The sequence below is a fragment of the Nonomuraea sp. C10 genome, assembly GCF_008017515.1.
GTDB classification, from domain to species: domain Bacteria; phylum Actinomycetota; class Actinomycetes; order Streptosporangiales; family Streptosporangiaceae; genus Nonomuraea; species Nonomuraea ferruginea.
Genome location: NZ_VPFF01000001.1, coordinates 3,455,420 through 3,512,334, shown reverse-complemented (window position 1 = coordinate 3,512,334; position 56,915 = coordinate 3,455,420). Strand labels below are relative to the sequence as shown.

Genomic DNA, 56,915 nt, shown 5'->3' with positions numbered 1-56,915 from the left:
CAACCCTTCGACGACCTTGCGGAGCCGGGTCGATCCCGACCAGGCCTGGATGTCCATGACACTGGCTGGACCGAACGCGGCGAGGTAGCGCAGGACCATCGCCTCCGGTTGTGGCGCGTCGGTCAGCGGGCGGCCGAGCCATTCGTCAGCCAGGGTGACCGGTGTCCCACGCCGATGCCCCCACCGGCCCCAGGTGGAGTGGGGTGGTGGATGCACCAACGCCTCCAGCAGCTCGATGGCCTCGGCCAGCCGGCCAGGGGCGCGGCCGGGGAATCGGTCGGTGAGCAACTGGCCGAGATCCCGGCGGGTGAGCGTCTTTCCGGTCAGTAGCTGTCGGCTGACGCGGGCGAGCTCGTCGAGATCCATCCCCTCGATCTGCGTGGCGTAGTACGCGTCGGTCAAGGCTTTCCGCACAGCGGGCGCGACCGTCGGCCACAGCCAACGGAAGTCCTCGCCGCTGGCCAGGTGTTGGGTACAGCGCAGCATAGTGGCGTGCACCACGTCGCGGCTCTCGAGCAGGGCCGTCAGGTCATCGTGCCGGAAGTTCTCCAACCGCGCCCACAGCCCCACATAAGGTCCGTTGGGCATTTGTGCCTGCATCGCCACGAGGTGCTCGATCGCCTCCAGCGGAGTACGAGGAACGCGCCGGGCCAGCAGTTGCCGCTCCAGGAGTGTCCGGTTCAGTACCCTCCGGGACAGCTCGGGTACGCCCGATCTCACGACTGGTCGGCCGACCAGTCCATCGGTACCTCTTGAGTGATGGCGATCAGGTTGCCGTCGGCCGCCTTCAGGACGGCCAGCCGGGCTCCGGGCATGTCCACGATGCCGGTTGCCGGGTCGATGTTGTCCCCCGCGGCGGCCTCGGCGGTACCGACCTCGGCGAGCGATCCGTCGGAGATCTCGGTCATCGCCGTCGCCCCGGCGGCGACCAGTGCGCGATGCTCCTGTTCGATATCCTCGACCGCCCAAAAGACCAGCGGATGATCCACCCAGGGCGCCGCGGTGAGCCCGATCTCCACGCCATCACCGGAGAACGCCGCGAAATCGTCGCTCTGGAACGCGGGTGGTCCGCCCAGCAACGCGGTCCAGGCCGCGATGCTGGCGGGCAGATCCCGCACGGGCAGGACTACATTGCCGAAACCGATAAACCGTGCCATAGGTGGCATTCTTCCATGAGCTGGGCGTCATTCAGACGGTCATCGGTCAGGGGTTCAGACACCGTCATCGTCCACGATAGTGGTGCTGGCGGCACTGACCTCGGGCAGCGCCGCCGTGCCGAGCGGTCGCAGGCCCTTGTCCGGGGCCGAGGAAGCGATCGCGTAGCGGCCCAGGCAGTTGAGGTGGGCGTGGCCCAGCGGGGACAGCCGCGCCACGTCCTCGTCCTTGACCGGCACACCCTGGGCGCGCAGCTGGTCCACGATCGCCGACAGATACCGTGAGTTCCACAAAACGACGGCATTGACAACAAGTCCCAGAGCCGCGAGTTGATCCTCCTGGCCTTCCCGATATGCCTGCCGGATCCGGCCGGCGTTGCCGTGGCAGATCTTGCGGGCCAGGCGGTGCCGGGACTCCTGGACCGACAACTGCTTGCCCAGGCTGCGGCGGTAGCTGGAATCCATCGGGTCCAGCATGCTGAGCAGGTGCATCGTCTTGTCGATGCGGCCGTACTCGGCGAAGGCCTGCCCCAGCGGAGTCGGGTTGCCCTGGCGGGCGAACATGCGCAGCAGGTCATAGGCGCGCACCTGGTTGGTCACCAGCGATCCGGCGACGCGGAGCATGTCCGGCCACTGGGTGGTCACCTTCTTGGGGTTCAGCTTGTTCCGGGCGATCGCCTCCAGCACTCCGTAGTCGCCGGTGCTGCGGTCGGGCAGCTCGGTGCGCCAGAACCGCTGGTCCCCCAGGTCGGCGAAGCGGGGCGCGAACCGGTAGCCGAGCATGGAGAAGATCCCGAACACCATGTCACTGTCGCTGGCATGGTCCGTCGTGACCACCTCGGGTTTTGGCCCGGCATCCAGGTTGATCAAGCAGTCCAGGATGTACAGGGAATCGCGGGGAGTGCCCGGCACCACCATCTGCCCGATCCCCGCAACTTGATCATTGACTGCGTTGAGCCACGTCAGACCCCTTTTGTAACCGTAGTACTTAGGTGAGGGCCCGGCATTGATCGTCTTAACCGGGACAACGAACCGCAGCCCGTCCACCGACGCCAGCAAGCCACCGCCCCACTCCGCAACGATTGGCACCCGGCCCTGGTGCTCAATCAGGATCGCGTTGGCCGCGGCGTGCGTCTCAGCGCGCACATAGTTCTGGTCCACGTGCGAAAGCCGGCCACGGGTCAGCGCCTCATCCCCGGCCTTGATCACCGGCGTTATTCCGACGTTGCACGCCTCGCTGATCAGTAGTGCTACCAGCGATCTCGGCAGGTCGTTCATGCGGGTGGAGACATCGGCCAGGTGCACGTAGGCGGCCAGGAAACCGGTCCATGCGTGCACCTCCAGCAGCAGCTCGGGCAGGTCGATGCGGGGCAGCATGGCCTGGCAGGCGGCCCGTAGCCAGGCCAGCGACTCGCTCTCGCCGAGCGCGCCGAGTTTCTCCACCGACAGCCGGGCCCGCCCGCCGCCAGCCGGGGTCACCACCGAGACCAGCGCGTCCTCGCCCGCCTCCTCCAGCCGGGCGGCCGTCTGCTTCCAGGCCGCGTCCAGTGCCACGACCTTGTCGTTCAGATGCTTCTGGACCGGGTCGGTGAGCGACAGGGAGGCCAGCACGTCCTCGGCGATCGCCTCCCACTGCGCCCCGGCCAGCAGATGCGCGCGCGGGTCGGCCCAGCGCAGCGACGGCGAGGCGAACACATCCCTGATCGTCAGAGCCCGCAGCAGGTGCTCCAGCACGCACACCACGTACGCGTCCCGATCCACCGCACCCTGCGGCAGGTCCGGGTTGGCATACACCGCCCGCTTCCACGACGCGGTCACCAAAGCGGCGTCGATCTCCTTGGGCAGCAGCGGCTTCTTGCTGACCTGCCGTCGCGACAGCTCCGGCAGCCGGCGCACCGCGGCCAGCACCCGGCGCCCGCCCGGTGCAGCCGACAGCGCCTTCGACTCGCCCAGCAGCCGTAGGAACGGGCGTACGGTGTGGTACTTCTCGACCAGCGCGGCGCGCATCGCCGCCTCGGCCGCGCCGTCGTCCTCGGGGACCAGGTCCTCCACCACGTCCAGCGCCGCGCGGACCTGTTCCTTGCTGGTGCCGGCGATCTCGGCCACTGCGGTCCACATCGCTGCCACGTCGAGGTCGGCGCCTTCGTGGTCGATCAGGTCGAGCTGGTCGACCAGGACGCGTCCGGCCTTGGCCACCAGCTTGGAGGCCCGCTCCAGCCGGGGCAGCATCCGCAGCCGTTCGTCGGCGGACTTGCGGCGGGCCGGGCTGATCAGTCTGGTGGCCATCAGCAGTGCGAACAGATCGAGGGCGTCGTCGATCGCCTCGGCCTCCAGGCTCCGGGTGACCGCCAGCAGCGTCGCGGTCCGGCGCGGCTCGACCAGCCGGTCCAGGGCCGGCGCTTTGCTGCCCGCCCCGTACTTGGCCAGAGTCTTCATCCGCCGCACCGGCACCTTCGACACCGCCACCCGGCCCAGTCCGAAGCCGGCCAGGTTGTCCACCCGCTGCAGCGCCTTCACCATCTCCGTCCCTGACGTGCGCTTGGGTGCCTGCCGCAGCTTCTCCAACTCCGAGATGCGCGAGCCCTCCGGCACCACCAGCAGACCCGACAACGCGGCGGGCAGGTTCGGATCGGCACGGTGCACCTGTTTGGTCACCACGGTGTACATGCGGACGTCGGCCCGTTCCCGCACGCTGCCCACCAGGCGTTCCAGCACGGTCACCCCGGGCAGCAGCACCCGATGCCGCCGCAGCCACGCCACCGACTGCTCGAACAGCGCCACCGGCCCCTCGGCGTGTGTCCACGCCCGGCCATGCAGGAAGGTCCGGAACTGGCGCGTCAGCTGCCGCTCGCTCCAGCTGCTGGTGTCATCAAAGGTGTGGTAACCGTAGGCGTCCCGGATCATCCACGCGTGCTCGTACGTCGTCTTGAGCCGCTCGGCATACTTCTTGACCTGCGACGTGTCACCGATCCCCAGCTGCTCGGCCAGGTAGTCCACCACCGGCCAGGGCACCGCCAGCGGATCCTCCAGGAACAACCCCTTGTACCGAACGGTCCCGATCTGAACGGCAACGCCCAGCCGGTGAGAATCGGCCCTCGACTGCGCGATCACATGCCGGTCGAAGCTGTCCAGGAAGAAGAACTTCTCCAGGTCTGACAGCGATGGCACCTCGATGAACGAGACGTAGGCGGCCCTCTGCTCGGCAGACAGAAATTCCGCAGGCATAGCCCGCACGGTAGGGCCATATCGGGCGCGATCAACTCATAGTGATTAACGCGTTACAGGTGAGGATGTTTCAGCCTTCAATGCTTCTTGATCGTTCTCAGCGCCAACGGCTGTCCGCCGGTTCCTCGCCCCCGGAACCGGGACGGTTCCCGTGTTCACTTGTGATCGCTTGTCGGAGGAGGCGCCCGGCTATGCCCCGGCGGCATCGCCACGGCTACGCCGCAGGCCTTCACCGTGACCTTGCACGGCAGCGAACAAGACCACCGCGCAAGTCGCTCGCCCGAGAACGAGGCGAGCGTGCACCACTCCCAGCCCAGATCCGCCAGGTTCGAGCTGGTGGGATTCGTTACGAGGCTTCACACACCGGTTTCTCGCGTACACCTCTCCGTCACGCTCGCCGGGCACACGGCCATCTGGCAGTACTGGCCCCGCCCCGGCTTTGTCAGGGCTGCTTCTCACCCTCCCCGGCACCTCCCGGGTCAGGCTGCCCTCAGCTTCAACCCCACTGCTGCGACAGCGGGTTGGTGCAGGTCTTTCACCTCCACTCGATCAACAAGCGCCTCACGGCGCACCTGCTCCACCACCCACCGCTTGGGCTGGGGGACGAACCCGGCATCGGCGGGATTCCGCTCGACGATCTTCACGTTGATGCCGTGGGTGGCGCCGTGGGCGACCACCGCGTTCTTGAATCCCTGGTCGACCAGGGCGGTGCGGACGCTGCCGGGCGGGGTGGCGGCGGCGACCCGGTCCAGCAGCGCGGTGCCGATGGCGTTGTCGTGGATCGAAGCTGCCGCGACCACCACCGCGATGACCAGGCCGAGCACGTCCACGGCCAGCCCGCGCTTGCGACCCGGTACCTTCTTGGCCGCGTCCCGGCCGGTGGTGGCTTTCGGGACGCCGGCCGCGGCGCGCACGCTTTGGGTGTCGAGCACGACCAGGCTGGGGTCGGCTAATCGCCGGTTGTTCTCCCGTACCTGGAAGCGCAGCAGGTCGTGGATGGTCTTGTCGGTGCCGTCTTTCCGCCAGGCGGTGTAGTAGTACATGACCGCGCTGCGCGGTGGCAGGTCATGGGGCAGCAAGTTCCACTGGCAGCCGGTCCGGCTCTGGTACAGGATCGCGTTGACGATCTCCCGCATCTGGTATTTGCCCTGGTGGCCACTGACCGAGGGGTGCGCGGCCTTCCACGCCGTGATCACCGGCTCGATCAGGGCCCACCGCTCATCGGATAAGTCCGTCGCGTACGGCTTGCGTTCACTCACCCGGCTATCTCAGCACGTCCACGCTCACCAGCCGGACGTAACGCTACAGATTCACTCGATCACACTATGACATCACGGGCATAGGCTCACGGATCGTCCTCTGAAAGGGTGTGGCGAACGTCCATGAAATTTAAGTGGCTGGTCCCAGGTCCCACTGTGGCGATGCATCTGAAGATGTATTGGCCATGGAGGGAGTCTCGGATAGTTACTTGCGGGAATGTTGCCTTCTCGCAAGTAACCTGCGCTCGTCTCGTACGCAACAGAACTGATTTTCTGAATATTGTTTTCCAGAAAATCAATAATGCTAGGATCTTGGCGTGACGGAAACCGACGTGGTGGTGACGCCGTGCAAGCACTGCGGGGCGCCGATCGAGCAGAGGCGGGGGAGAGGGAGGCCGAAGGAATACTGTCCCGACGGTGACTGCCAGGCCGCCGCCAAACGGGAGCGGGAGTTGCGGCGGGCCACGCCCGGGCTGGAAGGGGCGCTGGCCAGGGCCGAGCAGTTGTACGAGCGTATGGAGAGCGGTCTGTCGGCGGCCATCGAGCCGCTGGCCAGGGCGCTGGCCGACGAGCTGAGCCCGGCGGGGGTCGAGGCGCGGATCAGTGCCGTTCAGGCCGAGGCGCACACCCGGGTGGCCATCGCGCGTACCGAGCGGGAGCAGGCTTTCGAGCAGGTGCGGCTGGCCCGTGAGGCGGCCGAGCACGCGCGGCGGCAGGCCCAGGAGATGCGGGCGCGCACGGAGGAGGCCGAGGCCGAGCGCGACACCGCGCTCGCCGACGCCGAGCGGGCGCGCGAGCAGGCGCTGGCCGCGTTGCGGGAAGCGGCGAGCACCGAACGCCAGGCGCTCCAGGCGGCCGAGGAGGCGGGCCGGCGCGCGGAGGCGGCCGATCAGCGGGCCGAGGAGGCGCTCCGCCGGGTCGAGATGACCGAGCGGGCCCGCGACCAGGCCGTTCAGGAGCTGGCCGAGCGGGTGGAGGCGGCCGAGGTCAGGGCTGAGGAGGCGCGGGCGCAGACCGTACGGGCCGGTCAGGACGTCGAGCGGGCGGTGGCGGAGCGTGATCGCGCCCGTGAGGAGACGGCGGCGGCCGTGCGCGCCCGTGAGCAGGCCGAACGGGACGTCGCGGGGGCGCTGGCCCGGGCGGAGGCGGCGGGGCAGGAGCGTGACCGGGCCGTCGCGCGTGCCGAGAGCGCCGAGCGCTCGGCGGCGGCGGCCGAGCGGGAGCGGGCCATCGCCCTGAACGAGGCCGCCGTTGCCAGGCAGGCGGCCGAGCAGGCGCGCGCGACGGCGGACGTCGAGGTGGCGCGGGCGCGCAAGGCCGCGGAGACGGAGACGGCCAAGGTCGAGAAGAGTGTGCGGCGGGAGCGGGAGCGGGTCGAGAAGGAGGCCGCCGCCGCGGTGCGGCAGCGTGACCAGGCGCTGCTGGAGCTGCGGGTGGAGCGGTCGAGGCTGGAGGACGTGCGCGCCGAGCTGGAGGCGGCCCGCGCCGAGGCCGCGCAGCTGCGGGAACGAGCGGTCGCGGCGGAGCTGCGGCTCGGCTGAGAGCGTCTTCGCCGTCCAGCGCCGGGTCACTGCCATGAGCCCGATCGGCTCGGCGTGATCGCCGAATCGCGCCAGGACTCCCATCGCCTGGGCGTGGCCGTCCAGATCTGGACGATCCGGTACAAAGGGCTTCCGCCAGCGGTGCCGTGGCCGGTGGTGGACTATCTGGCCGAGCAGCTGAGGTCGCGGGTCAAGAGGTACGGCGAGCGGCTGGATACGGCGTATGGGCACGCGTGGACGGGACGCCTACGGCTACCGGCAGCGGCAGCGGCAGGACGTGCATCGGCGGCTCAACAAGCTGGGTGAGGTCCAGGTGCACGCCGCCGGACGGGAAACCCCCCTTGGGGTGCCGCTCCACCACCAGCGGCCGCACCGGACCCCGCCCTTCAGCAGCGCGCGCCTTCTTGCACTTCCAGGAGCGGCAGGCCCGCCGCGTACCGACGGAAGAAACCGGCGGTCGGGGTGTCCGCGGTCGCGACGGCGTCCGGGGTGCCCTCCGCGATCACCGCGCCCCCATCCGGACCGGCTCCCGGCCCCAGGTCGATCACCCAGTCCGCGGACGCGGCGACGGGGATGTCGTGTTCGGCCACGACGACGGTGTTACCCGAGTCGAGCAGCACGTCGAGCGCGTCCACCACCCGCTGGATGTCGGACGGGTGCAGGCCCGAGACGGGTTCGTCGAGGACGACGAGGCCTGCCTTGCGGCCTGCGGCGCCGCGCTGGATAGCGGAGGCCAGCCTCAGCCGCTGCGCCTCACCGCCGGACAGCTCTGTGGCGCTCTGGCCGAGCTGGAGATAGCCGAGTCCGACCTGGTTCAAGGCTCCCAGGGTCTCCGCGAGTTGCCGGGGTCGGGAGAACCGCTCCACAGCCTCGGCGACGGTCAGCTCCAGCACCTGATCGATGGCCAGCCCTTGATACCTGATCTCCAGAGCCTCCGGCTTGTAGCGTCGGCCCTCGCACGCGTCGCAGACCACCCACACATCCGGCAGGAAGTGCATGTCGACCAGCTTGCGGCCATAACCGGTGCAGGTTTCGCAACGGCCGCCGCCCGCGGTGTTGAAGCTGAACCAGGAGGCATTGACGCCGCGTCCGCGCGCCACGTCGGTCTCGGCGAACAGCTTGCGGACCAGGTCGAACGCCTTGCTGTAGGTGGCCGGGTTGGAGCGCGGCGTCCGCCCGAGTGGTTCCTGATCGACGACGGCGACCCAGTCGAACCCTTCCAGGCCGATCACCTGCTGCACCGTGTCGGTCATCGTCCCGTTCAGGGCGGCCTCCACACTCCCCGCGAGCGCGCCGAGCAGGCTGCTCTTGCCGCTGCCGCTCACCCCGGTCAGGCAGGTGAGCCGACCGGCGGGGAAACGCACCAGGTCGGCGGTCAGGTTGTGGGCGCGCAGGCCGTGCAGCTCCACCCAGCGGGTTCCGTCCCCGATCGGACGGCGGGCCCGACGCAGCCGCGGCCCCTCACCGGCCAGATAGCGTCCGGTCAGCGACGCCGGGTGGGCGGCCACGTCGGCGGGAGGTCCCGACACCAGGATCTCACCGCCGAGGCGGCCGGCACCGGGCCCCATATCGATCACCCAGTCGGTCCGGGCGATCAGTTCGGGGTCGTGCTCGACCAGGAGCACCGTGTTGCCGGCCTTGCGCAGCTCCAGGGCGATGTCGAGCAGGTGCGCCTTGTCCGCCGGATGCAGCCCGGTCCCGGGCTCGTCCAGGACGAAGACGAGGCCGCTCAGCTCGGTACTGAGCTGAGCGGCGAGCCGGGTTCGCTGCAACTCACCCCCGGACAGCGTCGCCGCACTCCGCGACAGCTGGAGATGGGCCAGGCCGAGCCGGTCGAGGACCCCGAGCCTGCGGCCCAGGTCCTGCAGCAGCGGCTCACCCACCTCGCGCTGCCGGGCGTCCAGGTCGTCCGCCACGCGCTTCGCCCAGCTGCGCACCTCCCGGACCTCTACCTCGATCAGGTCGGGATAGGTGAACCCGCCGAGCCGCACGGACCGGGCCACCTGGTCGTACCCGCTGCCGCCGCAGGTGCCGCACGGCTGCTTGCGCATGTACGGCAGGTAGCGCTCCTTGGCGCTGGAGGTCTGGGCGTTCACGAACACCCGCTCCACCTCGGCGAGCGCGCCCCGCAGCGGCTGGCTGGAGGTGTAGGTCACCTGGGCCGTCTCGTTCTTGTTCGTCATGTCGACGGTGGCCTCGATCTTCTCCTCTCCCGTGCCGTACAGCACACAGCGACGGAACCCCTCAGGCAGCGACTGCCACGGCCGGCCGAGGTCCACTCCCCGCTTCTCGGCAAGGGCGGGCACGAACGCGTGTTCCCCCGACCGCCACTTCGCGTACCAAGGGGAGGCCCCCTCGAAGAGCGGAAGCTCCGGATGGGTGATGACCAGGTCCTCCTGCGCCTGCCAGCGCCCGCCCACCCCGTGGCAGTCCGAACAGCTCCCTTCCGGCGTATTGCGGTCGAAATGAGCGGTCGTCAGAGGCCCGTTCCCGTGTTCCGCCGGGTCGGCGCCGATCGCGGGAAGGCGCGAGTACAGCAGTCCCAGATGCCCGTCGATGCCGGTGATCGTGGCGACCGTGGACCGGGGGTTGCGGTTCAGACGGCGCTGGTCGACCGCGAGCGTCGCGCCGAGTCCCAGGATGCGGTCGACCTTCGGCCGATTGCGCTGGGTGATGTACTGCCGCACGAACGGCGAAAGTCCCTCCAGATACCGCAGCTGTGCCTCGTTGTGCAGGGTGTCGATGGCCAGCGAGGTCTTGCCGCTGCCGCTCACTCCGGTGAAGGCGATGAGCCGCCCCTTGGGTATGCTCACCGACACGTCCCGCAGATTGTTGGTACGAGCCCCCACCACCTTGATGGCCTCGCCGTCCACACTCACGACGTCCCGTACGAACGCAGTCAACCTTCGTCCATCCTCTCGCGACACAGCAGAGCACGGGCGGGCACGCACCCCACCCATGCCGAACAAACCGATCACGCCACTGCATGGCGGCGCTCGTCACCATGGCACTGAGCGGCCGCTTCACCAGGTCTCTCAGCACCTGGCCGGTCTCGATGCCGCCCGTGCCGCGTATCAGGACCGGGACGCCGCGGTGAGCTTGTCGGCGTCGGGGGCGTAGACGGTCATCCAGTGCGGACGCAGCCGGTAGTAGACCACGTCGTTGTCCCAGTCGAAGGAATCGTCGCCGTAGAAGCTCTTGAGGTAGGCGAGCAGGTCCGGCCAGCCCGCGTCCCGTTCGCCGTGCCGGGGGTTGAGGATCTCCACCGTGCCGTGGGTGAACACGCCCAGATCCTCCCCGCGCATGTGCGCGGCGCTGACGGCGGGACGGGCGGCGAGGTGGCGTGCCTTGGCGGCGCCGGGCGCCGTGCCGAAGTGCCACTTTCCGTGCAGGAAGTGTCCGTCCACGCCGCTGATCCGCGGCTCGCCCTTCGCCGTCACGGTCGAGAGCGCGAGGGTGCACATGCCGGTGAGGACCTGGGTGAGCTGCTCCGCCGTCAGGGTGCGCTCGGTGGTGACGATCGAGCGCAGGTGCGGGGTGGAGCGGGAGAGCGAGGCGTCCAGGAGGGCCTGAAGCTCCTTGAGATCTTCTGGTGTTTCGCGCATTGCGGTCCTTGTCTGTCCGTGGTGCCCGGCCCCCGTCGGTGCCGACCGGTTAACCCATGATTGGTCTTAAACCCGACGTCCTATGTCATGTTTTCCATCCGTCTTGAGGACGCCATCCCGGGGGCGATCACGGTGGCCGGGCCGTCCACGACCTGCGCGGCCTCAGCCGGTGAAGGTGATCAGCGGCCGGTCCGGGGACCGGCCCGGCCGCGCTGCGCTCGCGGATCCCGGCACGGGCCGGATCAGGCTCCGGATGGCGGGCGATGAGCGGGTCGCGCACGTCGGCGGGCCGGTCGGCGAGCATCGCTCATCCATCGCGCGTACGGACTGGGTCAGGGGTGCGCGTTCCGGTCGAGGCCGAGTGTGGCGATGAGGTCTTCGTGGAGCTCGAACCAGACACGATGGCAGGAGTCGACGTCGGTGCGGTCGACCCAGGCTCCGTCCCCGGCCCGGGCGCGGGTGAGCGCGGCGGTGAAGCGGGTGTCGTATCCGCGCAGGCGCGTCAGGACGTTCCCGAGCCGGTCGGCGAGCGGTGTGAGCGCGTGGCCGACGGCGGCGAGCTCGCGCAGCACCGCGGCGTCCCAGGCGGGGTCGGAGTGGTCGTTGGTGGCGAGCCGGTCGCCGGCGGCGGGCCGGAGCTGCCAGTCGGTGCAGGCTTTGCGGAGGCGGCCGTTCAGCGGGAGGAACGCGCGGTAGACGGCCTGGACCTCCTCGGCGCCGCCGACGCGGGCGAGCTCGGCCGCGAGCTGGCGCTCGTTCTCGGCGCGGCCCCGCTCGGTCAGCGACCAGCCTCCGTCGCCGGCGAAGGAGGTGTGCGCGACCCAGCCGCGTGCCTCGGCGTCGAGCAGCGCCTCCTTCGTCTCGGCCGGGTCCAGCCCGTACCGCCGGGCGAGCACCGGCGTGTCGGCGAACCCGGTGATGCGCACGGCGTGCAGGACCAGGAGGTCCGGCGAGGAGTCGGGTGTCATGAGTCGGAGTCCTGTCGGGTCGTCAGGCGGATGTATCGCTGCTGGCACGCCTGCGGGGAGTTGAACCCCATCGCGTGCGCCATCTGCGCCCAGGTCAGCCCCGCGGCGCGGGCCGTGAACAACAGGCCCGATTCGAGTCCTTCGACCTCGGCGCGGGCGGCGGGCAGGAGGGCGAGCGCGCTCAGGATGCCCTCCGGCCCCAGGTCGGCGGAGCGCCAGAGGGCGAACTGCACGAGGTCGACCGCCGACGGAGGGACGGGTGCGGGCCGCCACGGGCGGGCGCCGATCGCGTCCGCCCCCAGGCTCAGGAGATGTTCCCGCGCGTCCTGCTCACGGCGCGCCTGGGCGTGGTCGTCGTGCGCGCCGCTACCGGGGTCGTGGTTGCGTGACATGCGCCTCATGCTCCACACTCAACGAAATGTTGTCAACTTTTCGTTGAAAGGGCACGGATGATCGTACCCCTCAAGGAGGCCGTCGCCGAGACCTGCGGGGGCAAGGCCGGCGCGCTCGGCGCGTTGCTCCGCGCGGGCCGGCCGGTTCCCGACGGCTTCGTCGTCCCGTTCGCCGTCTACCGCGCCGCCGTCCGCGACCTGGGCCTCGGCCGCCTGGACGGCGACGCGGCCCGGCGGGCGATCGAGGCGCGTCCCGTCCACGCGAGCGTGATCGACGCGCTGGGACGCGGGCTCGGCGAGCTGGGCGATCCGCCCGTGGCGGTACGGTCGTCGGCGGCGGGCGAGGACACCGGGCAGGCGTCGGCGGCCGGGCAGCACGAGAGCTTTCTCGCCGTGCGCGGGGCCGGCGACGTCGGCGATGCCGTACGTGCCTGCTGGGCCTCGCTGTTCTCGGCCCGCGCCATCGGCTACCGGTCCGCCGCCGAGCCGCCCGAGGATCTCGCCATGGCCGTCATCGTGCAACGTCATCTGGACGCCGAGGTGGCCGGGGTCATGTTCACCCCCGCGGACCCGGACGGCGCGACCGAGATCGAGGCGGCCTTCGGCCTCGGCCCGAGCGTCGTCGGGGGCACGGTCACCCCCGACTCCTACCGCGTCGCCGCGGACGGGCCGGTCACCCGCACCGTCGCGGACAAACGCACGCGCCTCGACCGGCGCGGCGCGCGGCTCGTCACCCGCGACGTGCCCGCCCGTACGCGGGATCGACCGGCGATCGACGACGCGACCGCCACCCGGCTGGCCGAGCTCGGGAAGGACATCGCCGCCATACTCGGCGGGCCGCAGGACGTCGAGTGGGCGATCGCCGGCGGCCGCGTCTGGGTTCTGCAGGCGCGGCCGGTCACCGCGACGCCCCCGCCACCGGCGTCTTCCGGCGCCCCGGCCGGCGCGCTCACCGGGACCCCGGGCAGCCACGGGACCGTGACCGGCACCGCGAGGATCGTCCGCGGCCCCGGCGACTTCGCGCGGGTGCGGCCGGGCGACATCCTCGTCTGCCCCTTCACCGACCCCGCCTGGACGCCGCTGCTGCGCATCGCCGCCGGTGTCGTCACCGAGACCGGCGGCGTGCTCTCGCACGCGGCGATCGTCGCCCGCGAGCACGCCATCCCCGCCGTCCTCGGCGTCCGGGACGCGACGGGCAGCCTGCGCGACGGCGCCGTCATCACCGTCGACGGCACCGGCGGCACCGTCACGGCGACGGACGCGTGACCGGACCTTCCACCACAGAGAAAGGGGAAGCGGGCCGCGCGCCCGCGCCTGAACATGCCGACACGACACCTTTATCTGGCACGCCACGGCGCGGCCGACGCGTTCGGGGAACTCACCGGCGTCGGCCGCCGGCAGGTGGAACTGCTGGGCGAACGGCTCTCCGCCCTCCCGGTCGGCGCCGTGTGGCACTCCCCGCTGTCACGCGCCGCGGCGAGCGCGCACGAACTCTCCCGGCACCTGCCGGACGTGCCCGTGGCCGAGGCCGCCGAACTCGTCGACCACGTGCCCTACGTGCCCGCCCCGGCCGAGACACCGCCGTCCTGGGCCGGCTTCTTCGACGGCTACGACGAGAGCGAGGCGGCCTCGGGCCACCGGCTGGCCGAGGCGCTGGTCGCCCGGTTCGCGAAGGCGCCCGAGAAGGCTCAGCCCGACACCCACGAGGTCCTGGTGACGCACGCCTACCAGATCGCCTGGCTGGTGCGGCACGCGCTGGACGCGCCGCCGTCGCGGTGGCTCGGGCTCAACAGCGCCAACACCGCGCTGACGGTCATCGAGTATCGGAGCGGGCTGCCGCCCACGGTCGTGATGTTCAACGACATGAGCCATCTTCCGCCCGACCTGCGCTGGACCGGCTTTCCCGGCGGCGTGCGGCCGTGAGAGGTCCGCGCCGCTAGCGGGGGGTCAGCAGGCAGAACTCGTTGCCGTCGGGGTCGGCCATCAGCACCCGGCCGCCTTCGGGCCGGCCGGCGTCGAGCCGGGTCGCTCCGAGGGAGACGAGACGGTCGACCTCGGCGAGCTGATCCCCGTCCGCGGGCGGAGCGAGGTCGAAGTGGAGCCTGTTCTTCCCGTTCTTCGGCGCGACCGGCGGACCACCCCAGGTGATCTTGGGGCCGCCGTGCGGCGAGCGGATCGCGGTCTCCTGGTCCTGGTCCCAGACCAGCGGCCAGTCCAGCGCCGCGCTCCAGAAGTATCCGACCTCCTGCGAGCCGTCGCACGCGAGCGCACCGATGAACCCGCAGTCGGCCAGGAACTTGTTGCCCGGCTCGATGACGCAGAACTCGTTGCCCTCGGGGTCGGCGAGCACCACGTGACCGTCGTCCGGGCTCTGCCCGATGTCGATGTGGCGGCCGCCGAGCTCGAGCGCCCTGGCCACCGTCCGCTCCTGCTCCTCGGAGGACTGGCTCGTCAGGTCGAAGTGGATCTGGTTCTCGGTGGTCTTCTTCTCCTGGGACGGACGACACCGGATCTGGAACCCGGTGTCGTCGTTCGGCAGGAGCGTGACGCCGTCGTGCGTCTCCCAGCCCAGGATCTGGGCCCAGAAGCGGGCGAGACCTCGCGGGTCGTGCGCATCGAAGCAGAGCGCGATGAGCTGGGAAGGCATCCGGTGTCTCCAATCCGCCGACGCGTGACGGCGGCAACGCTAACCCGCCCGGCGACCGCGACGCCAACGAATATCCGGCGCGGTGGAGCCGTGCCAGAAGCCGGCGTAGCGGCCGCCGCGGCGCAGCAGTTCGTCGTGGCCGCCTTCCTCCACGATCCGGCCGCCGTCCAGGAAGACGACGCGGTCGGCCCGCTGGACGGTACGCAGCCGATGCGCCACCATCACCACCGTCCGGCCCGCCATCAGGCGTTCGACGCCCTCGTGCACGGCCGCCTCGTTGACCGGGTCCAGCGCCGAGGTCACCTCGTCCAGCAGCACGATCGGCGCGTCCTTCAGCAGGGCGCGCGCGATCGAGACCCGCTGACGCTCGCCGCCCGACAGCAGCGCGCCGCCCTCGCCGACCTTCGCCGCCCAGCCGCCGGGCAGCCGCTCGATCACCTCGTCCAGCCGCGCCGCCGTCGCCGCCGCCCGCAGCTCGGCCTCGCCGGCGTCGGGACGGCCGAGCCGTACGTTCTCCTCGATCGTGCCGTCGAAAAGGTAGACGTCCTGGAAGACGATGGCGATCCGCGACGTCAGCACCTCGGTGCCGACGTCGCGCACGTCGGCGCCTCCCACCCGCACCGCGCCCGCGTCCACGTCGTGGAACCGCGCGATCAGCTGCAGCAGGGTGCTCTTGCCCGCGCCCGACGGCCCGACGACGGCGAGCCGCTGTCCTTCCGGTACGGAGAGGGACAGGTCGTCGATCACCGTGCGGCCGTCCTGGCGGAAGGTGACGGAGTCGAACTCCAGGCCATGGTGCGCCGGCCTGACCGGGTCGGGGGCCTCCGGCAGCGGCTCGGTGCTCAGCACCGCGTCGAGCCTGCCCAGTTCGGCGCGCGCCGCGCGGAGCTTGCCGCCGAGGTCCGACAGCGACAGCAGCGGATCGGCGCAGCGGGCGGCGAGCACCAGGATCGCCAGGAGCTCGGCGGCGCCGATGTCCCCGCCGAGCGCGAGGTAGGCGCCCAGGGCCAGCAGCGCGGTGAACACCGCCTGGACCGTGAGCGTCAGCCCCAGCACGCCCGGCAGCGCCGACAGCACGGTGCGGCGGGAGGCGCGCTGGAGTTCACGCAGCGAGTCGTCCAGCAGCCGGAAGCGTTCGCCGGTCCGGCCGCCGGCCCGCAGCACCGGCTGGGCCTGGAGATACTCGATGACGCGCCCGGTGGCCTGGTGGCCGCGTTCGTGCCGCTCGGCGTCGGACGCGGCCATCGAGCGTCCCGTCCGGACCTGGATCGCCGCCACGACCGGGGCGGCGGCCAGCGCGGCCAGCCCCAGCCGCCAGTCGAAGCCGAGCATCACCACGATGATCGTCAGCGGGGTCACACAGGCCGAGACGTACGGCGCCAGCAGGTGCGCGAGCACCCCCATCGCCTCCAGGACGCCGCGGCTGGCCAGCACCGACACCTCGCCGACCCGGGCGCCGCCGTACCAGCCGATGGGCAGCCGGGCCAGGTGGTCGCCGAGCCGGTGGAACATGCCGCGCAGCAGCACGGTCGCGCCGCGCATGCCGGACAGGTCGCTGAGGTAGCGCAGCACGGCGTAGACGGCGACCGCGGCCCCGAACGCGACCAGCCAGGGCCGGGCCCCGCCCGGATCGCCGCCGAACAGGGCGCGCAGCACCGGGACGAGCAGCCCGTAGGACAGGCCCTCCACCATCGCGGTCACCGTCATCAGGGCCACGGTGCGGCGCACCGGCCCGGCGTACTCGGGTCCCAGCACGCGCATCAGCATGCGGATCATCGAGGCTCTCCTCCTCGCGTCAGGGCGGTCGCCGACCGGTAGGTCCGCGAGAACGCGGCGAACTCCCCGTCCCGTGCCAGCAGCTCGGCGGGGCTTCCCCGCTCGACGATCACCCCGTCGTCCAGCATCACGATCGTGTCGGCGTCGGCGATGGTCTCCAGGCGGTGGGCGATGACCAGGATCGTCCGGTCGTCCTTCAGGGTCGCCAGGGCCCGGCGCACCGCCTGTTCGGTCCTCGGGTCGGCGAAGGCGGTCGCCTCGTCGAGCACCAGGACGGGCGCGTCGGCGAGCAGCGCGCGGGCGATCGAGATCCGCTGGGCCTCGCCGCCCGACAGCCCGGCCTCCTCACCGATGACCGTGTCGTATCCGCGAGGCAGTTCGAGGATCCGTTCGTGGATGTCCGCCAGCCGGGCGGCGCGGACCACGTCGTCGAAGCCGGCGTGCGGCACCGCCAGCGCGATGTTGTCCGCCACCGAGGCGCGCAGCAGCCGGACGTCCTGGAAGACGAAGGACACCATCCGGTAGAGGTCCCGGCTGCCGATCTCGCGCAGATCGACGCCGCCGAGGGTGACCGACCCGCCGGTCGGGTCGTAGAACCGGGGCAGCAGCTGGACCAGCGTGGACTTCCCGCTTCCCGACGGCCCGACGACCGCGGTGACCGTGCCGGGCTCCAGCACCAGGTCGATCCCGCGCAGCACCTCGCGGCCGGCTTCGTAGCCGAAGCGGACGTCACGCAGCTCCACGCGGTGCCCCCGGGGTGCGGCCGGGTGGACGGGCTCGGGCAGCGGCGGCACCGCGAGCACTTCCTTGATGCGGCCGACCGCGCGCCGGGCGGCCTGCATGTCGTCGAAGCCGTGGCCCAGAGCCGCCACCGGGGCGGTCAGGCCCAGCCCGAGCAGCAGGAAGGGCAGCAGGTCTGCCGGCGGCAGGTCACCGGAGGTGATCAGGGCCGCGCCGCCGGCCAGCACGGCCAGCAGCACGAACGGCGGCGACAGCGCCAGCTGCATGCCCGCGGCGATCACCGACATGCCGCGCACCCAGCGGAAGAAGACGGCGACGAACTCGTCCACGGCCGTCACGAACCTCCGGTGGGCGCGCTCGCCCGTGCCGAACGCCTTGACCACCGCGATGCCCCGCACGAACTCGACCACCGTGTTCGCGACCCGCCCCATGGCCGCGTCGAACGCCTTCTGCTCGCGCAGCCGGGCCGGGGTCATCATCAAGGGCACCAGCGCCACCGCCAGCACCACCGGGACGAGCGTGATCAGGGTGAGCCGCCAGTCGACGGCGAACAGGTAGAGCAGCGACACCAGCGGCACCACGAAGGCGGCGACGAGCTCGCCGGGGGCGTGGGCGACGAACGGGTGCACGGCGCTCACGTCGTCGCCGACGACCTTCGCCAGCTCGCCCGTACGGCGCCGGGAGAACCAGCCGATCGGCACGCGCCCCAGCCGCTCGGCCAGCCGCCGGCGGAACGCCAGCTGCACCCGGTCGTCGAGCAGATGTCCGATGCCGGACGACGCCGCGGTGAACACCAGCCGGACGAGCAGGCCGGCCGCGCCCGCGATCACCACGATCCGGACGTGGCCGTGATCGAGCGGGCCGGGCGAGAGCAGGGCGCGGCCCAGTTCGGCGACCGCCAGCAGCGGCGCCAGGCCCGCGACCGAGCCGATCACCTGCAGGACGACCACGGCGGCGAAACTTCCCAGGTAAGGGCGTAACAGCCCCACCGGTGGTGGCGCGGACCGCTGCCTCGTTGCGAGTTCGGGAGCCATGCAGAGCATCCTCCCGGCCGCCACTCCCGCGGATCAGCCGCCATCCGTCGCACATCCCGCACGGATCACGCGCCGAACGGCGCACGGTACGGGGGGAGGACGTGACAAAGAGGGATCACCCACCTCTTGCCACTCTCAACGTATAGCGGACAGGGGGGCTTGCGGCAAGACCCGGGTCGTACCGCAGAATCGTCGGCCGACACGCGAGCTCGACAAAGGGGGATTCCATGATTGACGTGATCATCGCCGGTGGCGGGCCGACCGGCATGATGCTGGCCGCCGAACTGAGGCTGCACGGCGTGCGCGTGGTCGTGCTGGAGAAGGAGACCGAACCGACGCCGAACGTCCGTTCCCTCGGCCTGCACGTGCGCAGCATCGAGGTGATGGACCAGCGCGGCCTGCTGGAACGCTTCCTCGCGGAGGGCCGGAAGCACCCGCTCGGCGGGTTCTTCGCCGGCATCGCCAAGCCGTCGCCCGGCCTGCTGGACACCACCCACCCCTACGTCCTCGGCATCCCGCAGCCCGTCACCGACCGCCTGCTGGCCGAGCGCGCCGCCGAACTCGGCGCCGACGTCCGGCGCGGCCGCGAGCTGACCGGGCTGAGCCAGGACGAGCACGGGGTGACCGCCGAGCTGGCCGACGGCTCGCGGCTGCGCGCGCGCTACCTCGTCGGCTGCGACGGCGGCCGCAGCACGGTGCGCAAACTGCTCGGCGTCGGCTTCCCCGGCGAACCTTCCAGGGCCGACACGCTGCTGGGCGAGATGGAGGTGGGGGTGCCGCAGGAGACGGTGGCCGCCGTGGTGGCCGAGGTCCGCAGGACCCAGCTGAGGTTCGGCGTCGGGCCCTTCGGCGAAGGCGGCCTGTATCGGGTCGTCGTGCCCGCCGAGGGGGTGGCCGAGGACCGCTCGGTCCCGCCTGGCCTTGAGGAGTTCAGGCGGCAGCTGCGGAAGGTCGCCGGCACCGACTTCGGCGTGCACTCACCCCGCTGGCTGTCCCGCTTCGGCGACGCCACCCGGCTGGCCGAACGGTACCGGACCGGCCGGGTGCTGCTGGCCGGCGACGCCGCGCACGTCCACCCGCCGATGGGCGGGCAGGGGCTCAACCTGGGCATCCAGGACGCGTTCAACCTCGGCTGGAAGCTGGCCGCCGAGGTCACCGGCTGGGCGCCGGAAGGGCTGCTGGACAGCTACCACGCCGAACGGCACCCCGTGGCGGCCGACGTGCTCGACAACACCCGCGCGCAGGCGGAGCTGATGTCCACCGAACCCGGCCCGCAGGCGGTGCGCCGGCTGCTGTCGGAGCTGATGGACTTCGAGGACGTGAACCGCCACCTGATCGAGAAGATCGTCGCGATCGGGATCCGCTACGACCTCGGCGAGGGTCACGAACTGCTCGGCCGGCGGATGCGGGACGTGCCGCTGAAGAACGGCCGCCTCTACGAGCTGATGCGCGGCGGCCGCGGGCTGCTGCTCGACCGGACCGGCCGGCTCTCGGTGGAGGGGTGGGCCGATCGGGTCGACCACGTCGTCGACGGCAGCGAGGAGCTGGACGTGCCCGCGGCGCTGCTGCGGCCGGACGGCCACGTGGCGTGGGCCGGCGACGACCAGCGGGAGCTGACCAGCGGGCTGTCCCGGTGGTTCGGCGCCGCGGCCGGCTGAGCGCTACCCGCTCGTCCTCCATTCGTCCAGGTGGGCGTCGATGAACGCCCGCATCGAGGTGGGCTCGCGCCCGGTTATCCGCTTCACGGCCGGCGAGAGCTCGGCGAAGCCGCCGTGCCGGACGCGGTGGTAGAGGTCGTCGAGGATGCCCGCCGTCCAGGGGTCGAGGCCGTGCAGGGTCTCCCGCGGGGGCGGGTCCTCGGCGCGGATCCGGTGGCCCAGGCGCGCGGAGAGCTCCCGCGCGACGGACGCGACCGGAACCGCCTCCGGGCCGGTGATCGTGTGCGCCCGGCCACGGTGATCCTCCGGCGCGCCGAGCGCGGCCACGGCCACGTCGGCGATGTCACGCGCGTCCACCCACGCGATCGGGCCGCCGCCCGAGGGCAGGCTCAGGACGCGGTCGTCACGGATGGCGTCCCGGTAGAAGCGGGGGTCGGTCAGGACCTGATGGAACCAGGACGGGCGCAGCAGCGTCCAGGAGGCGGCCCGGGTGACGACCGCATCCTCGGCCCGGCGAGCCCAGTGGTCCGGCGCGAGCGATTCGGCTCCCTGCTCGGACACCAGGACGACATGGGCGTCCGGGTTCACCTCGACCAGGCCGGCCATGAGGTCGGGAGCGGCGGGCAGGTCGGGGCGCACCAGGTAGATCGCGTCCACGTCCGCCGCCTCGCGCCAGGTCGCCGGGTCGTGCCAGTCGAAGCGGACCTGATCGGCGGCGGGCCGCGACGACCCGGCCCGGACGAGGGTCCCGGAGCGGCGCAGCCGGGCCGTCACCTCGCTCCCGGTCTTGCCCCGGGCCCCGGTCACCAGCACCGTGCGGGTCATGCACGCTCCCCGAGCCGGACGACGGCCTTGCCGATCGTGGACGTTCCGCCGTGCAGCAGGCCCAGCAGGGCTTCGGGCACCCGCTCGATGCCGTCGAGCACCGTCTGCCGGTGCACGATCTCGCCTGAGCGCACCCAGGAACCCACCTCGGCCCGGAAGGCGGGCATCTGGTCCCGGTGGTCGGCGACCAGGAAGCCGCGTGCGGTCGCCCGCTTGGTGACCAGCTCGTACAGGTTGCGCACGCCGTGCGGCTCCCGGCCGTCGTACTGGCTGGCCATCCCGCACAGGGCCAGGCGGGCGCCGACCCGCAGGCGGCCGATCGCGGCCTCCAACTGGACGCCGCCGACGTTGTCGAAGACCACGTCGACGCCGTCCGGCGCGGCCTGCGCGAGGAGCTCGTCGGCCGCGCCGTCGTGATAGTCGAAGGCGGCGTCGAAACCGAGGTCGTCCACCAGATGGCGCACCTTGGCCGGCGATCCCGCGCTGCCGATCACCCGCCCGGCTCCCCGCAGCCTGGCGATCTGACCGGCGACGCTCCCGACCGCCCCCGCCGCTCCGGTGACGAACACCGTGTCGCCGGGACGTACCTCCGCCATCCGGGTGATGCCCAGCCACGCGCTCAGGCCCGTCGTGCCGAGCACGCCGAGATAGCTCTCGGCGGGCAGATCGCCGGTGTCGATCGGGGAGACCCCGGCCGCGTCGACCACGGCGGCCTCGCGCAGCCCCAGGAAGTGCTCGACCACCTGGCCAGGCTTCACACCGCCGGCGCGGGACTCGACGACCACGCCGACCGCTCCTCCCTCCAGCGGCGCGTTCAGCGGGAACGGCGGGATGTAGGACGGACTGTCGTCCATCCGGCCACGCATGTACGGGTCGACCGACAGGTGGGTGTTGGCGACCAGGACCTCACCGGGCCGCAGGTCGGGAATCGGGGCTTCGACCAGCGTGAAGTCGTCGGCCGACGCCTGTGCTCGCGGCCGTCGGGCCAGGTGCCACTCCCGGGCCCGTCCCTTGCTGGTAACCGTCATCGGTCTGCCTCTCGTAGATGCTTGAGCCAATCAAGCATTCAACCTGGCACACATGCTTGAGTGAGTCAAGTTCTTGGTAGGGTGGTGCCATGGCGCTACCCACAGGGCCCGTCACCGCGTCGACCGACGCCGAACGCGCGATGTTCGACTTCGTCGACGCCTACGACCGCGCCTTCGAGACCGCCGCCCTGCGACACGGGCTGAGCGTGGCGCAGGCCTGCGTGCTGGGGCGGCTGACCCGGGAGCGCGGCATGGGCGAGCTGGCCGACGAGCTCGGATGCGACGCCTCCAACATCACCCAGATCATCCGCAGGCTGGAGGCGCGCGACCTCGTCCGCCGTCAGCCCCATCCCGACGACCGCCGCTCCCGGCAGATCGTCCGCACCCCCGAGGGCGCCGGCCTCTACGCCGCCTTCGAGGAGTCGTTCGCGTTCGCCCGCTCCGCCGTCTCCAACCTGAGCGCCCGCGAGCAGGACCAGCTGGCCACCCTGCTCCGCAAGGCGCTCCACGGGAACGACCGGCCCGCGGGCTGAGCCGGTCGGCGCCTCTCACGCGCCGGACTCGGCCTCCTCGGATGACGCCGGGACGCCCAGCGCCGACAGGAACGCGGCGGCGGCGGGGGAGGGCCGGTGCCGGCTCCAGATGAGATGCTCCACGCGGGCCGGAGCGTCGCTGAGCCGGACCACGGGCAGGTCGGGGAGCTGGGACACGAAGGCCGCCGGCAGCATCCCGACGCCCAGGCCCTGCCGGATCAGGCGAGCCATGAAATCGGGGGTCGACACTTCGAAGGCGACCTCGCGCCGCACCCCGGCCGCCGCGAAGGCCTCGTCGGACTGGATCCGCCCGGCGCTGCCCGCGGGGAAGTCGACGAACCGCTCGTCCGCCAGCCGGTCCAGCTTCACGTGCTCCTTGTCGGCCAGCGGGTGGCCGGGCGCGACCACGGCGACGAGGTCGCCGCGTGCCAGCTCACGGCCGCGGACGCCCTTGGGCCGGACGCCCAGGGGAAGCCCCAGGAAGGCGATGTCGAGCGTGCCCTGCCGCACCCGTTCGACGAACTCCTCGCTCGCGCCGGAGCGCAGGCTGATGCGTACCTCCCGGTGGCGCAGGTGGAAGCGTCGTAGCGCGACCGGCAGATCGACCGCCGTGACGGTGGGGATGGCGCCGATGGCGAGCCGGCCGCGGATCTCGCCGGCGGCGGCCGCCACCTCGGCCCTGGCCCGCTCGGCGGCGTCGAGAGCCTGGCGGGCGGCGGGGAGGAACGCCTCGCCCGCCGGGGTCAGCCGGACGCTGCGGCTGGTGCGGTCGAACAGCTTGGCGCCCAGCTCGCGCTCCAGCCGCGCGATCTGGTGGCTCAGCGCCGACTGGACGACCAGGCACTGCTCGGCGGCGCGGGTGAAGTTGGCCGTCTCCGCGACGGCGACGACGTAGCGCATCTGCTGAAGCTCCATGGATCAATCGTGATTCACGATCGTTGAGATGACAAACATGCGTTGGACTCATTGATCGCTCATCCCTCAGGCTGGGACGCATGACGCCAAGACCCCATCCTGAGGGCGGCCTGTCGCACGGGCTGCTCCTGCTCATGTCGGTGGCGACCGGGCTGGCGGTCGCGGGCAACTACTTCGCGCAGCCGCTGCTCGACCTGATCGGCAGGGAGCTCGGCCTCGGACCCTCGATGGCGGCGCTCACGGTGACGGCCGCGCAGGCCGGGTACGCGCTCGGGCTGATCCTGCTGGTGCCGCTCGGCGACCTGGTGGAGCGGCGGCGGCTCGCCGTGTCGCTCTACGCGGCGACCGCGGTGTTCCTGCTGGTGTCGGCCACCGCGGCCGACGGCACGGTGCTCCTGGTCAGCACGGCACTGACCGGCCTGGCCTCGGTCGGCGCGCAGGTCGTGGTGCCGTTCGCGGCGACGCTGGCGGCCCCCGCCGAACGCGGCCGGGTGGTCGGCACGGTGATGACCGGGCTGATGCTCGGCCTGCTGCTGGCGCGCACCGCCTCCGGCACGCTGTCGGAGCTGGGCGGCTGGCGGACGGTCTACTGGGTGAACGCCGCCCTGATGGCGCTGACGGCCGTGCTGCTGCGGGTCTTCCTGCCCCGGCTCGGCGGCGACGGCGGGCGCCTGTCGTACCCGAAGCTGCTGCGCTCCACGATGGCGATGTTCCGGTACGAGCCGCTGCTGCGGTGGCGGGCGGCCATCGGCGCCCTCAGCCTGGCCTCGTTCAGCGTGCTGTGGACGGCGCTGACCTTCCTGCTGGCCGGGGCGCCGTACGAGTGGTCGGAGTCGGGCATCGGCCTGTTCGGCCTGGTCGGCGTCGTGGGCGCGCTGACCGCCACGGTCGCGGGACGGCTGGCCGACCGCGGGCTCGTGCAGATCGTGACCGGAGCGGGCACGGTCCTGCTGGCGGCGTCCTGGCTGGCGCTCGCCGCCGGGACACGCTCCCTGATCTGGCTGCTCGCCGGCGTGGTCGTGCTGGACCTGGCGCACCAGGCGGTGCTCAACAGCAGCCAGAACGTCATCTACGCGCTGCGGCCCGAGGCCCGCAACCGGATCAACTCCGCCTTCATGACCTCCTTCTTCGTCGGCGGCGCGGTGGGCTCCGCGCTGACCTCGGTGGTCTGGGTGCACGGCGGCTGGACCGCCGTGTGCGTCCTGGGCGCCGTCCTGTCCGCCGGGACCGTCGTGCTCTGGGTCCTGGAGCGCCTCACCACCGGCCGGGCCGCCGGGAAACCCCCGCGGCCCGCCGCCCACCCGGCGACCGCCGGGTCTGCCAACTAGTCACAAGGAGAACGAACATGTCACGCACCGTACTGATCACCGGAGCCACCGGAACCGTGTCCACCGCGCTGATCGACGCGCTGGAAGGGGCCGACGTCCGCCTGCGCGTCCTCGTCCGCGACGCGTCCAGGGCGGACGGGCTGAGGGACAGGGCCGAGGTCGTCGTCGGCGACCTCGGCGACCCCCGGTCGCTGGCGCCCGCCTTCGAGGGCGTGCAGGACCTGTGGCTGCTCACCCCGAACAGCCCGCGCGCTCCGGAGAACAGCATGAACGCCGTGTGGGCGGCACGCCAGGCCGGCGTGGAGCGCGTCGTGCGCCTGTCCGTGATCGGCGCGGCCCACGACGCGCCGAACCGCAGCGGCAGGCTGCACGCGCTGTCCGACCAGGAGCTCGAACGGTCCGGCCTGCGCTGGACGATCCTGCGCCCGCACTGGTTCATGCAGAACCTGCTGAACGAGACGGGCGACATCGCCGCCACCGGCACGTTCTCGCTGAACGTCGCCTCGTCCAGGGTCGGCATGATCGACGTGCGCGACATCGCCGAATGCGCCGCCCGCGTGCTCCTCGACGCCCCCGACCGTCACCACGGCCGGACGTACACGCTCACCGGCCCGCGCTCGCTGACCTTCGACGAGGTGGCGGCCGAGCTGGGCCGCGTCCTCGGCAGGCCGGTCGCCTATCTGCCGGTCAGCGACGAGGCCAAGCACAAGACGCTGCTCGGCCACGGTGTCCCTGAATGGATCGCCGACATGCTGGAGGAGTACGCGCGGGCGTACGTCTCCGGCTGGGGCGACTTCACCACCGACGCTGTCGCCGGCCTGCTCGGCCGCCCGCCGCGCGACGTCGCCGACTTCGCCCGCGACCACGCCGCCAGGTTCGCCCCGGCCGTCTGAGCCGGGGCGAACCTCGCGGAGCGCCGGGCGGGACGTGCGGCTAGAGGCAGGCCCCGCCGCCCGGGGCGCAGTGCGCGACCTCGGGATACCGAGCCGACGGCTTGTCCAGCAGGGGCTGCCGTTCCGCCTTCAGATGCTGGTCGAGGAAGGCCGCCACATACGTCCGGGTGAGCTCGGCGGCGCGCGCCGCCGCCAGTTCGGGGCCGGCGGGTCCGATGCCGAGGGCGCCCGCCAGCACCGGGAGGTCGGTGAAGGACTGGTGGTCCCCGCCCTTCATGACGATCCACCGCTTCCACCCGGTCAGCAGCTTCCAGTCGCGCTCCCACGTGGTGTCCCGGCCGCCGGGGACGTGCTCCGGCGAGCCGATGAACATGAACGGCCTGGAGAACCCGCCTTCGGGGATCCGGGCGTAGGTGGTGCCGTCCATGTCGATGCCGGCACGTACCCGGGAGTCCTTCACCATGACGGCCACCGAGCTCGCCCCGCCGATCGACTGGCCGGCCATCGCGATCCTGGAGCGGTCGATCAGCCCGGCGCCGTCCCACCGGGACGGCAGCTGGTCGAGCACGAAGGAGACGTCGGCCGCCCGGACCTGGACCACCCCCGCGCCGAAACCCGGATCGGCGTCGCTGTCACACGCGAGGCACTCCGCCACCCGGCCGTCGGCCAGGGTCGTGGCGTAGCTCTCGTGGGTGTGGTCGATCCCCGCCACCACGTACCCCCGGCTGGCCAGGTCCTCGGCCAGGGACGTGAGCGTGCTCAACGGCTTGGTGAAGCCGGGGGACAGCACGACCAGCGGAAGGTTCCGCCCCGCGGGTTCGGCGTCTTCGACGGCGTTGGTGCGGGTCCGGCTGAGCGCGTCGTACGGAACGCCCGTGATCCTGGAGCCCTTGAGGAACAGCTCCGATTCCCGCGGCGTCATGTACGGCGCGCGTTCCCCGTCGCGCTGCCTGGTCGGGTACCACAGGGTGACCTTGAGCTCCCTGGTTTCGGCGTCGAGGTCCCAGGGGTCGGGGCGGGAGGTGTCCTCCAGGTGCAGGACGGTGGTGCCGACCGGGTGGGCGCCGGAGGGCTCGGGCAGGACCGCCGGGCCCGTCGGCGTGGGCGACGGGGCGGCGGAGCGGGGCGGCGTCGGCGCGGCGCAGGCCGACACGGCCAGGACGGCCAGGACCGCCAGGAGGTGTCTCATCGCAGGGTCCCTTCACTTCCGCAGCAAGGTCAGGGCCCTGGCCAGCGCGGGGTCGCGCCCGGCGGCCGCGTCGCGCGGGGCCGGGGCCACGTGGTGGTCGGGCGGCACGCCGATCCGGTCGATCACCTCGCGATCGGGACCGAGGTGGTGCCTGGAGGGGAGGCTCAGCAGGGTGTTGTCGCTCAGCAGGTACGGCTGCGCCGGGCCGGAGACGACCCCGGCGGTCCTGGTGCCGACCAGCCGGCCGGCGCCCAGGTCCTTGATCGCGGAGCTGAAGTGCTCGCACGCCGACGCGCAGCCGCGGTCGGTGAGCACCACCAGCGGCAGGCCGACCAGTTCCACGGTGTCGTCGGTCCGCATGGCCTCGCAGTCGCCTTCCGCGGTGCACTGGTAGGCGGTGATCTTGCCGTGGGCGAACGCGCTCACCAGCCGGACCGCCTCGACGGGACTGCCGCCGCCGTTGCCGCGCAGGTCCAGCACGACGCCGGAGAGCGTCCGGCCGGTACGCAGCCGCGCGACCGCCTTGAGAACCCTGTTCGCGGCGTCGGAGCCGAACCCCCGCAACCGCACGTAGGCGACGTCGTCCAGCAGCTTCGACCGCACCGCCTGCAAGGTGGCCAGGTCCCGCTGGTAGAGGCCGGGCTTGAGCGTCACGCTCCAGCGGCGGCCGGTGCTCTCCCGCAGCAGCCGCAGCCGGACCGGGCGGGCCTGCGGGTAGCGCGGGTAGAGGGCGGCGATCGCGGCGGTGGCCTTCCCGTCGAGGAAGGGCGCCGAGCCGTCGATCGACTCGACGACGTCGCCGGGGCGCAGACCGGCGGCGTGCGCCGCGCCGCCCTCCACCGCGGTGACGAACAGCGGGGGCAGGGCCGTGCCGGGGTTGCCCGTCACCTGCGGGCCGTCGACGTTCGCCTGGAGTCCGAGTCCGTAGCCGTCGCCGTCGTAGGCGTCGGGGTGCCGTTCGACGCCGTGCGCCCAGCGGGCGTGGTTGTCGCCGAGCGCCGCCACCATGGCCTCCAGGGTGACCACGGCCAGCTCGTCGCGCAGGCCGGGCACCTGGTCGGTGGTCTTCCGGTAGACGGTCTCGAAAGCGGTCCAGTCGGCTTTCCTGTCACCGGTCAGCGCCGGCATGGCCGCCTCGGGCACGTCGCGGCCGTTGCGGTTGAGCTCCTGCGTCAGGGCGGCGAATCCGGCGAGCAGCAGCGTGCGGGCGTCCAGCGTGGCGCCGCCGTAGTAGTTGCCGAGGATGCAGAAGTACGCCTGCTCGATGACGTCGATCGTGGTGGCCGTCTCCGCAGCGGGCGGATCCTGGGGCCGCGCGCAGACCGTGCCGGCCGCCGTGCCCGCCTCGCCGCGCGGTGGCGTCGGCGCGGCGCAGGCCGCCGCCAGGAGGAGCGCGATCCCGGCCGCCGCGATCCTGGCGGCGGTCATGACAGACGCCTCCTGGTCCACCAGAAGGAGAACCACGCGAGGCCGGCGGTGAGCAGGACGTAGATCCCGGTCTCGATCCACTGGAAGGGCCAGAAACGGTCGAGGGGGTGGTAGGTCGCCTGCTGCCGGTAGCCGAGGCGGTTGATCTCGGCCACGCACGTGTCCATGCCTCCGGACGGCGCGCAGGGTCCCGACGTGGTGGAGACGCCGATGGTGCCTTCCGCGCCGGCAGTGCGCCCGGACGGGTCGACGAGTTCGCTGGACAGGACCCAGGCGCCGGCGTGACCGGGGACGGCCGACCTCAGCATGACGTGCACGGCGCCGCCCTCGTCGCGGTCCATGCCGATGCCGTCCACGTTCGCCTGGCCGAGCTCGAAGGACGCCGTGACCGGGGACATCAGATGGGGCCGGACCAGCATCGGCATCGCGAGCTGGACCACGGCGAACAGGGCCAGGGTGAGGGCCATGGCGGGCAGCATGCGGCGCACGAGCATGCCCACGGTCACCCCCAAGACGAAGGCGAAGGCCGCGTACCCCATCGGGGCGATGCCGCGCGCGCCGAACACCAGGGGAGCCATCAGGCCCAGCCCGTCGGCGGCCGACTTGTCCAGAGGGTCGGACCACCAGGTCACCATGAGGCCGCACAGGCCGGCGGCGGCCACCGTGACCAGGCCGACGAGCCCGAGCTTGACCGTCAGCCAGCGGGCGCGGGTGATGCTCTGGTTCCACACCAGCAGGTGCGTCCCGGCCTCCAGCTCGCGGGTGATCAGCGGCGCCCCCCAGAAGAGCCCCGCCAGGGCGGGCAGGAGCAGCACGACGAGGGTCAGGGCCATGAACGGGAGCTGGTACGTGTCGAAGAAGCGGTCGTAGAAGCGGCCGCAGCTGCCGTCCTGGGCGCAGGCGGCGATCCCGGAGGCGTAACCGGAGGCCAGGCCGGGGCCGGTCACGGCCAGGACGGCGGCGAGCACGCCGAGAACGGCGGCCATCATCACGGCCGAGCCGCGGAACTGCCGCCAGGTCAGCCAGATCATCGCCGCACCTCCAGCACGGGCCGCCGGTCATCGGCGACGTACCTGTCCATGTAGGCCAGGACCAGGTCCTCCAGGTCGAGCCGGGTGACCGTCCAGGCGGGGTCGTGGATCGGGGCGTCGGTGCGGATCACGTACGTGCTCTGCCGGTCGGTGTGGCGTGCGGAGATCACCTGCTGGCCGGCGGGGAGCCGGGCGGGGTCGCGGCGGGGGCCGGTGAGCCGGTGATGGGTGGACAGCAGCCGGTCGACCTCTCCCGCCACCTGCACGCGCGAGTCGACGAGCACGATCAGGAAGTCGCAGACCCGTTCCAGGTCGGCGACCAGGTGGGAGGAGAGCACCACGCTGAACTCGTGCTCGACGGTGGCCTCCATCAGCCCCTGCAGGAACTCGCGGCGGGCGAGCGGGTCGAGCGAGGCGACCGGCTCGTCCAGGATCAGCAGCTCGGGCCGCTTGGCCAGGCCCAGGGTGAGGGCGAGCTGGGCGCGCTGGCCGCCGGACAGCTTCCCCGCCCGGTGGCCTGAGGGGAGGCCGAGCCGCGCGATCCGTTCCCGCGCGAGGCCGGCGTCCCAGCGGGGGTTGAGCCGGGTGCCCAGACGCAGGTGCTCGGCGACGGTCAGCCCCGCGTAGACCGGGGTGTCCTGGGCGACGAACCCGACCTTGGCCAGCTGCGCCGGGCCGCCGGCCGGCCGGCCGCCCAGCACGGTGATGGCGCCCGCCGTCGGTTCGAGCTGGCCGGCGGCCAGTTTCAGCAGTGTGGTCTTGCCCGCCCCGTTCGGGCCCACCAGGCCGACCACGTGCCCGGCCGGGATGTCGACGGTGCACTCGCGTAACGCCCAGCGTTTGCCGTACTTCTTGCCCAGTTCCTGGGCTTGCAGGACAGAAGTCACGCTATTTCCTCCTGGGAGGCGGTCCGAAAGGTGGTCATGAAAAGGGCCTCGATGCTCTCGTCGTCGAGCCCGGCCCTGCGCGCCTTCTCCAGCCAGCGCCGCAGATCCGCGCGGAGCGGGCCGTGCGCGGCCAGCGAGGCGCCGGCCAGCGTCGCGGTCACGAACGTGCCGACCCCCGGCCGGGCGGCCACCAGGCCCTCGTGCTCAAGCTCCCGGTAGGCCTTGAGCACCGTGTTGGGGTTGATCGCCAGCCCCGCCACCACGTCCTTGACCGTCGGAAGCTGGTCACCCACGCGCAGCAGCCCCAGCCGCAGCGCGTGCCGCACCTGCTGGACCAGCTGCTGATAGGGCGAGACGCCGGACCGGCTGTCGAGGTAGAACTCGATCAACAGCTTCTCCATTCATCTAGTCTCCTAGTACTTTAGGAGTATGGATGTTAAGAAGCCGTAAGCCGCCGCGTGGATGGATGGATCAGGCCGGATTCGGGCCGCCCCACGGGCCCACCGCCGACGGATCCGCCGCGATGATCTCCCGCCACACATCCAGTAGCTGCTCCAGCCCGGCGATCGGCTCGGGGCGGGCCAGCAGGTCATACAGAGGCCGTACGAACCGATCGCTGGGGCGGCGCTGGTCCACCACGGACCGGAGGATCTCCACAGCCCTCGGCCCGTCGCCTTTGCCGGCCGTGGCCAGCGCGCGGATCTCGGCCATCGTGAACGTCGACGGAAGAACCGTTCGAGGCGGCAGGGGCTCGTCGAAGGCGGCGTGCACGGAATCCGGGGTGTGAACGGACGCACCGCTGGGAGGGTGGGCCCTGTCCAGGATCCACCGTGACAGTTCGCTGCGCGGCCGGGCGTCGGCCTGCTCCAGCTCCAGCCGCGCCCGTTCGAACTCCCCGACACACATCAGTAACAAGCCCAGCCACCCATGCGCGATCGCATAGCCAGGATCGCTCTCGATCGCCCTGCGGTGGGCACGCTCAGCCTCGGTGTATCGGCCCTGCTCTTTCAGCATGATCCCGAGACCGTTGTGGGCGAAGGCGTAATAGGGATCGGCCCTGATCGCCTCGCGGTAGGCATCCTCAGCCTCAGTGAATCGCCCCAGGCCGTACAGAACGTTGCCGAGACCGTTGTGGGCGAAGGCGTAGTCGGGATCGATCCTGATCGCCTCGCGGTAGGCATCCTCGGTCTCGGTGAACCGTCCCAGGTCGTACAGAAGGTTGCCGAGACCGTTGTGGGCGAAGGCGTAGTCGGGATCGATCCTGATCGCCTCGCGGTAGGCATCCTCAGCCTCAGCGAACCGTCCCAGGGCGTGCAGCACGTTGCCGAGACCGTTGTAGGCGACGGCGTAATCGGGATCGATCCTGACGGCCGTGCGGTAGACACCTTCAGCCTCAGCGAACCGCCCCAGGTCGTACAGCAGGTACCCGAAATTGAGGTGGGCGACTACGTCGTCGGGCCGGTAGCGGACAGCGATTCTTCTTGCCTCGACCAGAGCCTTCTGCAGTCGTACGGGTTGTGTCTCGGGGTCCGCCAAAGTGCATGAAAGGGCGAGCTGGCCGATCTTCATGGCCGTGGGACCACTGCCGGGCGTGAAGACACGAGCGGCGCGGCGGAAGCAGCTGACCTGGTCCGCGAGGTCGAGGCCGAGAGCGCGAGCGATCTCGGCTCGAAGAAGGTGCAGGAGGGGCCGGCTGTCGCCATGGAGGAGAGGAGGTTCTGGGGAGGGGGCGGCCGTGAGGGCGTGGATGGCGGCTCTGGCTGACGCGCGGCGAGGAACTGGGGAGCTCAGGTCCATGAGCTGTGTGAGGAGGTTCTGGTCGCTTTCGGTGAGGTACGGCATGAAGTAGGTGGTGATGCCGATCAGAAGGCGGGCGTAGGAAGGCTGGAGGACACGGGCGGGGGCGTAAAGGTGCCGCAGGACAGGGATGCCGTCGGAGGGATTGATCCAGCAGGTGTGCCAGAGCAAGGCGGCCGTGGTGGTGCGCCAGGCGGTGTCGGTGAGCTGGGCCTCGATGCTGCTGTGCTGATGGCCGGCGAGTTGCTGCCGGAGGTGGTCGACGGCGCGGGTATTGATGTCTGTGACGGTGGCGCGGTGCTTGGGGACCAGGAGAAAGGTCCGGATGGCGTCACGGACGTCGCGGTGCAGGGTCCCGTCGCCGCTGTGGACGAAGTCATGGTGCCGGCCGAGTTCCCGGAGGCGGGCGGCGACGTCTCCGGCCTCGATGCCCCACAGGGCGGCGAGCATGGCGGGGTCACGGTCGATCGCGACCACGGTGTCCTCGCGGCGCGGAGCCCAGGGGGAGTCGAACAGGTCAGGCGGGAAGGCGCTCGGGCGGGTGGGGTTCTGCTCGACGTTGACGAGGGCCAGCCCGTGGAGGGCGGGCAGATCCCGGTGCAGGTCGGAATCGGGATCGTAGGTGGCGTGGTGGAGGTAGCGCTCGGCCATCCGGGCCACGACGGTGGAGACGGTGCCGTCCGGGGCGACCTCGTCGTAGAGCTGTTCGAGAGGGCGGCCGGTGCGGACCTGGTCGGCGATCATCTTGCTCATGATGTGCAGCGCCAGGGGTACGCCCTGGGTCAACGCGATCACTCGGTCGAGGTCCAGTTCGGGCGGAAGTGAACCTAACCGCTGCTGCAGGTATTCGGCCGCGGTGCGGTCGTCGAATCGGCGCAGCGTGATGGTCCGCAGCCGTTGCTCGTCCACCTCACGCTCGTATCGGATGGATTCGCTGTCTCCGGCGGCCACGAGATCGGATTCCAGGCGGGTGCCGATCACCCATACCACCCGGCGGCCGGAACGGCTCATCACCTCCCGCAGCCAAGGCCCGGATCCACCCAGGAGCTCACAGGTGTCCAGGACCAATACCACCGGCTGCTTGCGCGACAGGGTCTTCAAACCGTCGGTGAATGCCGTCACCAGCCCGTCGATCTGGTCGACCAGTGCCCGGTAGGCGGCGGGGTCGATCTGAGTGGCCCGGTTCTGCTGGAAGCTCGTGGCGATCTGCGCCCCCGTGCCCGCGACGGTGCTCGTGGCGTCGGTGATCGCTGATGGGACGCCCGCCGCCTTGGCGATCTCTCCTCCGGCTTTGACCATCGCGGCGATCTGCGTGAAGGTCAGGGGCCTATGACCCACTTGTTTGCCCAGGCCCAGCCGGGCGGCTTCGGCTTCCAGCTCCGGTAGTTTGGTCACCTGCTGCTGGAAGGCGGCGAACCCCTTCAGACGCCGCCGTTTGACAGGCCCCCAGGCGGTGGTGGAGTTCTCGATGCGGGTGCGGATCCGTTCCATGATCCGCCAAATCGCCGGGCCGGCGAACTCCACATACTCCTCCGCGTGCAGCTCCCGGTCCCGTTCCCAATCCACCAGGAAGACCGTGAATCTGCCGGCGGAGACCTCGGGCAGCCGCCCGGCCGCGATCTCGGCGAACCGGCGCAAAAGCGTCGACTTGCCGATCCCTCCATAACCCTGCACCAACACGACGTATCCCTCGTCGGGGCCGTCGTCGGTCTGGCCTGCGGCTTCGGCCAGGACCAGCCGGAATCGGTCCTGTTCCTCGCTACGCCCCACGAACAACGCCGCCACCCGCCACCTCCTGAACCGGCACCCGAAGCCGGCACATTTCAGTCAACACGCCGTCACGCCGAGCGACCACCCATGCCGCAGAAGTGACATGAAGCATTTGCCCGCCGAAGCGCAGATAAGCGGAAATCCCTACGGGTTCGGCGGGCGGACCAACCCGGTCTCGTAGGCGAACACGGCGGCCTGGGTGCGGTCGCGCAGGCCCAGCTTGACCAGGATGCGGCTCACGTGGGTCTTGACCGTCTGCTCGGCGAGCACCAGCCGCTCGGCGATCTCCGCGTTCGACAGGCCCTGCGCGATCCGCGCCAGCACCTCGGTCTCGCGCTCGGTCAGGCCGGCGAGGCGGTCCATGCGCTGCCGGGGCCCGGCCATCCGGGAGAACTCGGTGATGAGCCGCCTGGTCACCCCCGGCGCCAGCAGGGCGTCACCGGCGGCCACCACCCGCACCGCGTGCGCCAGCTCCGCCGCCGAGGCGTCCTTCAGCAGGAACCCGGAGGCGCCCGCCCGCAGCGCCTCGTACACGTACTCGTCCAGGTCGAACGTCGTCAGCACGAGCACCTTGACGACGCCGCTGACCCGGCGGGTCGCCTCGATGCCGCTCAGCTCGGGCATGCGGATGTCCATGAGCACCACGTCGGGGGAGAGCTCGGCGACCTTGGCGACGGCGTCCAGTCCGTCCACCGCCTGCCCGACGATCTCGATGCCGGGCTCGGCGTTCAGCAGCACGGTGAAGCCCTGGCGGACCATCGTCTGGTCGTCGGCGACGAGCACGCGGATCATGGGGTGTCCTCGGCGGGGAGCGCGGCGGTGACCTCGTAGCCGCCGTCGGGGGTGGGACCAGCGGCCAGCTCGCCGCCCAGCATGTGGGCGCGTTCGCGCATGCCGAGCAGGCCGAGCCCGGCCCCGTGCGAGGACGGGGCCGGGCGCCGCGGCGCGGTGTTGCGCACGGTGAGCGCGAGTGTTCCGGGCCGGTACGCGATCTCGACCCGTACGGAGGCGCCGGGGGCGTGCCGCATGGCGTTGCTGAGCGCCTCCTGCAGGATGCGGAAGGCCGACAGCTCGATGCCGGGCGACAGCGGCCTGGGTTCGCCGGTGGTCGTGGCGGTGACGGTGAGCCCGGCAATCCGTACCTTGGCGATCAGGTCGTCGACCTGGTCCAGCGTCGGCTGCGGGGCGTCGTCCGCCGGTCCGTCGGCCGAGCGGAGCACGCCGAGGACGCGCCGCAGCTCGGCGAGCGCCTCCACCGCGTTCTGCCGGATGCCCGCCAGATTGTCCTTCAACTCCTGCGACGGGTTCTCCACCAGGTGCGGGGCCACCTGCGCCTGAATGGAGATCACCGACATGTGATGGGCCACCACGTCGTGCAGCTCGCGGGCGATCCGGTTGCGCGCCTCCAGCACCGCCCGCCGCGCCCGCTCCTCGGCGGTGACCTCCTCCTGCACGACGAGCTGCGTGCGGGCCACCCGCGCGCCGCGCAGCGCGGCCCCGATGACCGCCGCCGCCAGGACGATGACCAGCCACACCGCCGCCGCGCCCGTGTGGTGGCCCCACGGCTCGCCGACCAGGAACGCCAGCGCGACCAGCACGGTGATCGCCACCATCTCGGCCAGCGCTCTCGGCCTGACCCGCAACGCCACCAGCAGGAACAGCATGGCCTGCAGCGCGGCCGCGAAGCTGGACCACGAGAACGGCGTGCCGGGCGACAGGTAGATCGGGTGCTCCCGCACCGGCAGGCCGGTCTGCGAGCCGACCGCCATCACCAGGAGCGACACCCACCAGGCCGGGACCGGGCGGAACAGGGCCAGCACCACCGCCGCCGCCTGCCCGATCGCCAGCGGCGAATAGGTGGGGTCGCCGTGGCCGCCCGCGGCATCGACCATGAGCACCGCGTACAGCACCACCAGGACGTGCGGCAGCCGCGCCAGCGGGCGCGGGCCGCGCATGCGGGGGAGCGGATCGGCCGCCGCCGTCCACAGGTCCGACCGCAGGGTCCCGATCACGGCTCCACCCTACGGCGCGGAGCCCGTACGGAAGATCGCTCGTAGGTGTGGAAGAGCAGGCAGCACAGGGCCAGCGCGACCGCGAACGCCGGCAGCCAGGCCAGCCGGGCCGCCACCCAGCCGAGCCCGTCGGGCGCCGTGTGCAGGCCGGGCAGGCGGCCACCGGCGTGCAGGCCGGCGACGGTGACGGCGATCATGGCGGTCTGGTGCCAGAGGAAGACGGTCATCGCCGCCAGGTTGACCGCGGCCACCGCCGCCCACGCCGCGGGCCTGGCCAGCAGCCGCCGCAGCGGGCCGGCCAGCAGCGCCGCCGCCCCGCACTGGGCGAGCCCGAAGGCGACGGCGGCCAGGGTCGGCGGGTCGAGGTTGGACACCGGCGCGCCCGGCACCCCGACCATGGCCGCCGGGTACCCGCCCCACGCCACCAGCCCGATCGTCGCCAGCCCGCCACCGGCCACCAGCCCCCACCCGGCCGCCCTCCCCGGCAGGCCGCGCGCGGCCCAGGTCAGGCCCAGGCAGTACGGCACCAGCCAGCCGGCCACCACGTTCACCCAGCCCGCCCAGGAAGGCCCGCCCAGCCCGTACCGGACGAGGTCGGCGCAGGCGACGGCGGCGAGCGGCCACGCCGGGTGCAGCCGCGAAACCAGCGGCGTGGCGGCGGTGAGCAGCGCGAACACCAGCAGGAACCAGAGCGGCGACACCACCAGCGTCCCCAGCGTGCGCACCGTCTCCAGCTCGGCCCCGGACACGAACATCGCGCCCGCGGCCACCGCCCACACCCCCGCGAGCGCGCCGACCGGCCGGAACAGCCGCGCCGTCCGTGCCTTCAGCCACGCGCCGTACGGGCCGCGGCGGCGGCCGTTCACCAGCCCGCCCACCAGGAAGAACACCGCCAGCGTCTGGAGCACCCAGGACACCGGCGCCAGCTCAGGCATGACCCGCAGCGGGCTGCCGGCGCGCAGCGTGTCGCCGCCGGCCACCAGGGCGGTCACCAGCCAGTGGCCCAGCACGACGCCGGCGATCGCCAGCGCGCGCAGCCCGTCGACGGCGCGGTCACGGCCCGGCGGGGTGGCGGTGTCGATCCGGTGGACGAGTTCGGCCAGGGTTGCCATGGAGCGAACCTAGGAACCGGCGACCCTGACCCGAATCCCGCTGAGGAGCTCATTCGCCCGTGGTCCTGAAGTATGAGGCAGGTTCAGCCGGTGCCCGTCGCCTCGGCGCGCTCGCGCAGGAGGGCGCGGAGCGTCTCGGCGTCGGCGTCGACCGGGCCGGCTCCGGCGTTGAGCTTGTAGCCGCGGACGATGTCGTCGAGCAGGCCCGACAGGATGCCGCCGGCCAGGAGTTTCCGGTGGAGTGCGGCGTACTGCTCCTCGTACAGCTTCTTGAAGGCGGGGGTCGCCAGGAAGCGTTCCTTCAGCTTGTGGCCGCCCATCCGCCCGCCGCCGAACGCGCCGTCGCCGCTGTAGGCGAAGTTGAGGTCCCACGTGACGACCCGGAACCTGCGGGTGTCCAGGTCGTACCAGAGGTAGTAGTTCCTGCCCGGGCCGCTCATGTCGTCGAAGTTGAGCATGAGCTCCTGCAGCGCCACGTAGCGGGCGAACGACTCCACCTCCAGGCGCTCGGGCAGCCCGGCCGCGAACTCCTCGTCGGACGCCTCATCCACCCACCGGATCAGGTTGATCACGGGCTGCAGGTCGGTGCCGCCGACCTTGTTCACCTGTTTGAAGTCGGAGGTGTACTGGGTCTGGTCCTCGCCCTTGTAGGTGAAGGAGCCGGTGGCGAGCGACTTGTACAGCACGCCGTCGCCCAGGTTCTCGGCGTACCCCTCGTCGAGGTACTCCACCACCAGGCGGGGCGCCGAGCTACGGCCGTTCACGGTGAACGCGCTGTAGGCGAAGCTCTGGGTGGGTTCGCCCGCGGCGCCGACGGTGGAGATGGCGAGCGCCTCGTTGAGCATCGTCGGGGCCCGGCCGGTCACGGGGCGGACGGCGACCTGCGAGTGGCCCTGGTAGCGGCGGCCCTCCACGAACTCGTCGAAGCTGATCAGCCAGGGCAGCGTCTCCGGCTCCTCCGCCTTCAGCGCGGCGCCGAAGCCGCCCATGCCGCCGCGCCTCCGGCCCCGGTCACCGGTCTGCTCATCACCCTCAGCAGGGGGCCGGCCCTCGCGGGGAGGCTGGTTCCCGTCGGGTGGCTGGAAACCGTCAGGTGGCTGGAAACCGTCAGGTGGCTGGAAACCCTCGGGAGGCCGGAAGCCCTCGGGGCGCTCGCCGCCGGGTCTCCCGGCCGGACGGCGGCCGGCGCTCTCCCCCTTCCAGGTGAGCCCCGCCAGCGTCGAGTTGCCCTTGAGCCGGATGCCGACGCTCGGGATCGTGGTGCCGTCGACGGTCAGGTCCGCTTCGACGTACTCCTTCTCGCCGTCCTTGACGTACGCGGTCAGCATGTCCTGGTAGCTCTCGTCGCGGAACGTGAGCGTGATCTGGTGCGCGACCGAGGTGTCGAACAGGTCCTTGGTGCCCGTGATGTCCTGAGTGACGGCGCCGGCCGTGGTGTCCGGCGCCGAGACCGCGTACGGGCGGACCGTGCCGCTGCCGAACACCCCCCAGCACACGCCCAGGAAGGCCGCGCAGGCGGCGAGGAGCTTCCCGTTCTGCCGGAGCCTGACCGGCAGCCGGCGCCTGAGCCTCGTCACAGGTCGGTCTGGTCGTAGCCGGTCAGGACGGTGACCGACTGGCCGTGGTTGCGCTCGCGCAGGGCCGCCATCAGGTCGGCCGGCTCGCCACCCTTCTTGATCTTCACCGTGTACATCAGCTCGGTGAGAGCCCCGCCCCTGATCGACTCCATGCTGACCAGCTCGAACTCGTCGGTGTGGCGGATCAGCACGTCCTGGATGGCGTGGGTGTGGTCCTCGTCGGCGGGCACCTGCACCTTCACCACCTGGCGGCGCACGTTCAGCTGGAACCAGTCGAACCGGTGCATCACCACGACGATCAGCGAGATCGTCACCGCGGCGACGACCGCCAGCAGGTAGAAGCGGGTGCCGACGGCCATGCCGACGCCCATCACCAGGAAGATGAACCCGACGTCACGGGTCTCCTTGATGGCGTTGCGGAACCGTACCACCGACAGGGCGCCGACCAGGGCGAACGCGCGGGCGATGTTCGAGCCGACGACCAGCATGATCAGGGAGATGAGCATGCCGAGGACGACCAGCGTCTGCACGTACGACTGGCTGTAGGAGACGTTGCGGTGCGTCGCCCGGTACACCCAGCCGATCATGGCGCTGAGCACGAACGACAGCGTCATCGCGATGGCGACGTCGGCCACGCTGAACGTGCCCGAGAGGTCCTGGAACGAGAAGTCCATGGGGGTCATGCCTCCGAGAGATCATGATCGGGGACGTGGAAGACGGAGCGCGGGGCCAGCCCGTGCGCCTCGATGCTCTGGCAGTACTTGGAGACCCGCACGACCTGCAGGTTCCGCTTGGCGGTCAGGTCGGTCAGCCAATACGGGACGCGCTCGTTCGCCTTGACCTCCATGATCGCCTTGTGCGGCGGGACGATGAAGCGGTTCCGCGCGTCGGTGCCGAAGCCGAAGTCGCGGTCGCGGCCCCGCACCCGCCGGTCGAACGTCACCCGCAGCCCGGTGTCGGCGTCCCTGCCCAGGTAGGCGTGGCGGGTGTAGCCGGTCATGGCGGTGGCCCGCAGGTCCAGGCGGCAGACCAGGTCCAGCACCTCTTCGAGGAAGGCGCGCTGGGACGGCTCGTGGGCGATCATCTCGCGGCCGTCGCACAGCCGCAGCGCGTCGAGGTACGGCACGCGTACCCGCCGCTTCTGGGTGACCCGGTTGACCCGCTGCTTGATCTCCACGAACACGGGCGTGTCCCCGGCGGCGGAGAAACGGTCGCCGTAGTGGCGGATGCGCAGCTTGCGGCGGAACCTCAGGCCCTCGATCTTCTCCCAGTAGAACCGGAGGTGCCGGGTGTCGTAGTAGGCGCTCCAGATGGCGTAGCCCTCGTCCGGGCAGTGCCGGTCCCGGTCGAGCCGCCGCTCCAGCTCCTCGCGCAGCTCGTCCACGAGGCCCGCGTCCATCAGGTACTTGATCTCGTACCGGTTGAAAAGGCGCAGCATGCCGATATGTGACCCGACGAACCTGGGAATAGTGTGTGAACCCGCCGCGAAGGTCAGGCGGACGGGAGCAGAACGCGGAAGCGGGTGCCCCGCCCGGAGCTGGAAACCTCGATCCGGCCGCCGTGGGCGCTGACGAGCGCGGCGGCGATGGCCAGCCCCAGGCCGGTGCCGCCCTGGTCGCGGGAGCGGTTCGGATCGGCGCGGTAGAACCGGTCGAACACGTACGGCAGGTGCTCGGCGTCGATGCCCGAACCCTCGTCGGCCACCTCCACCAGCGCGGCCTCGGTGCCCGGAGCCGGTCCCGGCCCGGCGTGCACGCCCTCGGGCGGGCCGACACGGGCGTGCCCGACCGTCACCCGCACCGGTGTGCCGGGCGCGGTGTGGGTGAGCGCGTTGCCGACGAGGTTGGCGATGACCTGGTGCAGCCGGTGCTCGTCGCCCCGTACCCGCACCGGCCGGTCGGACAGCGTCAGGCGGACCGGACGGTCGCGGTCGCGGGCGTGCGCGGCGTGCACCACGTCACCTGCCAGCACGTGCAGGTCGGCCGTGGTCAGCTCCAGCGCGGGCTCCTGGTCCAGGCGCGCGAGCAGCAGCAGGTCCTCCACCAGCACGCCCATCCGCTCGGCCTCGCTCCCGATGCGGCGCAGCAGCCGCTCGGCCGCCGGGTCCCTGGGCGCGTCGCCGTGCTGGTAGAGCTCGGCGAAGCCGCGGATGGAGGTGAGCGGTGTGCGCAGCTCGTGCGAGGCGTCGGCGACGAAGTGGCGCAGCCGCCGCTCGGAGCGCTCGCGCTCGCGCAGCGCGCGGGCCAGGCGTTCGAGCATCACGTTGAGCGCCGTGCCGAGCCGGCCCGTCTCGGTGCGCGGGTCGCTGTCGGCGACCCTGCGGTCGATGTCGCCGGCCGCGATGGCCTCGGCCGTACGCTCCATCCGGGTGAGCGGGCGCAGCCCGAGCCGCACCACCGCCAGGGCGGCGGCGGCGAGCAGGCCCAGCACCAGCCCGCCCGCCGCGAGCTGGATGACCAGCAGCTCCCGCACGGTGGAGTCGTCGGACTCCAGCGACATCGACACCGCCGCCCGGTTGCCGTCCGGCAGCGGGACGACGAGCACCCGCCAATCGCCCGTGCCGTCCTCGCCCGGCACGGTGAAGGGGCCGCGCGGCGGCCCGGCGACGAGCTCGGCGGGCACGGCCGGGCCGTCCTGGGCGCCGGTGGGGACGTCCTCCAGCAGCGTCCCCGCCGGGCTGTAGACGTCCACGTCGAACCGGGTGGGCACCCGCACCTCGTCAGGGCGCGGCGGCGGCGCGATCGGCGGCGGGCGCCTGCCGACCCGGTCGGCGAACTCGGCGAGCTGGCCGTCCGCCCGCGCCATCAGCGAACGGTCCAGCAGCAGCACCCCGGACACCGCGAAGATCGCCAGCCCGGCGGCGGACAGGCCGACCAGCGCCGCCAGCAACCGGTGCCGCAGCGGCCACGGCCGGTTCACGACCCGTCTCATGACGGGTCCCGCAACCGGTAGCCGACGCCGCGCAGCGTGTGGATCAGCGGCGGGCCGAGCACGTCGATCTTGCGCCGCAGGTAGCTGATGTACGACTCGACGATCCGGCTGTCGCCGTCGAAGTCGTAGTCCCACACGCTCTCGAGGATCTGCCCCTTCGACACCACCCGCTCGGCGTTGACCATCAGGTAGCGGAGCAGGCTGAACTCGGTCGGCGACAGGTGGATGGCCCGGCCCGCCCGCCGCACCTGGTGCGCCTCCTCGTCCAGCTCCAGGTCCGCGTAGCGGAGCACGCCGTCGCCCGCGCGGTCCTCCGGCGGGCGGGCGCGGCGCAGGATCGCCCGGACCCGCAGCACCACCTCCTCCAGGCTGAACGGCTTCGTCACGTAGTCGTCGCCACCCGCGGTGAGCCCGGCGATCCGGTCGGACACCGCGTCCTTGGCGGTCAGGAACAGCACCATCGGCCTTTCGCCGCGTTCCCGCAGCCGCCGGGCGACCGCGAACCCGTCCAGATCGGGGAGCATCACGTCGAGCACCACGATGTCCGGCCTCTCCCGCGCCACCGCGTCCATCGCGCGCCACCCGCTGGACGCGGTGGTCACGGTGAAGCCGTTGAGCAGCAGCGCCTCGGAGAGCAGCTCGCGGATGTTCGGCTCGTCGTCGACGACCAGCACCTTCGCGTCCATGGCCTCCTGGATACCGCCACTGTCTGAGAGTCCGCTGAAAGCCGCGGTCAGTCCTTGCCCGCGGGGCAGAGCGCCGGGTTCGCCGTGGTCCCCTCCGTGTTGAGCAGCACCACCGTGGAGCCCGGCCGCACGCCGAGCGACGCGCGGCGCTCGGCCGAGTCCAGGGCGGCCCGGACCCCGGCCAGCGAGGCCGCGCCGCACGGTCCCGCGTCGACGCCCAGAGCCAGGAGCTCTCTCGCGGCGCGGGTGCTGTCGGCGTCCCCGACGGCGACGGCCGCGTCCAGGCCGTCACGCAGGTACGGCCAGGCCAGGCTGGACGGGGTGCCGCAGTTGAGCCCCGCCATGATGGTGTCGCCGGTCTCGACGCGCACCGGCCGCCGCTCCAGCAGGCTGGCCAGCACGCACGCGGCGGTCTCCGGCTCCACGGTCATGACGGCGGTGCCGCCCGGCCGGGCCCGGTAGTGGGCGACCGCCGCCTGGGCCAGGGAGCCGACGCCCGCCGGGACCGCCACCAGCCCGGGAGCCTCCCCGAGCTGCTCGTCCAGCTCCGCGAAGAGGGTCGCGTACCCTTCCACGATCCAGCCGGGCGTCTCCTCGTACCCGGCCCAGGCCGTGTCCTGCACGAGCACCGCGCCCGGCTCCCCGGCGGCCGACGCCGCCCGCTGCACCGCCTCGTCGTAGCTGCCGCCCACCTCGGTCACCTCGGCGCCCTCGGCGGCGATGGCCGCCACGGCCTCGGGGTGCACGCCGCCGGGGGTGAACACCCGCGCCCGCTGCCCGAGCAGCCGGGCCATCCGGGCGACGGCCCTGCCGTGGTTGCCGTCGGTGGCGGTGACCAGCGTCAGCGGCCCCTCCCGCCGTTCCAGGATGCGGTGGATCGCCCAGGACGCCCCCAGCGCCTTGAACGCCGGCAGCCCCAGCCGTGACGACTCGTCCTTGACCAGCACCCGCCCCACGCCCAGGTCTCCGGCCAGCGCGGGCAGCTCGGTGAGGGGGGTGGGGGAGTAGCCGGGCAGCTTGGCGTGGAGTTTCCTGGCCTGGTCCGACGGGAGCGCGCAGCTCCAGTGGCGGGCGGCGGGATTGGCGTACCAGAACGATGTGAGCACATCTCATGGTCGCGTGATCATCGGCCCGGGTCCAGTCGGCGGATCTTGAGCACGTTGTCGGTGCGGGTGCCGGGGGTGCCGTCGGGCGCGTCCTGGGCGCGCTCGAACTCCTCGCACAGCTCCACCTCCCACTCGCCCTCCGCCAGCTCCAGCGAGTCCAGCACCTCCCGCGCGGTCGGAAGGTGCACGTCCGGGTGGTCGTCCTGCCATGACGGCCACCCGGCGTGGCCGACGATCAGCAGCACGCCGCCGGGCGCGACCGCACCGGCTGCCGCGCGCAGGATCCGCTCGCGCGGCAGGTCCTGGTACGAGTGCAGGTAGTGCGCCGAGACCAGGTCGTAGCTGCCCGCGGGGAAGGACGCGCCGAAGTCGTGCCGCTGGAAGTCGATCGCATCGGCCACCCCGGCCTCGGCGGCGAACCGGGCCGCGCGCTCCAGCGCCACGCCCGAGATGTCGGCCGCGGTGACGCGCCAGCCCTGACCGGCGAGCCAGATCGCGTCGCCGCCCTCACCGCACCCCAGGTCGAGCGCGGTGCCGGGGGTCAGCGCCGGGACCTCCCTGGAAAGGATCATGTTCGGCCGGCCGCTCCAGACCCGGGTGCTCCCGCTGTAGCGGGCGTCCCACCACTGCTGACCGGACATCTCCTGGTCCGCCGCGTACCTGTTGTGCAGGCGCCGCTTCTGCACGCCTTCGGAGACCCCGCGCTCCGCCTCGGCGGAGAACGGGACGGGACGGGTCTCGGCCGCGTGGCGGGCCTCCTCGGCGATCAGGTCGGCGTTGACCGCACGGGCCGCGCGGGCGCCCGCGGCGGCGGCGCCGAGCGCGGTCTCGGTCACGTCGGTGACGCCGCCCGCCGCCCACACCCCCGGCACGCCGGTCGCGCCCGCGGCGTCGGCGGCCAGCCGCACGCCGGCCGGGACGCCGGCCACCCGCTGCTCCTCGGTCTCCAGGCCGAGCCCGGCGAGGAAGCCGGCCCGGGCGGAGGCGCGCGGGGCGACCACCAGCACCTCGCAGGCGATGACCCGCCCGTCGGCCATGGTGACGCCGGTGAGCGCGTCTCCGGTCACCTCCAGGCCGGTGACCTTCCCGTTGACCAGGGCGATGTCGCGGGCGGCCAGCCGCTCGTACTCCTCGCCAGCAGGCTCGGGCGCGGTGTGGAGGAACAGCGTGACGTCCGCGCTCCACTGCCGCCACGTCAGCGCCTGGTGCGCCGCGATCGGGCCGGTGGCGAGCACGGCGACGCGCCGGTCGCGCATCTCCCAGCCGTGGCGGTCCGGGCAGTGCACGACGTCCCGCCCCCACCGCCCGGCCAGGCCGGGCACGCCGGGCAGCTCCTCGCTCACCCCGGTGGCCACCAGCAGCCGCCGCGCCACCACCGAGGAACCGCCGGCCAGCGCGACGCGGAAGCCGCCGTCCACCCGCCCGACCTCGGTGACCGTCCCGTCGACGACCTCGCCCCCGTACCGCGCCACCTCTTCCCGCCCCACGCCCGGGATCGCGGGCTCCTCGCGCGACCGGCCCGAGTCCACCACCAGCACCGTCCGCCGCGCCCTGGCCAGCGTGACCGCCCCGCTCAGCCCGGCGACCCCACCGCCGACCACGACCACCTCGTACGTACGACTCATGACACCTCCCCTTCCGGGGAAATGGTCTGCCCGCACCCCACCTGATCGCAAACATCTTTGCCATAACGGCAACCCGTGGGCCTCAGCCGGTGGTGGCGGGGATGACGCCCTTGTGGTGGAGGTGGTCGCGGGCGGCGGCGATGGCCTCCGGCGTGGTGGCGAACACGCGGCCCTCCTCCGCCAGCCGTTCGATCACGCCCAGCGCGCGCAGCGGCTTGTGGTGCCCGTTCCTGATGCCGGAGACGTACACGGTGATGCCGCGGTGCCGCAGGCGCGCGATGGCGTCGCCGAGGACGAGCGCGCCGCTGGCGTCGATGGTGGTGACGCGGGACATGCGCAGGATCACCACCGACACGTGGGCCACCTCCGACAGCTCCAGCAGGAAGCGGTGCGCGGCGGCGAAGAACAGCGGCCCGTCCAGCCGGTAGGCGACGATGTGCTCGGCCAGCAGGTCGAGCTCCTGGTCGGTGTGGTCGCCGGTCAGGTCGTCGTGGATCGGCATCGCGTCCAGGCGGACGTTGCGCGCGATCGACCGCAGCGCCAGGGCCCCGGCCACGAGCAGGCCGAGGATGACGGCCTGGACCAGGTCGAGCGCCAGCGTGGCGATCGCGGTCAGCACCAGCACCACCGCGTCGCCGCGGGTCGAGCGGACCATCGCCTTGACGGAGCCGACCTCGACCATCCGCACGGCCGTGGCCAGCAGCACCCCGGCCAGCGCGGCCAGCGGGATCTTCGCCACCAGCCCGGCCGCCGTGTAGACGATCACGGCCAGGATGCCGGCGTGCGCCAGGGACGCCAGCCGGGAGGAGGCGCCGGAGCGGACGTTCACCGCCGTGCGGGCGATGGCGCCGGTGGCCGGGACGCCGCCGAACATGGGTGAGACCAGGTTGGCCAGGCCCTGCCCGAACAGCTCGCGGTCCGGGTCGTGCTTGTGGTTGACGCTCATGCCGTCGGCCACCGCCGCCGACAGCAGCGACTCCAGCCCGGCCAGCGCGGCGACCGCGATCGCCGGGGCGATCAGGGACGACAGCGCGGCCGGGTCGATGAAGCCGATCGACGGCGCGGGCAGCCCGGCGGGCAGCTCACCGATCGTCGACACCGGCAGGTCCGCCAGCGCGACGGCGACGGTGGCGGCGGCCACGGCCAGCAGCGAGAACGGCACCGTCGGCCGCCACCGCGCCCCCACGATCATGATCGCGGCGACGGCCAGCGCGATGCCGACGGCCCACCACTGCGGCCGGGCCGCGAAGTCCCGCACGGCCTCCCAGGCGACGACGACGACCTTCTCGCCCTCCGGCGTGGGCACGCCCAGCGCGGCGGGCACCTGCTGGAGCCCGATCACGCAGGCGATGCCGATGGTGAAGCCCTCGACCACGGGGGCGGGCACCAGCGCCATGTACTTGCCGGCCTTGGCCAGCGCGAGCGCGATGAGCATGAGGCCGGCCAGCACGCCGACGGTCAGCACCCCGGACGCGCCGTACTGGGCCATGATCGGCACCAGCACCACGGTCATCGCCCCGGTCGGCCCGGACACCTGCAGCCCCGAACCGCCGAACACGGCCGCCAGCGCGCCGGCGACCACCGCGGTTGCCAGGCCCGCCTCCGCGCCCATGCCGGACGAGATGCCGAAGCCGAGCGCCAGCGGCAGCGCCACGATCGCGACGGTGAGCCCGGCGAGCAGGTCGCGTCGCGGGCGGCGCGTCATCGCGACCAGGTCGGCGCGGGCGGGCAGGAGAGAACGCACCGAGGAGAAGAACTGGTTCACCGGGTCTTGGTCTCCGCCTGCAACAGCTCGCTCAGCAGCTCGTGCTGCCCGGTGAGCAGCTGGGTCAGCAGCTGGCGGGCGGCCCGCAGCAGCTCCGCCACGTCACCGCCGGCCAGGGAGTAGACGACGGTGGAGCCGTCGCGCTGGGCGGTCACCATGCCGGAGCGGCGCAGCACGGCCAGGTGCTGCGAGAGCCCGGTCGGCTCGACCTCGATGGCGGCCAGCAGGTCGCGCACCGGCATGGGGCGCTCCTGCAGCAGCTCCAGGACGCGGATCCGCACGGGATGACCGAGGAGGCGGAACAGCTCCGCCTTGGCCTCGTAGAGCGGCACCGACCTCACTCGGCCACCGTGCCTTCCGGGCCGAGCTCGATGTCGTGCTCGCGGGCCATCCGCCTCACGTCGTCCCACTCGCCCTCGGCGACGATCAGCGCCTCCGGGTCGTCTTCGGCGCGCGCCGTCTCCAGCGCCGCGTGCGCCTGGCGTGCCCGTTCCCTGATGGCGGCGGCGAAAGGCCCGCTCACATCTCACCCCATATCTACGTCCGACATGAGGAAGGGTACCTCAGCAATTGCGAACATTCGCAATTGAAGTCATTCACTCAAGCCGGGCAGCGCGCCCGTTCAGGTACCGCTGCTGGGGCAGACTGCCGGCGCGGCGCGCCGCCTCCTCGTACGCCTCGCGCGCCGCCTTCCGGTCACCCGCCATCTCCAGCAGGTGGGCGCGGACGGCGTGCGTCCGGTGGTCGCCGGCGATGCGCTCGTCGGCGGCCAGCTCGCCGAGCAGCTCCAGGCCTTCGCGCGGGCCGCACGCCATGGCGACGGCGACGGTGTGGTTGAGCCTGACGACCGGGGTGTCAGAGATCCGCAGCAGCACCTCGTACAGGGCCACGATCTGCGGCCAGTCGGTCTCCGCGGCGCTGGGCGCCTCGTCGTGCACGGCGGCGATCGCCGCCTGGAGCTGGTACGGGCCGGTCGGGCCGCGCGGCAGCGCCTCGGAGACCAGCGCCACGCCCTCGGCGACCAGCTCGGCGTCCCACCGGCCGCGGTCCTGCTCGGCCATCGGGACCAGCGCCCCGTCGGGAGAGGTACGGGCCGGGCGGCGGGCGTCGGTGAGCAGCATGAGCGCCAGCAGCCCGGTCACCTCCGGATCGTCCGGCACCAGCCGGCGCACGACGCGGGTCAGCCGGATGGCCTCCGCCGACAGCTCGTCCCGCCGCAGCCGGGGGCCCGACGTGCTCGCGTACCCCTCGTTGAAGATCAGGTAGAGCACGTGCAGCACCGCCCGCAGCCGCTCGGCCCGTTCGGCGGCGGGCGGCAGGCCGAACGGGATGCCGCTCTCCCTGATCTGCCGCTTGGCCCGGGTGATGCGCCTGGTCATGGTCGGCTCCGGCACCAGGAACGCCCGGGCGATCTCCGCCGTGGTCAGGCCGCCCACCGCGCGCAGGGTCAGCGCGATCTGCGAGGCCGGCGACAGCGACGGGTGGCAGCACATGAACAGCAGCACCAGCGTGTCGTCGGCACTCTGCGGCGGCCGGTCGGCCGGCGGGGCCAGCCACTCCTCGGGCAGCCGCCACGCGGCCACGACGTCCTCGCGGCGCCGCCGCGCCTGCTCGGCCCGGAGCAGGTCGGTGAGCCTGCGCGCGGCCACGGTGATCAGCCAGCCGCGCGGACTGTCCGGCACGCCCTCCGCCGGCCACTGCCGGGACGCCGCGAGCAGCGCCTCCTGGACGGCGTCCTCGGCGGTGTCGAAGTGGCCGTAGCGGCGCACGAGCGCGCCGAGGACCTGCGGCGCCAGCTCGCGCAGCAGGTCCTCGACCCCGCCTGGAGTCACTCGATCTCGTCCACCCCGCCGTGGATGGGCCGCACGTCCACATGCCACTCGGAGTCGAGCGCGGCGTAGGGGTACGGGGCGCCGGCCAGCCTCGCGGCGACCTCCGTCGCCCGGTCGAAGCTGTCGCACTCCACGATCGTGTAGCCGGCCAGGACCTCCTGCGTCTCGGCGTACGGGCCGTCCGTGACGACCGGGACCCCGTCCTTCAGCCGCACCCGCCGGGTGAGCATCGGGGAGTTCAGCCCCTGGGCGTCGACGAACTCGCCGGACTCGACCAGGTCGCCGTTCCACTTGCCCATGAACGCGTGCAGGGCGCCGATCTCCTCCTGCGTCCAGGCGGGCCTGCCGTCGACGGCCTTGCCGGTGAGCATGTCGTAGTCCCGCTGCGAGCCGTACAGCATGATCATGTACTTCACGGGTTTCTCCTTCTCTCGATGCCTTTCACCGGAGACGTCGGAGCCGCCCGCCCCGTCCGGACACATCCTTCTCGGAAGTTTTACCGGGCGCCAGGGCACTACGTTGGAGGGCATGCGGGTGCACATTCTCGGGCCGGTCGAGGTCGTGGCCGGCGGGGAGCGGTTGCCCGTCGGCGGTGGACGGCTGCGTACGCTGCTGGCCCGGCTCGCGCTCGACGCCGGGCGCACCGTGACGGCGGGGGCGCTCGCCGAGGCGCTGTGGCCCGAAGGGGCGCCGGGCGATCCGGTCAACTCGCTGCACTCGCTGGTGTCCCGGCTGCGGCGGGCGCTGCCCGCCGGGCTGCTGGTGTCGGCGGACGGCGGCTACCGGCTCGACGTCGAGGCGGACGCGGTGGACGCGCGCCGGTTCGAGCGGCTCGCGGGAGAGGGGCGGCGGGCCGTGACCGGCGGCCGGCCCGACACGGCGCTGCGGCTGCTGGGGGAGGGGCTCGGGCTGTGGCGGGGCGACCTGCCCGGCGAGGTGCCCGAGCCGGTGCGGCGGCGGCTGGAGGAGCTGCGGCTGGCTGCCCGCGAGGACCACGCGCAGGCGTCGCTCGCCGTCGGACGGGCCGAAGGGCTGGTCGCCGAGCTGGAAGCGCTCGCGGCCGCGCACCCGCTGCGGGAGAGGCTGCGCGGTCTGCTCATCAGGGCCCTGCACGCGGAGGGCAGGCGGGCCGAGGCCCTGTCCGCGTACGAGGACGTCCGCCGGCTCCTGGCCGACGAACTGGGCACCGACCCCGGGCCCGAGCTGCGCGAGATCCACCTGGAGCTGCTGCGCGACGAGCCGCGTCCGCGCTCCGGCAACCTGCCCTCCCCGCTCACGTCCCTGGTGGGCCGGGAGGACGACGCGGCGGCGACGGCCGAGGCGCTGCGTGCCGGGCGGCTGGTGACGCTCACGGGGCCGGGCGGCGTCGGCAAGACCCGCCTGGCCATCGAGGTCGCCGGCCACACGCCCACGGCCTGGCTGGTCGAGCTGTCCCCACTGGGCGAGCCGACGAGCGACCCCACCGCCCCGGAACGCGCACCCACGGCCCCTTCCGAGCCCGGCACAGCGGGCTCCGCTAACCTCGCCCGGCCCGCAGCGGGCGGCTCTCCGCCCCACGACGGCTTCCGCGACACCCCCGAGCCCGGCGCGGCCGGCGGCTTCCCGTCCCATGACGTTTCCCATGGCACCCCTCAGCCCAGAGAGAGCAGCGCGGCCGGGGGCGCCCTTCGATCCGTGGGGGACCTCGCGGCCGAGAGCTCTCCGTCTCAGGCCCGCGAGGCTCTTCGGTCCCACGGGAGCAGCGCTGGCGGATCCGCTGGTGCTTCGCCTCCACCCGAGCGGGGGCATGCGGGGCCCTTCCCGGATGCTGGGGAGGGCGGGGTCGTGGTCGCTCTCGCTCGGGTGGCCGGGGTGCGTGAGGGGGCGTTCGGCGGGGGGCGGTTGCTCGATCGGGTGGCCGAGGCATTGTCGGGGTCGCTGCTGGTGCTCGACGGTTGTGAGCGGGTGGCCGGCGAGGTGGCCAGGGTGGTCACGTACCTGCTGGGCCGCGCGCCGGGGCTGCGCGTGCTCGCCACCAGCCGGGAGCCGCTGGGCGTGCCGGGGGAGACCGTGCTGCAGGTGCCGCCGCTGGAGCCGGAGGCGGCGGCGCGCCTGTTCGCCGAGCGGGCGGCGGCCGCGCGGCCGGGGTTCACGGTGCGGGACCCGGAACTGGTGGACGAGGTGTGCCGGCGGCTGGACGGCCTCCCGCTGGCGATCGAGCTGGCCGCGGCCCGGCTCCGCTCGTTCCCGCTGGACGAGCTGGCGGCCCGGCTGGACGACCGGTTCGCCCTGCTCTCGGGGGTCAGCAGGGCCGCCGAGCCGAGGCACCGTACGCTGCGCGCGGTGGTCGCCTGGACGTGGGACCTGCTGGACGAGGACGAGCGGCGGCTGGCCCGCAGGCTGGCGGCCTTCCCCGGCGGCATCACCGTGGAGAGCGCGGAGGCGGTCGCCGCCGCCCGCCCTGACCTGCTGGCGGCCCTCGCCGACCGGTCGCTGCTGCGGTTCGACGGCGAGCGCTACCGGATGCTGGAGACGATCAGGGAGTACGGGCTGCGCGAGCTGGTCGAGTCCGGGGAGCTCGCCCGGGTGCGCGCCGCGCACGCCGCCTACTTCTCCGGCCTGGCCGCCCGCGCCGAACCGGAGCTGCGCGAGGCCGGGCAGCTCCGGTGGATCACCCGGCTCGCCGCCGAACGCGGCAACCTGCTCGCCGCCCTCCGCTTCGCGCATGAGACCGGCGACGCCGCGGGAGCGCTGCGGCTCTGCGTGGCGCTGGGGGTGTTCTGGCTGGTACGAGGCGACCGGGCGGCCATGGAATCCTGGACGCGCCTGGCCCTGGACACCCCCGGCCGCGCCCCCGCCGAGGCCAGGGCCGTGACAGCCGCCCTCCACCTGCTGGCGTCCACCACTTGGGCGGGCCTGGAAATGGACGCGCGGGACGCCGCCCACGTCCGCCACCTGCTGCCGGAGGAAGCACCCGGCCACCCGGAACCCGGCCTGATTCCAGAGCAAGGGGAGTGGCGTCCGGGAGAGGAATCCGGCTCGTTCCCGCGGGGTGCCGGATCGGGATCCGAACCGCCCCCGCGGCGGGCCGGATCGGGATCCGGGTCGTTTTCGGGGCATCCGCTCGTCGTCCTGGTCGAGCCGGTGCTGGCTGCCGCGTGCGGGGACGAGGCGGCGGCGCTGGACGCGATCGAGCGGCGGCTGTCGCATCCCGACGCCTGGACGAGGGCGATGCTGCGGCTCGTCAGAGCCGTTCTGCGGGGAAATGCGGGCGACGCCGCGGGCATGGGCCACGACCTGGAGGTGGCGGTCGCCGGGTTCCGCGCCGGTGGGGAGCGGGCCGGGCTGGCGTGGGCGCTGACGTCGCTGGCCGACGTGCGGACGAACGGGGGCGCGTACGGGGAGGCGGTGGCCGCGCTGGAGGAGGCGGTGCGGCTGCTGCGGGAGCTGGACCCGTCCGACGAGGCCGCGTCCCAGCGGGTGTGGCTGGCCGAGGCCCGGGCCCGTGCGGGCGACACGGCGACCGCCCGCGCCGAGCTCGAAACGCTGGCCGCCCTGCCGGGCGTTCCCGACGGCCTGCCGGTCTACATCCGGGTCACGCTCGGCGACCTGGCCCGCCGCGACGGCGACCTGGCGGGCGCGGAGGTTCATTACGAGCAGGCCGAAGCGCGTCTGCGGCCGTCCGAGGACCCCGTCTTCGCCGTCACGCTCGCGTGCGCGCGGGCCAGACTGGCCATGGAGCGGGACGACCCGGTGCGGGCCGGGGAGCGCTTCGCCCGGGCCTTCGACGCCTGCGCGGGAGAGCCGTCGCTGGCCGCCATCACCGCCGCCCACCTGGCACACCTCCTGGCGTTCCAGGGCCGCCGGATCGAGGCGGCGGAGCTGCTCGGCGCCGCCCATGTCCTGATCGGCGCCCTCGAAGCGCTCGACCACGACCTCGTACGCCTCGCCCCCGAACTCCGCGCCACCCTCGGCGCGCGGCGGTACGAGACCGCCTACGCCCGCGGCCGCACCCCGGAGGAGGCGCTCGCGCTGATCAGCGCCAGGGTGGAGGAGCTGATCCGTGTCCCGCGCGCGGCGGAAGCCTCCGACGACCCAGGCGGGCGCCCGGCCCCCTAGGGAGTGCCTGACAATTCGGTGTGGCGGACGCGGGCTTCGACGAGCAGATGCAGCTTGGTGGTCAGTCGCGACCACGCCTTGTCGGTCAGCTCACCACGTCGCACCACGATCAGTGAGGCTTTTCCGTGCGCCCAGCAGAGCAGGAGGTGAAGCCGTGACGTAGTGGTGGATCCGGTTGTTCGTGAGCTCGTCGTCGCTCGCCGGTGGAAGTCCGGCCCGGGTAGCTGCCAGGAGGCCCGGCCGTAGTACCGCTATCAGTCGGCCGGACAACACGACCGGCGGTGAGGGAAGGGCCGCTGCTTCGTCGATGCGCAGCGACTGACCAGGGAGGGGCCCGGTGAGTGCCGCGTGTTCGCCACGCATGCGAGCCTGTCCGGACGCGCAACGGCCGCCGTTGCGGCTTCCTTTCCACCCCTGAAGCTTCTCCACCCCCTGCGTATCGGGCGTCAGGAGTGCAGAACGCCGGCGCGGGCGGCGGCGAGGGCAGCATCCGCCGCACGTTCAGCGTCGCGTTCGGTGACCGGTTCGTGGGTGATGAATAGCCGGTAGTAGATGGGCGCGACGGCCGTTCTGATCACGTCTGCCACGTCAGTGTCCGCAGGGAGCTCGCCCCGCGCGACCGCCCGCCGCACCACTTCGGCTGCCTGTTCGTGGCGGGCGGCGAAGAAGTCGTGCAGCGCCTGCGCGGGCCCGGTGCTCTGTACGGCGGCCGACACGAATGCGGCGGAGATCGGCCCGGCGACCGGATCGGCGAACCCGCTTCGCACCAGCCCGGCGATCTCCCGCAGGTCCTCGCGGAGTGAGCCGGTGTCGGGCAGCGGCCACGGCTCCTCCCTGGCCAGTTCGAGCGCGTCGGCGATCAGGCCCTCCGCGCTGCCCCATCGCCGGTACACGGTGGTTTTGTGCACGCCCGAGCGGATCGCCACGTTCTCCACCGTCAACCCGCTGTAGCCGTGCTCGGCCAACTCGGTGAGGGTCGCCTGTCGTACGGCGTCGCGCACGCGGGCGCTGCGACCGCCGGGACGTTTGTCCAAAGTCTACTCCAGTTGCGTTAGGAGGGATTTCCATGCTAGCTTAAAGCAACAGTAGTTGCGATTGGAGTACCTCTGCCTACACAGCTTTCCCTCCGGGGAGTCTCGAAGTCCTACGGCGAGCACCGCGTCCTTGACCAGCTCACCTTCAGCATCCGGCCCGGCGAGCGCGCCGGAGTCGTCGGCGAGAACGGCTCCGGCAAGTCCACGCTGCTCAAGATCATCGCCGGGGTGGACCAGCCAGACGACGGTGAGGTGACGGTAGCGGCCGCCGGCGGCGTCGGCTACCTGGGCCAGACCCTCAACCTGCCCGACGACCACACCGTCCAGCAGGCCGTCGACGCCGCGCTGGCCGAGCTGCGCGCACTCGAGCGCGACATGCAGCGCGCCGCCGAGGAGCAGGACCTGACCCTGTACGGCGAGCTGCTCACCGCCTTCGAGGTCCGTGACGGATACGAGGCCGACGCCCGTGTCGACAAGGCCATGCACGGGCTCGGCCTGGCCCAGATCGAGCGCTCACGCGAGCTGTCGACCCTGTCAGGCGGCGAGCAGGCCCGGCTCGGCCTGGCCTGCGTGCTGGCCGCCTCGCCGGAGATCCTGCTGCTCGACGAGCCCACCAACCACCTGGATGAGGCGGCGCTCACCTGGCTGGAGGACCGGCTGCGCGCCCACAAGGGCACGGTGGTGGCAATCTCACACGACCGGACCTTCCTGGACCGGGTGGCCACGACGATCCTCGAGGTCGAGGGCGGCACGATCACCAGGTTCGGCGGCGGCTACACCGGATTCCTGACCGACAAGGCGGCCGCCCGGCAGCGCTGGGAGCAGGCCTACGCCGCCTGGCGGGAGGAGGTTGAGCAGGTCAAGGAGTTCGCCGCGACCACGGCGCGCCGCGTCGCGCGGGGCCGCGAGATGAAGGACAACAACAAGATGGCCTACGACCGCAACGCCGGCCGCGTGCAAAGCTCGGTCGCCTCGCGGGTACGGCAAGCCACAGAACGCCTGCGCCGCCTAGAAGCCGACCCGGTACCGCGACCGCCCAAGCCTTTGTGTTTCCGCGGCAGGTTCGCGGGCGCCGGCACGCACGTCGACCACGGCAGGCTGCGGATCGAACCGGGCGACCGGTTGCTGATCACCGGGCCGAACGGCGCGGGCAAGTCGACGCTGCTGGCGGCTATCGCGGCCCAGGCCGGTCGGCGGGCAGGTTACCTCGCGCAGGAAGTCACCTTCGACCCCGAAAAGACGGTCATGGAGACCTACGGCGGCGACCCAGAAGCCCTGCTCGCGACGGGCCTGTTCCACCGCGAGGCGCTGCACCTCAAAGTCGGCGCACTGTCCGAGGGCCAGCGGCGGCGACTGGCGCTGGCCGAAGTGCTGGCGGGCGAACACGACCTGCTGCTGCTGGACGAACCCACCAACCACCTCTCGCTCACCCTGGTCGAGGAGCTCGAGCAGGCGCTCGGCGACTACCAGGGCACGCTCGTGGTGGTCACGCACGACCGGGCGCTACGGCGTCGCTTCGTCGGTAAGGAGATCGCTCTTTCATGTTGATCGACGGTTCACCGTACGGCATCACCTGCGGCCCCGACGGCGCGCTCTGGTTCACCCTCGTCCATCAGGGCCGCATCGGCCGGGTCGTGCCGGGTGCGGAACCCACGCTGTTCCCTCTCGATCCGGCCGACGGTCAGCCCACGGTCATCACCCCGGGACCGGACGGCGCGCTGTGGTTCACCGAGTTCGCCGGCGGCCGGATCAGGCGGATCACCGTGGACGGCGTTGTCACCACGTTCGATGTGGCCTCGCCGTACGGCATCGCCGCCGGCCCTGACGGGGCCATGTGGTTCACCCACCTGCAGGACGACCGGATCGGACGCATCACCCCAGACGGGCAGGTGTCGTCGTACCCACTGCCCGGCACCGGCGCGATGCCCTCCGCGATCACCGCAGGGCCGGACGGCGCGCTGTGGTTCACGCTCAACCAGGGCAACGCGATCGGCCGCATCACGACCGGCGGCGAGGCGTCGACGTACCCACTGCCCACACCGGGCGCGGCACCGGTCGGCATCTCCGCGGGACCGGATGACGCGCTGTGGTTCGTGGAGATCGGCGCCGGCCAGGTCGGCCGGATCGACACCTCGGGCGCGATCATCGAGTTCCCGCTGCCCGACCGCGCCGCCCGGCCGCACGCCATCGTGGCCGGGCCGGACGGCGCGCTCTGGCTTACCGAGTGGGGTGCCAGCAGGCTGGCCCGTGTCACGACCGGCGGGAAGATCGAGGAGTTCCCGCTGGAGGGCGCGGAGCCTCACGGCCTCGCCGTCGGTCCGGACGGGGCGATCTGGGTCGCGATGGAGTCCGGTGCCCTGACGCGTCACAGCGTGTGCCCTCGATCCTTTCGGAGGCCACGTAGCCCCCGCCCGCCGTTCCCTGCGTGGTGAGCACCTCAGCGACGCCTGGCGGTAGAGCGTGGCGCGGCTGACCGCGGCGGCAGGCACAAGGACCCCGACCACGTATGCGCGCGACCTACACCCGCACCGAGGGGGTACGGCACCTGTTCGCCGCCCTGAACCTGGGCCGCAACAAGATGTACGGACACATCAAGAGGCGCAAGCGGCGCGGTGAGTTTCTGGAGTTCTGCCGCTACCTGCGCAGCCTCTACCCGACCGACGTCCGGATGGCGATCATCTGTGACAACTTCAGCCCGCACAATCACCAAGAAGGACGAGCGGCTCGGCGGGTGAGCGCAGGCGAACAACGTCGAGATCGCCTACACGCCGGCCAATTACTCGGGGATGAACCGGATCGAGGCCCAGTTCACCGCGCTGCGGGCGTTCACTCTCAACGGCGCCGACCACGCCGGCCACCGCGAGCAGGGCAGCATGATCCGCCGTTGCATCGCCTGGCGCAACCGCAACACCGACAATCCCCGCCTGTGCCGGATCGTCAGGAGGGCGAACGATGCGGTAGCAGGCCACTCTCTCGATCGCCGCTGGGCGTCAGGGGCCTTAGCTGCCGGCCTGCCGGAGGCTGATGAGATTGCCATCGGGGTCGCTGAGGATGGCGAAGACACCGCCGGGCTGCTGACTCGGGGGGCCGAGGAACGCAACGCCGCGCTCGGTGAGAGCGCGGTACTCTTTGTCAAGATCTTCGCAATCGATGACCAGGCCGCGCAGCGACCCGGGCGGCATCTCATCGAACCAGGTCACGAGGGTCAGGCTGGTCTGAGCGCCGGGGATGCCGACCTGAATCCAGCGCATCTCATCGCCGAAAGTGGACTCGGCGATGAGGTCGAAGCCTAGCTTGTCGAGGTAGAAGCTCTTGGCTCGGTCCTGGTCGCTGACCGGCACCGACACGACGGAGATGAACTGCACGGCGCTCCTTCTATCGGGTTTCGCCGATACCCTATCATTGAGGGATGGGGCGACCACAGGCTGATGGAGATCCGTTTCGAGCGATCGCCGATCCGACCCGACGGAAGATCATCGAACTGCTCTTCGAACGGCCGCGCACGGCCGGGGA

At 72.2% G+C, this 56,915-nt stretch carries 50 protein-coding genes (2 of these 50 running past the window's edge); 12 read left to right on the top strand and 38 right to left on the bottom strand.

All coding sequences use genetic code 11. The features are described 5' to 3' along the window. The 4 genes from FR742_RS15970 to FR742_RS15955 form a co-directional block, all read right to left on the bottom strand. A protein-coding gene (locus FR742_RS15970; protein ID WP_261808562.1) for a winged helix DNA-binding domain-containing protein crosses the window boundary here: on the bottom strand, positions 1-606 show its 5' portion. The gene continues 384 nt to the left of window position 1, outside the view; 606 of the gene's 990 nt are visible here — the first part of the coding sequence; the start codon lies at positions 604-606; its stop codon lies off the left edge, out of view. 110 nt (positions 607-716) lie between these two features. Continuing rightward, positions 717-1,157, bottom strand: coding sequence for a VOC family protein (locus FR742_RS15965; RefSeq protein ID WP_020540396.1), 441 nt, complete (start codon positions 1,155-1,157; stop codon positions 717-719). A 54-nt stretch (positions 1,158-1,211) separates the two neighbouring features. Beyond that, positions 1,212-4,379: a Tn3 family transposase gene (locus FR742_RS15960; protein ID WP_020540395.1), complete on the bottom strand. Its 3,168-nt coding sequence runs from the start codon at positions 4,377-4,379 to the stop codon at positions 1,212-1,214. A gap of 479 nt (positions 4,380-4,858) precedes the next feature. Continuing rightward, a complete protein-coding gene (locus FR742_RS15955; RefSeq protein WP_222708943.1) occupies positions 4,859-5,638 on the bottom strand; it encodes an IS5 family transposase in 780 nt (259 codons plus the stop codon). Positions 5,639-5,955: 317 nt separating this feature from the next. Here FR742_RS15955 and FR742_RS15950 point away from each other — a divergent pair, with 317 nt between their 5' ends. Together FR742_RS15950 and FR742_RS46540 are read left to right on the top strand one after the other, a co-directional pair. Beyond that, positions 5,956-7,179 carry a hypothetical protein gene (locus tag FR742_RS15950; protein ID WP_148031683.1) on the top strand — a complete coding sequence of 408 codons (1,224 nt, stop codon included), beginning with the start codon at positions 5,956-5,958 and terminating at the stop codon, positions 7,177-7,179. 54 nt (positions 7,180-7,233) lie between these two features. Then, positions 7,234-7,485 carry a DUF4158 domain-containing protein gene (locus FR742_RS46540; RefSeq protein ID WP_148031682.1) on the top strand — a complete coding sequence of 84 codons (252 nt, stop codon included), beginning with the start codon at positions 7,234-7,236 and terminating at the stop codon, positions 7,483-7,485. A gap of 80 nt (positions 7,486-7,565) precedes the next feature. Here the strand turns inward: FR742_RS46540 and FR742_RS15940 are convergent, their stop codons facing one another. The 5 genes from FR742_RS15940 to FR742_RS15925 form a co-directional block, all read right to left on the bottom strand. Beyond that, complete coding sequence (locus tag FR742_RS15940) at positions 7,566-10,082, bottom strand: excinuclease ABC subunit UvrA (RefSeq protein WP_261808561.1); 2,517 nt, start codon at positions 10,080-10,082, stop codon at positions 7,566-7,568. A 171-nt stretch (positions 10,083-10,253) separates the two neighbouring features. Beyond that, positions 10,254-10,784 (bottom strand): pyridoxamine 5'-phosphate oxidase family protein, encoded by a 531-nt coding sequence (locus FR742_RS15935; protein ID WP_148031681.1) that lies wholly within the window; start codon positions 10,782-10,784, stop codon positions 10,254-10,256. Positions 10,785-10,911: 127 nt separating this feature from the next. Further along, entirely contained in the window at positions 10,912-11,088 is a 177-nt protein-coding gene (locus FR742_RS44565; RefSeq protein ID WP_187281163.1) for a hypothetical protein, read from the bottom strand. Positions 11,089-11,116: 28 nt separating this feature from the next. Then, positions 11,117-11,752, bottom strand: a complete 636-nt coding sequence (locus tag FR742_RS15930; protein WP_148031680.1) for a transcriptional regulator — start codon at positions 11,750-11,752, stop codon at positions 11,117-11,119. Further along, on the bottom strand, positions 11,749-12,144 hold the full coding sequence (locus FR742_RS15925; protein ID WP_148031679.1) for a DNA-binding protein: 396 nt from the start codon (positions 12,142-12,144) through the stop codon (positions 11,749-11,751). Before FR742_RS15925 ends, FR742_RS15930 begins: the two co-directional genes overlap by 4 nt. 57 nt (positions 12,145-12,201) lie before the next feature. On the opposite strand from FR742_RS15925, the gene FR742_RS15920 reads away from it, so the two are divergent. Next, positions 12,202-13,410: a PEP/pyruvate-binding domain-containing protein gene (locus FR742_RS15920; protein WP_148031678.1), complete on the top strand. Its 1,209-nt coding sequence runs from the start codon at positions 12,202-12,204 to the stop codon at positions 13,408-13,410. 54 nt (positions 13,411-13,464) lie between these two features. Continuing rightward, positions 13,465-14,067 carry a histidine phosphatase family protein gene (locus FR742_RS15915; protein WP_148031677.1) on the top strand — a complete coding sequence of 201 codons (603 nt, stop codon included), beginning with the start codon at positions 13,465-13,467 and terminating at the stop codon, positions 14,065-14,067. Positions 14,068-14,080: 13 nt separating this feature from the next. Here the strand turns inward: FR742_RS15915 and FR742_RS15910 are convergent, their stop codons facing one another. The 3 genes from FR742_RS15910 to FR742_RS15900 are packed head-to-tail and all read right to left on the bottom strand — an operon-like array spanning position 14,081 to position 18,342. Continuing rightward, a complete protein-coding gene (locus FR742_RS15910; protein WP_148031676.1) occupies positions 14,081-14,791 on the bottom strand; it encodes a VOC family protein in 711 nt (236 codons plus the stop codon). A 39-nt stretch (positions 14,792-14,830) separates the two neighbouring features. Continuing rightward, on the bottom strand, positions 14,831-16,567 hold the full coding sequence (locus tag FR742_RS15905) for an ABC transporter ATP-binding protein (protein ID WP_148031675.1): 1,737 nt from the start codon (positions 16,565-16,567) through the stop codon (positions 14,831-14,833). After that, entirely contained in the window at positions 16,564-18,342 is a 1,779-nt protein-coding gene (locus FR742_RS15900; RefSeq protein WP_148031674.1) for an ABC transporter ATP-binding protein, read from the bottom strand. Before FR742_RS15900 ends, FR742_RS15905 begins: the two co-directional genes overlap by 4 nt. 227 nt (positions 18,343-18,569) lie before the next feature. Between FR742_RS15900 and rox the strand changes: the two genes are divergently transcribed. Continuing rightward, positions 18,570-20,000, top strand: a complete 1,431-nt coding sequence (gene rox, locus FR742_RS15895; protein WP_148031673.1) for a rifampin monooxygenase — start codon at positions 18,570-18,572, stop codon at positions 19,998-20,000. A 3-nt stretch (positions 20,001-20,003) separates the two neighbouring features. Here the strand turns inward: rox and FR742_RS15890 are convergent, their stop codons facing one another. Next, positions 20,004-20,825, bottom strand: a complete 822-nt coding sequence (locus tag FR742_RS15890) for a nucleoside-diphosphate sugar epimerase (RefSeq protein ID WP_148031672.1) — start codon at positions 20,823-20,825, stop codon at positions 20,004-20,006. Next, entirely contained in the window at positions 20,822-21,853 is a 1,032-nt protein-coding gene (locus FR742_RS15885) for an NADP-dependent oxidoreductase (RefSeq protein WP_148031671.1), read from the bottom strand. Before FR742_RS15885 ends, FR742_RS15890 begins: the two co-directional genes overlap by 4 nt. Before the next feature lie 89 nt (positions 21,854-21,942). Here FR742_RS15885 and FR742_RS15880 point away from each other — a divergent pair, with 89 nt between their 5' ends. Beyond that, the gene (locus tag FR742_RS15880) at positions 21,943-22,386 is read left to right on the top strand and encodes a MarR family winged helix-turn-helix transcriptional regulator (RefSeq protein ID WP_148031670.1); all 444 of its coding nucleotides are present in this window, start codon (positions 21,943-21,945) and stop codon (positions 22,384-22,386) included. A gap of 15 nt (positions 22,387-22,401) precedes the next feature. Here FR742_RS15880 and FR742_RS15875 read toward each other — a convergent pair whose 3' ends face one another. Beyond that, on the bottom strand, positions 22,402-23,301 hold the full coding sequence (locus tag FR742_RS15875; RefSeq protein ID WP_148031669.1) for a LysR substrate-binding domain-containing protein: 900 nt from the start codon (positions 23,299-23,301) through the stop codon (positions 22,402-22,404). A gap of 80 nt (positions 23,302-23,381) precedes the next feature. Here FR742_RS15875 and FR742_RS15870 point away from each other — a divergent pair, with 80 nt between their 5' ends. Together FR742_RS15870 and FR742_RS15865 are read left to right on the top strand one after the other, a co-directional pair. Then, on the top strand, positions 23,382-24,629 hold the full coding sequence (locus FR742_RS15870) for an MFS transporter (protein ID WP_187281162.1): 1,248 nt from the start codon (positions 23,382-23,384) through the stop codon (positions 24,627-24,629). A 17-nt stretch (positions 24,630-24,646) separates the two neighbouring features. Further along, on the top strand, positions 24,647-25,522 hold the full coding sequence (locus tag FR742_RS15865) for an SDR family oxidoreductase (protein ID WP_148031668.1): 876 nt from the start codon (positions 24,647-24,649) through the stop codon (positions 25,520-25,522). A gap of 40 nt (positions 25,523-25,562) precedes the next feature. Here the strand turns inward: FR742_RS15865 and FR742_RS15860 are convergent, their stop codons facing one another. The 21 genes from FR742_RS15860 to FR742_RS15760 form a co-directional block, all read right to left on the bottom strand. After that, complete coding sequence (locus FR742_RS15860) at positions 25,563-26,711, bottom strand: alpha/beta hydrolase (RefSeq protein ID WP_148031667.1); 1,149 nt, start codon at positions 26,709-26,711, stop codon at positions 25,563-25,565. Positions 26,712-26,723: 12 nt separating this feature from the next. Beyond that, positions 26,724-28,139, bottom strand: a complete 1,416-nt coding sequence (locus FR742_RS15855; protein WP_148031666.1) for a S41 family peptidase — start codon at positions 28,137-28,139, stop codon at positions 26,724-26,726. After that, on the bottom strand, positions 28,136-29,170 hold the full coding sequence (locus FR742_RS15850; protein ID WP_148031665.1) for an ABC transporter permease: 1,035 nt from the start codon (positions 29,168-29,170) through the stop codon (positions 28,136-28,138). Before FR742_RS15850 ends, FR742_RS15855 begins: the two co-directional genes overlap by 4 nt. After that, a complete protein-coding gene (locus FR742_RS15845) occupies positions 29,167-30,057 on the bottom strand; it encodes an ABC transporter ATP-binding protein (protein WP_148031664.1) in 891 nt (296 codons plus the stop codon). The genes FR742_RS15850 and FR742_RS15845 overlap by 4 nt, the downstream gene beginning before the upstream one ends. Beyond that, positions 30,054-30,458: a GntR family transcriptional regulator gene (locus FR742_RS15840; RefSeq protein WP_148031663.1), complete on the bottom strand. Its 405-nt coding sequence runs from the start codon at positions 30,456-30,458 to the stop codon at positions 30,054-30,056. The genes FR742_RS15845 and FR742_RS15840 overlap by 4 nt, the downstream gene beginning before the upstream one ends. Before the next feature lie 70 nt (positions 30,459-30,528). Continuing rightward, the gene (locus tag FR742_RS15835; RefSeq protein WP_148031662.1) at positions 30,529-33,639 is read right to left on the bottom strand and encodes a tetratricopeptide repeat protein; all 3,111 of its coding nucleotides are present in this window, start codon (positions 33,637-33,639) and stop codon (positions 30,529-30,531) included. 129 nt (positions 33,640-33,768) lie between these two features. Further along, on the bottom strand, positions 33,769-34,416 hold the full coding sequence (locus FR742_RS15830; protein ID WP_148031661.1) for a response regulator transcription factor: 648 nt from the start codon (positions 34,414-34,416) through the stop codon (positions 33,769-33,771). Further along, the gene (locus FR742_RS15825; protein ID WP_261808560.1) at positions 34,413-35,636 is read right to left on the bottom strand and encodes a sensor histidine kinase; all 1,224 of its coding nucleotides are present in this window, start codon (positions 35,634-35,636) and stop codon (positions 34,413-34,415) included. The genes FR742_RS15830 and FR742_RS15825 overlap by 4 nt, the downstream gene beginning before the upstream one ends. Beyond that, positions 35,633-36,748, bottom strand: coding sequence for an acyltransferase (locus FR742_RS15820; RefSeq protein ID WP_261808559.1), 1,116 nt, complete (start codon positions 36,746-36,748; stop codon positions 35,633-35,635). The genes FR742_RS15825 and FR742_RS15820 overlap by 4 nt, the downstream gene beginning before the upstream one ends. An 83-nt stretch (positions 36,749-36,831) precedes the next feature. Further along, entirely contained in the window at positions 36,832-38,325 is a 1,494-nt protein-coding gene (locus FR742_RS15815; protein ID WP_148031660.1) for a CotH kinase family protein, read from the bottom strand. After that, positions 38,322-39,008, bottom strand: coding sequence for a DUF4956 domain-containing protein (locus FR742_RS15810; protein WP_246640289.1), 687 nt, complete (start codon positions 39,006-39,008; stop codon positions 38,322-38,324). The genes FR742_RS15815 and FR742_RS15810 overlap by 4 nt, the downstream gene beginning before the upstream one ends. Then, positions 39,005-39,763 (bottom strand): polyphosphate polymerase domain-containing protein, encoded by a 759-nt coding sequence (locus FR742_RS15805; protein ID WP_148031659.1) that lies wholly within the window; start codon positions 39,761-39,763, stop codon positions 39,005-39,007. The genes FR742_RS15810 and FR742_RS15805 overlap by 4 nt, the downstream gene beginning before the upstream one ends. 53 nt (positions 39,764-39,816) lie before the next feature. After that, positions 39,817-41,256, bottom strand: a complete 1,440-nt coding sequence (locus tag FR742_RS15800) for a HAMP domain-containing sensor histidine kinase (RefSeq protein ID WP_148031658.1) — start codon at positions 41,254-41,256, stop codon at positions 39,817-39,819. Next, positions 41,253-41,942: a response regulator transcription factor gene (locus FR742_RS15795; protein WP_148031657.1), complete on the bottom strand. Its 690-nt coding sequence runs from the start codon at positions 41,940-41,942 to the stop codon at positions 41,253-41,255. Before FR742_RS15795 ends, FR742_RS15800 begins: the two co-directional genes overlap by 4 nt. Positions 41,943-41,989: 47 nt before the next feature. Next, entirely contained in the window at positions 41,990-43,048 is a 1,059-nt protein-coding gene (locus tag FR742_RS15790) for a pyridoxal-phosphate dependent enzyme (RefSeq protein ID WP_148031656.1), read from the bottom strand. A 17-nt stretch (positions 43,049-43,065) separates the two neighbouring features. Then, the gene (locus FR742_RS15785; protein ID WP_148031655.1) at positions 43,066-44,673 is read right to left on the bottom strand and encodes an FAD-dependent oxidoreductase; all 1,608 of its coding nucleotides are present in this window, start codon (positions 44,671-44,673) and stop codon (positions 43,066-43,068) included. A gap of 82 nt (positions 44,674-44,755) precedes the next feature. Then, positions 44,756-46,378: a SulP family inorganic anion transporter gene (locus FR742_RS15780; RefSeq protein WP_148034593.1), complete on the bottom strand. Its 1,623-nt coding sequence runs from the start codon at positions 46,376-46,378 to the stop codon at positions 44,756-44,758. Positions 46,379-46,434: 56 nt separating this feature from the next. Then, positions 46,435-46,779 carry a helix-turn-helix transcriptional regulator gene (locus tag FR742_RS15775; RefSeq protein WP_148031654.1) on the bottom strand — a complete coding sequence of 115 codons (345 nt, stop codon included), beginning with the start codon at positions 46,777-46,779 and terminating at the stop codon, positions 46,435-46,437. After that, on the bottom strand, positions 46,776-46,961 hold the full coding sequence (locus FR742_RS15770; protein ID WP_148031653.1) for a hypothetical protein: 186 nt from the start codon (positions 46,959-46,961) through the stop codon (positions 46,776-46,778). Before FR742_RS15770 ends, FR742_RS15775 begins: the two co-directional genes overlap by 4 nt. 73 nt (positions 46,962-47,034) lie before the next feature. Then, entirely contained in the window at positions 47,035-48,270 is a 1,236-nt protein-coding gene (locus tag FR742_RS15765) for an RNA polymerase sigma factor (RefSeq protein ID WP_148031652.1), read from the bottom strand. Further along, on the bottom strand, positions 48,267-48,677 hold the full coding sequence (locus FR742_RS15760) for a YciI family protein (protein WP_246640304.1): 411 nt from the start codon (positions 48,675-48,677) through the stop codon (positions 48,267-48,269). Before FR742_RS15760 ends, FR742_RS15765 begins: the two co-directional genes overlap by 4 nt. 121 nt (positions 48,678-48,798) lie before the next feature. Between FR742_RS15760 and FR742_RS45190 the strand changes: the two genes are divergently transcribed. Beyond that, complete coding sequence (locus FR742_RS45190; protein ID WP_222708941.1) at positions 48,799-52,368, top strand: BTAD domain-containing putative transcriptional regulator; 3,570 nt, start codon at positions 48,799-48,801, stop codon at positions 52,366-52,368. 446 nt (positions 52,369-52,814) lie between these two features. Here FR742_RS45190 and FR742_RS15745 read toward each other — a convergent pair whose 3' ends face one another. Beyond that, positions 52,815-53,402 carry a TetR/AcrR family transcriptional regulator gene (locus FR742_RS15745; RefSeq protein WP_261808558.1) on the bottom strand — a complete coding sequence of 196 codons (588 nt, stop codon included), beginning with the start codon at positions 53,400-53,402 and terminating at the stop codon, positions 52,815-52,817. Positions 53,403-53,474: 72 nt separating this feature from the next. Between FR742_RS15745 and FR742_RS15740 the strand changes: the two genes are divergently transcribed. Together FR742_RS15740 and FR742_RS15735 are read left to right on the top strand one after the other, a co-directional pair. Continuing rightward, positions 53,475-54,950 carry an ABC-F family ATP-binding cassette domain-containing protein gene (locus FR742_RS15740; protein ID WP_148031650.1) on the top strand — a complete coding sequence of 492 codons (1,476 nt, stop codon included), beginning with the start codon at positions 53,475-53,477 and terminating at the stop codon, positions 54,948-54,950. Beyond that, positions 54,944-55,834: a virginiamycin B lyase gene (locus FR742_RS15735; protein WP_148031649.1), complete on the top strand. Its 891-nt coding sequence runs from the start codon at positions 54,944-54,946 to the stop codon at positions 55,832-55,834. The genes FR742_RS15740 and FR742_RS15735 overlap by 7 nt, the downstream gene beginning before the upstream one ends. Positions 55,835-56,401: 567 nt before the next feature. Here the strand turns inward: FR742_RS15735 and FR742_RS15725 are convergent. Next, positions 56,402-56,767 carry a glyoxalase superfamily protein gene (locus FR742_RS15725; protein WP_148034591.1) on the bottom strand — a complete coding sequence of 122 codons (366 nt, stop codon included), beginning with the start codon at positions 56,765-56,767 and terminating at the stop codon, positions 56,402-56,404. A 44-nt stretch (positions 56,768-56,811) separates the two neighbouring features. On the opposite strand from FR742_RS15725, the gene FR742_RS15720 reads away from it, so the two are divergent. Continuing rightward, positions 56,812-56,915: the 5' portion of a helix-turn-helix transcriptional regulator gene (locus FR742_RS15720; RefSeq protein WP_148031648.1), read on the top strand. It continues 172 nt past the right edge of the window; the window shows 104 of its 276 coding nt (coding positions 1-104); it begins with the start codon at positions 56,812-56,814; the stop codon falls past the right edge of the window.

What these genes read in the sequence shown, in the direction of transcription:
- FR742_RS15920 (WP_148031678.1), top strand. Translation starts at nt 12,202, where the DNA reads ATGATCGTACCCCTCAAGGAGGCCGTCGCCGAGACCTGCGGGGGCAAG.
- FR742_RS15860 (WP_148031667.1), bottom strand. Translation starts at nt 26,711, where the DNA reads ATGAGACACCTCCTGGCGGTCCTGGCCGTCCTGGCCGTGTCGGCCTGC.
- FR742_RS15800 (WP_148031658.1), bottom strand. Translation starts at nt 41,256, where the DNA reads ATGAGACGGGTCGTGAACCGGCCGTGGCCGCTGCGGCACCGGTTGCTG.
- FR742_RS15870 (WP_187281162.1), top strand. Translation starts at nt 23,382, where the DNA reads ATGACGCCAAGACCCCATCCTGAGGGCGGCCTGTCGCACGGGCTGCTC.
- rox (WP_148031673.1), top strand. Translation starts at nt 18,570, where the DNA reads ATGATTGACGTGATCATCGCCGGTGGCGGGCCGACCGGCATGATGCTG.
- FR742_RS15910 (WP_148031676.1), bottom strand. Translation starts at nt 14,791, where the DNA reads ATGCCTTCCCAGCTCATCGCGCTCTGCTTCGATGCGCACGACCCGCGA.
- FR742_RS15865 (WP_148031668.1), top strand. Translation starts at nt 24,647, where the DNA reads ATGTCACGCACCGTACTGATCACCGGAGCCACCGGAACCGTGTCCACC.
- FR742_RS15805 (WP_148031659.1), bottom strand. Translation starts at nt 39,763, where the DNA reads ATGCTGCGCCTTTTCAACCGGTACGAGATCAAGTACCTGATGGACGCG.
- FR742_RS45190 (WP_222708941.1), top strand. Translation starts at nt 48,799, where the DNA reads ATGCGGGTGCACATTCTCGGGCCGGTCGAGGTCGTGGCCGGCGGGGAG.
- FR742_RS15915 (WP_148031677.1), top strand. Translation starts at nt 13,465, where the DNA reads ATGCCGACACGACACCTTTATCTGGCACGCCACGGCGCGGCCGACGCG.
- FR742_RS15760 (WP_246640304.1), bottom strand. Translation starts at nt 48,677, where the DNA reads ATGATCATGCTGTACGGCTCGCAGCGGGACTACGACATGCTCACCGGC.
- FR742_RS15905 (WP_148031675.1), bottom strand. Translation starts at nt 16,567, where the DNA reads ATGATCCGCATGCTGATGCGCGTGCTGGGACCCGAGTACGCCGGGCCG.
- FR742_RS44565 (WP_187281163.1), bottom strand. Translation starts at nt 11,088, where the DNA reads ATGCTCGCCGACCGGCCCGCCGACGTGCGCGACCCGCTCATCGCCCGC.
- FR742_RS15820 (WP_261808559.1), bottom strand. Translation starts at nt 36,748, where the DNA reads ATGGCAACCCTGGCCGAACTCGTCCACCGGATCGACACCGCCACCCCG.
- FR742_RS15810 (WP_246640289.1), bottom strand. Translation starts at nt 39,008, where the DNA reads ATGACCCCCATGGACTTCTCGTTCCAGGACCTCTCGGGCACGTTCAGC.
- FR742_RS15965 (WP_020540396.1), bottom strand. Translation starts at nt 1,157, where the DNA reads ATGGCACGGTTTATCGGTTTCGGCAATGTAGTCCTGCCCGTGCGGGAT.
- FR742_RS15875 (WP_148031669.1), bottom strand. Translation starts at nt 23,301, where the DNA reads ATGGAGCTTCAGCAGATGCGCTACGTCGTCGCCGTCGCGGAGACGGCC.
- FR742_RS15780 (WP_148034593.1), bottom strand. Translation starts at nt 46,378, where the DNA reads ATGACGCGCCGCCCGCGACGCGACCTGCTCGCCGGGCTCACCGTCGCG.
- FR742_RS15925 (WP_148031679.1), bottom strand. Translation starts at nt 12,144, where the DNA reads ATGTCACGCAACCACGACCCCGGTAGCGGCGCGCACGACGACCACGCC.
- FR742_RS15735 (WP_148031649.1), top strand. Translation starts at nt 54,944, where the DNA reads ATGTTGATCGACGGTTCACCGTACGGCATCACCTGCGGCCCCGACGGC.
- FR742_RS15850 (WP_148031665.1), bottom strand. Translation starts at nt 29,170, where the DNA reads ATGATCTGGCTGACCTGGCGGCAGTTCCGCGGCTCGGCCGTGATGATG.
- FR742_RS15890 (WP_148031672.1), bottom strand. Translation starts at nt 20,825, where the DNA reads ATGACCCGCACGGTGCTGGTGACCGGGGCCCGGGGCAAGACCGGGAGC.
- FR742_RS15935 (WP_148031681.1), bottom strand. Translation starts at nt 10,784, where the DNA reads ATGCGCGAAACACCAGAAGATCTCAAGGAGCTTCAGGCCCTCCTGGAC.
- FR742_RS15840 (WP_148031663.1), bottom strand. Translation starts at nt 30,458, where the DNA reads ATGGAGAAGCTGTTGATCGAGTTCTACCTCGACAGCCGGTCCGGCGTC.
- FR742_RS15960 (WP_020540395.1), bottom strand. Translation starts at nt 4,379, where the DNA reads ATGCCTGCGGAATTTCTGTCTGCCGAGCAGAGGGCCGCCTACGTCTCG.
- FR742_RS15880 (WP_148031670.1), top strand. Translation starts at nt 21,943, where the DNA reads ATGGCGCTACCCACAGGGCCCGTCACCGCGTCGACCGACGCCGAACGC.
- FR742_RS15885 (WP_148031671.1), bottom strand. Translation starts at nt 21,853, where the DNA reads ATGACGGTTACCAGCAAGGGACGGGCCCGGGAGTGGCACCTGGCCCGA.
- FR742_RS15900 (WP_148031674.1), bottom strand. Translation starts at nt 18,342, where the DNA reads ATGGCTCCCGAACTCGCAACGAGGCAGCGGTCCGCGCCACCACCGGTG.
- FR742_RS15785 (WP_148031655.1), bottom strand. Translation starts at nt 44,673, where the DNA reads ATGAGTCGTACGTACGAGGTGGTCGTGGTCGGCGGTGGGGTCGCCGGG.
- FR742_RS15930 (WP_148031680.1), bottom strand. Translation starts at nt 11,752, where the DNA reads ATGACACCCGACTCCTCGCCGGACCTCCTGGTCCTGCACGCCGTGCGC.
- FR742_RS15830 (WP_148031661.1), bottom strand. Translation starts at nt 34,416, where the DNA reads ATGATCCGCGTGCTCGTCGCCGACGACCAGACGATGGTCCGCCAGGGC.
- FR742_RS15855 (WP_148031666.1), bottom strand. Translation starts at nt 28,139, where the DNA reads ATGACCGCCGCCAGGATCGCGGCGGCCGGGATCGCGCTCCTCCTGGCG.
- FR742_RS15795 (WP_148031657.1), bottom strand. Translation starts at nt 41,942, where the DNA reads ATGGACGCGAAGGTGCTGGTCGTCGACGACGAGCCGAACATCCGCGAG.